The sequence below is a fragment of the Indolivaga alginatilytica genome, from assembly GCF_003201355.1.
Classification (GTDB): Bacteria; Bacteroidota; Bacteroidia; order Bacteroidales; family Dysgonomonadaceae; genus Dysgonomonas_A; species Dysgonomonas_A alginatilytica.
Genome location: NZ_QICL01000003.1, coordinates 167,916 through 225,586, shown reverse-complemented (window position 1 = coordinate 225,586; position 57,671 = coordinate 167,916). Strand labels below are relative to the sequence as shown.

Genomic DNA, 57,671 nt, shown 5'->3' with positions numbered 1-57,671 from the left:
AGGAATTTTTAGAGATCAACAAAAAACGTCCGTCTGTAGTAACTCTTCCTAGCGGGTTACAATACGAAATCATCACTAAAGGAGAAGGTAAATTACCACAAGCTACCGATCAGGTAAAATGTCACTACCATGGAACACTTATCGATGGTACTGTATTTGACAGTAGCGTGCAACGCGGAACTCCTGCTACTTTTGGTGTAAATCAAGTAATCAAAGGTTGGGTAGAAGCTCTTCAATTAATGCCCGTAGGTTCAAAATGGAAATTGTTTATTCCTGCTGATCTTGCTTATGGCAAAGCAGGAGCCGGACAATCAATCGAACCTAACTCAGCATTAGTATTCGAAGTCGAAGTATTGGATATTGTATAATAATTAAATCATAATTAATTTTTCAAATGAAAAAATTTCAAATCCTTGCACTTAGTGCAATTGCTGCTATTGGAACAATGGCTGTTTCTTGTCAGGGAGGCGCCGGTACTCCTAATGCAACTTTAAAGACTGAGGTTGACTCTCTTTCTTATGCTTACGGAGTACAACTATCAGAAGGCGGACTAAACCAGTATCTATCACAATTAGGCGTAATCCAAGACACTGCTATGTTCAAAGCAGTAGAAGGACAACGTATTGCTGCAGAATCTGATCCTGCAAAGAAAGCTCAACTTGAAAAAGCTCTGGTTTCAAAAATAGACTCTTTAAATAAAGCTAATTCTAAAAACTTAGTTCAATTCATCAAAGGATTAAGCGAAAGTTTCAATAGCACAAGCAAAGATCAAGATGCATACTTCAGCGGTCTTCAAATTGGCAGCCAATTGAAACAAATGTCTGAAGGTTTTCAAAATCAAGTATTAGACTCTGCACAAGTTAATAAACAAGCTTTACTTGCCGGTTTACTTAACTCTCTAAAACATGAAAAACTTGCTATTGAAAACGCTACAGATCTAGTTAACAGCAAGATGATGGCTTCTCAAGCTAAGTCTCAAGCTAAACAAGAAGAAGAACTAAAGAAACAAAACGGTCCACAAATCGAAGCGGCTACTAAATTCCTAGAAGAAAACAAAGCAAAAGATGGTGTTGTTGCACTTCCTAGCGGACTTCAATACAAAGTAGTTAAACAAGGTACAGGTGCAATACCAACTGCCAGCGACAGAGTTAAAGTATTCTACAAAGGATCTTTAATTGATGGTACTGTATTTGAAACTAACGAAGGTAAAGACCCTGTTGTATTTGGCGTTGGCCAAGTAATCAAAGGATGGACAGAAGCACTTCAATTGATGCCTGCAGGTTCAAAATGGACTCTATATATCCCTTACGACCTTGCATATGGTGCACAACAAGCTGGTTCTATCGCTCCATTCTCTACTCTTATCTTTGATATAGAATTGGTGAGTGTTGAAAAATAATTTTTCGAAAACTTCATAATAAAAAAGAGACTGATATATATCAGTCTCTTTTTTATTATAATCACAGATTTTCTTCAGAAATTCAATTCCTGTTTTATCATCGGAAAGAAAATAAATGAGAATCTGTGATTATTAAAAGATGGATATTTATGAGCTTTAAAAGATATAGTTCAGTTTAAATGGTACGATCTTACATTTTACAATCAGATGAGACCTTAATTATTTTAATAATATGCTAGTAAAAGACCCATTTTTTCTCCTAAAAAAATACGTAGGTAAAAAAATACTACTATATTTGACACATAAATAGAATAAAAAGAAAGAATATGGAAAAGATTGATAAACTTGACAAAAAGATTCTCGAAATTATTTCGCAGAATGCAAGGATTCCATTCAAAGATGTTGCCCTGGAATGCGGTGTATCCAGAGCAGCTATACATCAACGTGTACAGCGAATGATCGAAATGAAAGTAATCGTAGGATCGGGATATATTATCAACCCTAAAGTTTTAGGCTATAACACATGCACATATATCGGTGTAAAGCTTGAAAAAGGATCGATGTACAAAACTGTAATACCCGAATTAGATAAGATACCGGAGGTAGTAGAATCTCATTTTACAACAGGACCTTATACAATCTTGGTTAAGTTATATGCCAAGGACAACGAACATTTAATGGAACTCCTGAATAATAAAATACAGGAGATACCCGGTGTTGTTGCAACCGAAACTATGATTTCTTTGAGTCAAGGGGTAAAACGTCAAATTCCAATCACAAAGCCTGAGTAACATACACATATATACTCAAATAAGACGAAAAAGACAATCTATTCGAATAGATTGTCTTTTTCGTTTACTAAAAAATACAAAAGCTACAACTTACATCCCTTTTTTTTAATACTTTTGCACTTTAGAACAAGTGATTTTAGAGATACAATGGGAAAAGATAAACAAACAGATAGTTTTCTAAAAAAAGCAATTAGTAATACATATGTAAGAAATATAGCAGCAATGGTTCTCATTGCTATTGTTCTTACAGGGATTACCCTTTTTTTTATCAATAAATATACACGCCACGACCAAGCAATAGAGGTTCCTGATTTGAAGGGACTACAAATTGAGGATGCAGCAGCTATGATTGCTGCGAAAAATTTAAGATACGAAATAGTAGACTCACTTTTTCAGAAAGATGGTGTACCCGGTGCTATTCTGGAACAAATCCCAAGCGGAAAGTCCAACGTAAAACATGGTCGTACAATATACCTCACTGTACAGGCTAGAAATGAACCTTTAGTAGCAATTCCCGATCTTGAAGATGCTTCTTTAAGACAAGCGGAAACACTGCTTAATGCATTAGGAATTTATCAAATTAACATAGTTTCTGTTCCATCCGAATTTCAAGATTTAGTTTACGGAGTTGAATACAAAGGTACTCCGCTTAAAGGTGGACAAAAAATACCAAAGGGCTCGACCGTAACCTTGAAAGTAGGAAATGGCAATGGAAGCGACACTTCTCTAGACAGTTTACACACTGAAGAAAGTGAAACATTCACAGAATGACCAATCAGCTTGAAGATATAGAAGATCTCCTAGAAGGAGATCCGGAACAAGACTCGTCCGAATTATTTGAACATTATCGGTTTGTAGCCGATAAAGGACAGGGTTTATTGCGTGTTGACAAATTTATAACAACACGTATAGACGGAATTTCGCGTAACAGAATACAAAATGCAGCAGATGTAAATTGTATTTTAGTGAACGGAACACCCGTAAAATCAAACTACAAAGTGAAACCTAACGATGTCGTAACAATAGTTATGGATCGTCCGCGTCGTGAGATTGAAATAATCCCCGAAGACTTGCCTCTTGATATTGTATATGAGGATGAGGATTTAATGGTTATCAATAAGCAGGCAGGATTAGTTGTACACCCCGGTCATGGTAATTATACCGGAACTTTGGTGAATGCAATAGCTTTTCATTTACAGAATACTCCCGAATATGATGCCAAAGATCCTCGTTTAGGCTTGGTGCATCGTATAGATAAAGACACCTCGGGACTATTGGTCATCGCTAAAAATCCGATGGCAAAAACCCACTTATCAAAACAATTCTTCGACAAAAGCACCAAACGCGAATACATCGCATTAGTTTGGGGTGCAATCGAACAAGACTCCGGTAGAATAGAAGGTAATATTGGTAGAAACGTTAGAGACAGACTGCAAATGACTGTCTTTGAAGACCCCGAACTAGGAAAGCCTGCGGTTACCAACTACGAAGTATTGGAACGGTTAGGCTATGTAACACTAGTGAAATGTCGCCTCGAGACAGGTCGTACCCACCAAATACGTGTCCACATGAAACATATAGGGCATACACTATTCAATGACGAGCGATATGGAGGTAATATTATATTAAAAGGTACTGCATTTACAAAATACAAGCAATTTGTTCAGAACTGCTTCAATTTGTGTCCACGCCAAGCACTCCATGCCAAGTCATTAGGCTTCATTCATCCGCGTACAGGAGAAGAAATGTTATTTGAATCTCCTCTACCTGAAGATATGACTCTTATGATTGATAAATGGAGAGGCTACATTTCGAATAGAGACTTTTAACTTTAAGGTCGCAGACCTTTTTGTTGCTTTGACAAGTACAACGGACAAAGACAGTTATGTTGACAAAGCATCGCATTTAATATTTAACGTTACTTGATAATATATATATCTGAAATTACTTAAGTACTTGCCATGAAGAAAAATGTTGCAATTATATGGGGAGGATATTCTTCTGAGATTGTAGTCTCGGAAAAAAGTATGAACGGAATATATTCGTTCTTAGACAAAGACCGATATAATGTCTATAAAATAAAAATAGACAGAAAAGGGTGGACTGCAAATATTGAAGATAAGGAATACAATGTTGACAAAAACGACTTTAGTATCTCTTTTGACTCAGAAAAGATAAAAATTGATTTTGCCTACATAACTATACATGGCACTCCGGGAGAAGATGGACGTCTGCAAGGTTATTTTGATATGCTAAACATACCTTATTCTTCTTGTGACTGGATGGCCTCGGCTATCACATTCAATAAGTTTGTATGCAATAACTTTTTAAAGAATTTCGGGCTCAATGTTGCTAAATCAGTATATCTAAGCAGAGAAACCAAATATAACACAGAGAATATTGCTGAAGCTCTTAAATTTCCAATATTTATAAAGCCAAATACCGGAGGATCGAGCTTTGCTACAACTAAAGTAAAATCAATAGAAAAAATGCAGGAAGCTATAGATTTTGCTTTTAGCGAAGCATCCGATGTAATTATCGAAAGCTTTATAAGTGGCAGAGAGGTTACTTGTGGTTGTTACAAAACAACAGATCATGAAGTTGTATTTCCAATAACCGAAGTAATTACCAAGAACGAGTTCTTCGATTACAATGCAAAATATATGGGAGAAGTTGAAGAAATAACTCCAGCCGATTTATCACCCGAAATTACTCTCCAGATACAACAACTCACATCCAGAATATACGATCTGGTAGGAGCAAAAGGAATAATAAGAGCCGACTTTATAATTTCAGGGGATACTCCTTATTTATTAGAAGTAAATACGACTCCGGGCATGACCGCTACGAGTTTTATCCCACAGCAAGTAAAAGCTGCAGGTTTAAATATAACAGATGTTTTAAGTGAAATTATTGAATGTGAATATCAAAAAACACAAAAGAGTTTATGATGAGCGATAGTAAATTCGTTGATATAGCCCCTTTAGAAGATAAGGACGTAAAGAAAGCTATCCAAGAATTGGTAGTAGACCCCGGTTTCATGTATGCTGTTAAGTATATACTTCCGGATATAAATTGGGATGAGTTTTCGTCTGAAATGTTGCAGTACAATACAAAGTTTGATTTTCAGTCAAAAATGATTGCACCGACAGTATGGGGATTGGCAAACAAAACATCATCCGGTGTAACTAGCTCCGGATGGGAAAAATTAGGAGACAAAGCTCACCTTATCATATCAAACCACAGAGACATCATTCTGGATGCCGGAATATTAAACATACTCCGCAATGATAAAGGAATGGATACTACAGAAATAGCTATCGGCGACAATTTATTAATTCACCCGTGGATAGAGAAACTGGTTCGCCTCAATAAAAGTTTTCTTGTCAAGCGAGGTGTATCTGTCAGACAAATGCTCGAAGTATCGCGTCATATGTCAGAGTACATTTATCATGTAATCAATGAAAAGAAAGAATCGGTATGGCTTGCCCAAAGAGAAGGCAGGGCTAAAGATTCCAATGATAGAACTCAGGAAAGTGTACTGAAGATGCTTGCGTTGTCTGCTCCGTCAGGAGGATTTACAGAAAGAATCAAAAGTCTGAATATACTACCATTATCTATTTCGTACGAATACGACCCTTGTGATTATCTGAAGGCAATGGAATTTCAGTTAAAAAGAGATAATCCCGAATACAAAAAAGCCCAAATAGATGACCTAAGAAATATGGAAATCGGGCTGCTTGGCTTTAAAGGAAAAATTCACTTCCGTTTTGGGAATGAAATAAATGACAAATTAGATTTCATAGAATCACTGGATAAAAAAGAGCGCATATCGGCTGTTGCCAGAATTATTGATCGTGAAATTCATCTGAATTATGAATTTAGCCCTTGTAACTACATTGCTCATGACCTGTTGGAAAATTCGAACAAATACAAAGAGCATTACACCGACCAACAGGTTAATGATTTCAAGGACTATATATCAAAGCAGATTGATAAAATAAAACTCGAGAATAAAGACATCCCTTTTCTTAGGAATAAAATCCTGGAGATGTACTCGAATACTCTAAAAAACTATCTCATAGCAAAGGAAGAATAATTATTCTTCCTTTTTCTTTTTTATTGTTAAACGACAACTGTACTATTATATTTTTCATAAATTTGTATGAAGACGAAAGATATAAGGTCTCAGACCTTTTTATTGCTTTGCCAAGTATAATAGCGAGAGACGGTTATAGTTATAAAATGGAACAATAAACATTTACTGTTACTAAATTACCTTTTTCGTAAGGGGTTCAATCGCAACGGAGCTTCCTACAACAACAAACTTGCAAATGAGCAGAAACTAATTATTATAAAATAAGTAAACATCATGACCAGAGTAAAAAGTATAACAATCTGTTTTGTATTCCTCTTAACCTTGTTATCCGGCAATATTTTTGCTCAGGTATTAGTTCAGAATGACAAATTTACTTACGCTCCACTTTTCAACAACCAGGTAGTATTAGTGAGAGAAATCCCGCTGAATAACAATGATATTGAAAAAAGTTTTCACAGAGTAAAGGAATGGGGTAAAGAAAGATATGCTTCATCTCCCCTTATCTCAAATATAAGATATGACAATACAAACAAAGAGATTATTATAAAGTCAAGAATAGAACTTCTGCTTCCCGAGAATAATGAGAAAATAAGAGAGAAAGTTGTTATGACTTACCATCTCAATGCATTTATATTTAATGACAAATGCGTATTTGAGGTAAAAGGTATTACTTACAAATTACATAATATCAAAAAGAGTGTAAAGGCAGAAGATATCATTACGCCATCGGCCTTAGAGGTGGCAGGCCCCCAGCAGGAGTTAAGAGTAAATATCCAAAGAAGTACTTTATTCTTTCTAAACGAATTGGCCGACAGTTTGGCGAACGCATTAAACGCACCGGATACGCTTTAAGGTTTCAGACTTTATTATAACCCTGATAAGTAGGACAACTATAGTTAGTTATAATTTCAAGATAGGGTATTGAATTGCCGGAATTACTTAAAAATCAAGACGGAGTTGTTTATTTGTCAAATTAAATGTCAGACGATGATAGGGTGTTATTCCATGTTCTTCAATAGCTAGTCTATGTCTAATCGTGGGATATCCTTTATTCTGATTCCACCCGTACTGAGGATACTCCTCATTCAGTTTCATCATAAAATCATCCCTGTAAGTTTTAGCTAATACCGATGCAGCAGCAATTGCAAGGTATTTACCATCACCTTTTACGACACAAGTATGAGGTATGTTTTCGTACTTTTTAAATCTGTTTCCATCAATCAATAAATGCTCGGGAGTCATCTTTAGATCGGATACAGCCCTATGCATTGCCAGGAAAGATGCATTCAATATATTTATCTCATCAATTTCAGTATGAGACACAACACCAACTGCCCATGCCAGAGCTTGTTCTTCGATAACCTTCCGCAGACTGTATCTCGTTTTTTCTTTAAGTTGTTTTGAATCGTTTAGCAGTTCACAACTGAAATCAGGAGGTAGAATAACAGCTGCTGCAAATACAGGACCGGCTAAACATCCGCGTCCGGCTTCATCACAACCGGCCTCTACAAGATCAGGATTTAAAAATAATTGAAGCATCTTAAGTGTATTGAAATGAAGATTCTCTTGCTCTAAAAAGAGCAACCAAATCCGAAGAATTATATTCAAGCAATATAAGGTCTCAGACCTTTTTATTGCTTTGGCTGGGTATAACAACCAGAGACAGTTATATTGAAAAATATTGCATTAAATAGTTAACGCTACTTAATACTAAAATATGCTATAATATATATCCCCTCAAAAATAAGCATATTATCGTATTTTCACCAATAATGATATATTTTATCAAGTTTTTTCTTGTAATCGGCTACAGATAATTGATTTAATAATTACCTTTGTAACGCACTTAGGAGCATCAAAAAGGAGATATCAGACTATTAAACTCAAAATAACCATCATGAAATTAGATACCCTAACAGCCATTAGCCCTATTGATGGTCGTTATCGTAACAAAACCGAAGAATTAGCTAACTATTTCTCGGAATATGCATTGATTAAATACCGTGTATTAGTTGAAGTTGAATACTTCATTGCTTTATGCGAACTTCCGTTGCCTCAATTGAAGAATGTCAATCATACAATTTTTCCGGAATTAAGAAAAATAGTTAGTAACTTTTCTGAAGAAGATGCTACTCATATCAAAGAGATTGAGAGCATAACGAATCATGATGTTAAAGCTGTAGAATATTTCATCAAAGAGAAATTTGATGTTCTACACTTGGAGGAATACAAAGAATTCATCCATTTTGGGTTGACTTCGCAGGATATAAATAATACATCGATACCTCTTTCTTTGAAAGAAGCATTAGAAAATGTGTATTATCCGCTTTTAGATGAATTGATAAACCTACTCCAAAGCAGAGCAGAGGAATGGGAAGAAGTTTCTATGCTGGCAAAGACTCACGGACAGCCGGCATCCCCTACCCGATTAGGAAAAGAAATTATGGTTTTTGTGAGCCGACTTAAGAATCAGGTCAATCTTGTAAAATCAGTTCCTTTTTCAGCTAAATTCGGGGGAGCTACAGGAAATTACAATGCTCACACCGTTGCCTATCCTCAATACAATTGGAAAGACTTTGGCTCGAAATTTGTGTCAGACAAACTAGGATTAGTTAGAGAAGAATATACAACACAGATATCCAATTATGATAATATGGCGGCAATCTTTGACGGATTGAAACGCATAAATACAATCATAATTGATTTGAATCGCGACTTCTGGCAATATATTTCGATGGAATACTTTAAGCAAAAGATCAAAGCAGGGGAAATAGGCTCATCGGCCATGCCTCATAAAGTAAATCCCATTGATTTCGAAAATGCAGAAGGAAATCTGGGCATAGCTAATGCTATATTAGAACACTTATCAGCAAAATTGCCAATATCTCGTTTACAAAGAGACCTAACCGATTCTACCGTACTAAGAAATGTGGGTGTTCCTGTTGGACACATTATTATTTCATTGCAAAGTACCCTCAAAGGATTAGGTAAGTTACTTTTAAACAAAGATGCTTTAGATAACGATCTGGAGAAAAACTGGGCAGTAGTAGCTGAAGGAATACAAACCATATTGCGTCGTGAAGGTTATCCAAAGCCATATGAAGCACTAAAAGAATTGACTCGTACCAATGAGGCTATAACAATGACGTCTATCTCTAATTTCATTAACGGACTTTCTGTAAGTGATGAAATAAAAGAAGAACTAAGAAAAATAACGCCTCATACATATACCGGAGTATAACCCCAATAACCGCGAGGTTATTATAATTAATTAATTGATTAAAATTTAAATCTTATTACAGATGATTACAGACAGAGATAATGAAAGCCGAGATGGTTACTCATCATCAAATAAACCGTCTCTTAACAAGAATAATCAGAGTGAAGCGAAGAAAAAACGTCCTCGTGTAGGCGATGCTCGCCCTGTGATTAACCGGGATAACAATAACTCTGACGACAGACGCAGCAACTACAATGCTGATGATAGACGCAGTAATTACAACTCTGAGGATAGAAGGAGTAATTACAATTCTGACGACAGACGTAGTAACTACAATTCTGGAGAAAGAGGAGGCAGCTATAATTCTGGAGAAAGAAGAAGTAATTACAACTCTGATGACAGACGCAGCAGTTACAATTCCGGAGACAGAGGAGGCAGCTATAATTCTGGAGGAGACCGTAGAAACAGTTCTTACCAGTCAAGAGACAATAATCGCAGACCTTATGACAGAGATCAGAGATCGGGAGGTGGCGATCAAAACAGAAACAAAGGTCCTAAACAGCTATTTAAACCTGTTAAGTACAAGGAGAACCTAGATCCTGAAACACCGATTCGTCTAAATAAATACTTGGCTAATGCCGGTGTATGTTCTCGTCGCGAAGCCGATTCGTTCATCACAGCCGGAGTAGTAAGGGTTAACGGAGAATTGGTCTCAGAACTGGGAGCAAAAGTGAAAAGAGGTGACTCTGTAACTTTTCAGGACAAACCGGTACGTTTGGAAAGCAAAGTTTATGTTCTTCTTAATAAGCCGAAAAATACAGTGACGACTTCAGATGATCCACAAAACAGAAAAACTGTTATGGATCTGGTAAAAGGAGCATGTCCTGAACGTATTTATCCGGTAGGTCGTCTTGATAGAAATACTACAGGGGTACTACTTCTTACTAATGACGGGGATTTAGCATCTAAGCTAATGCACCCGAAATATGTAAAGAAAAAGATTTATCAAGTTAAGCTCGATCGTGAAGTAGCCATAGAAGATATGCAGGCTATTGCCGATGGTATTATGCTTGATGACGGCGAAATTCATGCAGATTCGATTGCTTACGTAGGAGAAGACGTTCTGGATGAAGTAGGAATCGAAATCCACTCCGGTAGAAATCGTATCGTACGCCGTATATTCGAAAAATTAGGATATCAGGTGCTAAAATTAGATCGTGTATATTTTGCCGGACTTACCAAGAAAAATGTAACTCGTGGCCGGTGGAGATATTTAACTGAATCGGAAGTAAACATGCTTCGCATGGGTGCATTCGAATAAACAGAATTACAATAATCAGTCAACAGTTATCAGTAGTCAGTTTATAGGGTTTACCTATTACTGCTGGCTGATAACTGTTGACTAATTATCCCTATTTAGAACAAACTTAAATTAAAAATGGAAACAATTCGTAGAACTAAAATTTCAGACTTGCTCCGCAGAGACGATTTTGGAGCAACCGTAAGTGCAAAAGGCTGGGTACGTACCCGCAGAGGCAATAAATTTGTGAGCTTTATACATTTAAATGATGGTTCTACAATTAATAATATACAGGTAGTTGCAGACAATGAACTCTTTAATGAAGAAGTACTAAAGAAAATCACTACCGGAGCATGTATCCACGTGGTTGGTACTTTAGTTGCATCTCAAGGACAAGGTCAAAACTGCGAAATACAAGCCAAAGAAATAGAAATCTATGGTATTGCCGATCCTGAAGAATATCCGTTGCAAAAGCAAAAGAATGGTCCGTCTTTAGAATACCTACGTGAAATAGCACATCTACGTCCAAGAACAAATACTTTTGGAGCGATCCTGCGTATGCGTCACCACATGGCATTTGCTATTCATAAATACTTTAATGACAATGGATTTTATTACCTGCATACACCTATCATAACAGCATCTGATGCGGAAGGTGCAGGTTCTATGTTTCAGGCAACAACTCTGGATTTCAATAATACGCCTCGTACCGAAACAGGTGCAGTAGACTATAGTCAGGATTTCTTCGGACGTCAAACAAACCTTACAGTTTCAGGGCAATTAGAAGGTGAATTAGGTGCGATGGCTTTAGGTGCCATATACACCTTTGGTCCTACATTCCGTGCAGAGAACTCCAATACACCTCGACATCTTGCCGAATTCTGGATGATAGAGCCCGAAGTGGCATTCTATGATATCAATGATAACATGGATTTGGCTGAGGATTTTTTACAATATCTGATCAAATATGCTCTTGAAAATTGTAAAGATGACATTGCTTTCTTAGCCGATAAATATGACAAAGAATTAATCGACAGATTAAACTTTATCACCAATAATAAATTTATCCGTTTGACATACACCGAAGGGGTTAAAATTCTAGAGGAGAGCAAACATAAATTTGAATTTCCCGTATATTGGGGAGCAGATCTTCAATCGGAGCACGAACGTTATCTGGTAGAACAGCATTTCAAATGTCCTGTAATTTTGACTGATTATCCGAAAGAAATCAAGTCATTTTACATGAAACAGAATGAAGATGGAAAAACGGTTCGTGGTATGGATGTTCTTTTCCCTAAAATCGGAGAAATCATCGGAGGATCGGAACGTGAAGCCGATTATGACAAACTGACGAACCGCATCAAAGAAATAGGAATGAATGCCGATCCAATCTGGTGGTATTTAGAAACACGTAAATTTGGTACAGCCCCTCATGCTGGATTCGGACTCGGATTCGAACGTCTTATGCTGTTTGTGACAGGTATGACTAATATTCGAGATGTAATACCATTTCCCCGAACTCCGAACAATGCTGAATTTTAACAAATAAACACCTTGCAGCAGAATAAAGTGATATTCTGCTGCATTATTTTACACACACTAATATATGCTAACACTCTTGAAGAATTGGAGCTGGAGAGACGATTACAGACAGTTGAAAGACCTTTTTAAGTTTATATTTCCAAAAAATAAAACTGAATTCAGACTCGTATCCTGCTTAGTCATTTTATTTTTCTGCTTTGCCTTTATTCCATTATTTTACACAAATGTTTTCGATAATAAGAGATTTATACTTGATCATTATTTCTCCTTTGATAATCCCATGTATTATTCTCAAGGATATTTTGAACTGGGGAGGCATCCTCTTATTAAATTCTTTACAATTCCGATCCTGAGAATTGCTGATATTTTCTATCTTATAACAGGTTCTATGAAGTCACGCACCTTTATCATTGTTTTAGCGTGCAATTTAGGAATAAGCCATTCCATACTATACATTTACAGGTATCTTAAGGAGATTATTCAACTTCAAAAATATCCTCTCTGCCTCATTATGGTGTTTTACACATTCATGGGAATGAATATATTACTTAGTTTTACAATTGAAGCTTTTACCATCTCTGCATATCTGTTAAGCCTGACTATATGCTATTATTCAACCATGATTTATAAAAATAAAAATATACATTTACTAACCAATCTTATACTCGTTTTATCACTTGGAGGAGTAACTATAACTAATGGAATAAAAGGCATTATTCCCATGTTTTTCACTAAAGATAAAACGTCATTAACAATCCTGAAAATTATATTAATAGGAGGTATTTTTACAACTATTTTAATATTCATGCAACTTAAGTATGATATATGGGAGGAAACATCTGTTGCATATCAAAAATTCTCGATACAATCTCCTACGACTAATATCTTTTATGAAAGTATATTTACATTCTGGGGCATACCGGTTCTTATGCCCGATGTTATCTCGAGACCTTGTGGAGCTCCCGGAGCAGGTCTATTCCAAATTATTTTTGATACATACCACAGTTGGTGGCAATTCTTATTTGTCATACTACTCTTAATTCTATTAAGCGTCTCTTTGATATATAATTATAAAAACAAGTTTGTTTGGATCGTCTGTTCAACTTTACTTGTAGATATCGTGGTTCATATTGTATTGAAATTTGGAGTTGATGAGTTTTATCTCTTTTCGGGACATTGGCTGTATTTCATTCCGATACTTCTGGGATGGCTATATAGTAAAGTTGATCGAATAAGATCCAATACTCTTTCGATTATACTTTCTGTCATGGTAATCATTCTTATTATAAATAATACGATTCAATTTATTAATTTTACTAATTTAGCATTTGAGTTGTTTCCCGGTAATTAAGGTCGCAGACCTTTTTATTGCTTTGGCCGAGCACCCTCTTATCCTCCCCAAATAGGAGGAGTAGCTCTCTCTCTATTGGAGAGGGTTGGGGTGAGGTCTTATGTTGGTAAATATAGCGTTAAATATTTAACGCTACTTAAAAACTATTCTGATGGCAAGAACTATTTATACATATCTTCGATTATTACGTGTTCATCAATGGGTGAAAAATTTTTTCATCTTTGCCCCTATATTCTTTTCTTTTAATTTTTTTAATACAGAAGCCCTTCTAAGTGCATTTTATGCATTCACAGGGTTCTCCCTTATTGCCAGTTCTATTTATATAATCAATGACTGGAAAGATATGGAACTTGATCGGCAGCATCCAACAAAAAAGAATCGACCACTTGCAGCTAAAACAATAAGCGTAAAAAGTGCCTTTATTGCATGCTTATTATTGATTGTCTCTGGATTTTCTATTTATCTGTTTGTATTAAAAGATTATGCAGCATCATCTTTACTTGCTTTCTATTTTGTGTTAAATATCTGCTACTGTTTCAAATTAAAACAACTGGCGATCATTGATATTACAATTGTAGCTATAGGCTTCGTTATTCGTCTCTTTATCGGTAGTATTGCCACGGGTATCGAACTGTCTCATTGGATCATCATTCTCACCTTCCTGCTAGCTTTATTATTGGTACTAGGCAAAAGACGTAATGATGTAATTATATATAGCGAAACAGGGCAAGAATTAAGAAAAAGTATATCCGGCTATAATCTTGAATTCTTAAATACTATGATTATAACAATAGTGACTATAATTATATTTAGTTATATCATGTACACTATATCGCCAGAGGTTGTTAACCGAAACGGTGAATATCTATATATCACATCACTATTTGTAATACTTGGATTATTTAGATATCTCCAAGCTATTTTTGTCGAGAAGAAAGGAGATAGTCCCACTAATCTAGTACTTAAAGATCGCTTCCTACAAATAACGATTGTATGCTGGGTGATATCTTTCGTCTCGATGTGGTTATTAAATAAATAATTGAGCAAAAAGATTAATGGATCTTAGAAAAAATATTCTACATCACCTACTACCTGAAAATAGAAAAGAAGTAATAATATTATGCTCAGTCATGCTATTTTATTTCTCATACTCTATTATAATAGCATTTTACACATCAATTATAGATCATGAGACCTTAGCTGATTTGTATTTTTCTTTTGATAACAATATAATATACCAACATGGCTATCAGAGTATTGTTCCACATCCGCTTATGAGGTTTTTAACAAGTCCTATCATATTTGTTGGAGATTGGCTAGCGTTATTATCAGGTTCTCAGAAAGCAAAAACTCTACTTTGGATCATATTTTGCAATTACATGATATCCGGTTCTGTCTTATTTATATTTAAATATCTTCGAAACATAATAAACTTAGGAGATAATATCTCAATTCTCATATCCATGATATTTGTGATAACACCTATAAACCTAATTCTTTGCTTCACTCCCGAATCATTCACCATATCGATCTATATAATAACTTTTATTTTATACTATACAGCATATAGTATAAAACACAAAACTGATATTCCTATTTTAGAAAAAGTAATATTGTCTGTAATTGCAATGGGTATAACCATAACTAACTTCATAATATGTACCCTACCATATATATACTTCAAGAAAACGACAAAAGAGAAAATTAAGGATTTAACGATCATAGGTATATTTGCAGGTATTGTAGTAGCTTGGATAGGCTTAAGTCACCATTTTATTGCCGATACAAAAACTCGTCTGGTGTGGTTCACTCATACCACAGGGCAATTATATGAACATATCATAGATCTATTCTGGGGATCTCCCATTTTCTCTCCTGAATTGTGGATTCACAAATTACGAAATGATGACGCAGACGTTATTAGTATGGGATATTATCACCATTGGTGGCAATACTTATTCATTGGAATCTTAACCGGCTTAATAATACTTTCTTTTATCAGAAATTACAAAAAAAACTTTGTTCAGATTCTCTTTTTAATTCTACTCTTTAATCTGGTGATCCATGTTTACATAAGATATGGTCTGGACGAGCCTTTCATGTTTGGAGCTCACTGGATTTATATAGTTCCATTGATGTTAGGCTGGCTATATCAATCGATGTCTAAACAAGCACAGAAATACATGTACCTGCTGTACGGATTTATACTTATTGCAATGTTTACAAATAATATGTATCATTTGTACCATTTTATAAGCATTACCTTAAAGTTATATCCTGCCTAACTCTAATTTATTTATGCAACACAGTACAATAGCGGCGTTTGATTTTGATGGAACAATCACCACAAAAGATACTCTTTTTGATTTCATCAGGTTTTATACAGGAAGCGGCAAACTGCTCAAAGGATTAATTAAACTGTCACCTACTCTTATATTATACAAACTAGGTTTCATAAAGAATGATGTGGCAAAACAAAAGCTTTTCTCCTATTTTTTCAAGAATAAAAATATTGATGAGTTCAATAAAATAAGCCTAGATTATATAGGAAGAATACATGAGATTGTCAGACCTGCCATTTTAAAGAAGATAGAATGGCATCAAGAGCAAAATCACATAGTTATCATAGTAAGTGCCTCCATTGTCAATTGGATAAAACCATGGGCTTCAGAAATGGGTATAAGAACAGTACTCTCTACCGAAATCGAAGTTAAGAATAACATAATCGAAGGTTCTTTCAGCTCAAAAAATTGTTACGGGCAGGAGAAAGTAAATCGCCTCTTAGCTCAATTTCCCAACAGAAATGAATATATCTTATATGCATACGGTGATAGTGCCGGAGATAAAGAGTTATTAGCTCTTGCCGACTATCCCACTCTGATAAAATAAATGACAATCATTCATATAAGCAAATAGAAATATTTAATGAGATTTTTTCGGGATGTAACAGACTATTCTGCTATACTTAACAAGGTAAAAAATAGAACAAATAGGGCTGAGACCTCACTTACACTCTGGATTAGACATAAAAAAAGCACTCCCAAATGAGAGTGCTTTTCTATTAAAGAGTAATATATCGTTATTATTCTTCAGTCTTTTTGTCTTCACCTTCCACTTTAGCTTTAGCTGCTTTTGGCGCTTTAGCTTTAGGTTCTTTCACTTCAGAAGCTACTTCTGTACCTTCGTCAGCTTTCTTCTTAGAACGACGTGTTTTAGGTTTAGCAGCAGCCTTAGTAGTTTCTTTCAACATATTGTCGTTATAATCTACTAATTCAATAAAACACATTGAAGCATTGTCACCCAAACGGTTTCCGGTTTTGATAATACGAGTATATCCACCTGGACGATCTGCTATCTTTACAGATACATTTTGGAACAATTCTGTTACAGCTGTCTTACTTTGAAGATCTTGGAATACTAAACGTCTTGAGTGAGTACTATCTTCCTTTGATTTAGTAATTATAGGCTCAATAACTTTTCTTAAAGCTTTAGCCTTTGCCACAGTTGTAAAAATACGCTTATGCATAATTAAAGAAGCACACATGTTAGATAACATGGCATTTCTATGCGTATTAGTACGACCTAAGTGATTAAATTTTTTATTATGTCTCATCGCTTATTAATCTTTATCTAATTTATATTTGGAAATATCCATGCCAAAAGAAAGGTTCAGACTATCTAGTAATTCATCTAACTCAGTAAGAGATTTCTTACCAAAGTTACGGAATTTAAGAAGGTCGTTCTTATTGAACTGAACAAGCTCTCCTAAAGTTTCTACTTCTGCCGATTTCAAACAGTTCAGAGCACGAACCGAAAGGTTCATATCTACTAACTTGCTCTTCAACAATTGGCGCATGTGAAGTATTTCTTCATCAAACTCCTCATTACCGTCAGTTTCAGTTTGTTCTAACAAGATTTTCTCATCAGAAAACAACATGAAGTGATGAATAAGGATTTTTGCAGCTTCTTTCAGTGCATCTTTTGGATGTATAGATCCATCAGTCGATATTTCTATCACTAATTTTTCGTAATCCGTTTTTTGCTCTACACGATAATTCTCTATAGAGTATTTTACATTACGGATCGGAGTATAGATAGAGTCAATTGCGATTACATTAACATCATCGGAAAGACTACGATTCTCGTCTGCGGGAACGTATCCACGACCTTTGTTAATGGTCAACTCAATTTGAAGATTCGCACTTGGATCTAAGTGGCAAACCACCAGTTCGGGATTTAAAACTTCAAATCCAGATAAATGCTTACCTATATCTCCAGCTTTGAACACTTCCGAACCCGAAATAGTAATGCTTACTTTCTCATTCTCTATTTCTTCGACTATTTGTTTAAATCGAACTTTTTTCAGATTCAGGATTATATTTGTTACATCCTCTATAACTCCCGGTACTGTAGCAAATTCATGCTCAACACCATCTATTTTTATAGAAGTAATAGCAAAACCTTCAAGTGAAGAAAGGAGAATACGGCGAAGAGCATTACCTACAGTAATACCGTAGCCAGGTTCCAACGGACGAAATTCGAACTTACCGAAGAAGTTGTCCGCTTCTAACATCAATACTTTATCGGGTTTTTGAAATGCTAATATCGCCATGAAATTAATCTTTAGAATACAATTCTACTATCAACTGTTCTTTTATGTTCTCTGGAATATCTGCTCTTTCAGGTAGATGTAAATATTTTCCTGATTTAGTAGAGTTATCCCACTCTATCCATGGATATTTACTATGATTAAATCCTGATAAAGCATTATCAATAACCTCTAAAGATTTTGATTTCTCACGAACAGCTATTATTTGCCCTGGTTTTACAGAGTATGAAGGAATATTTACAATTTTTCCATCTACTAAGATATGACGGTGCGAAACCAACTGACGGGCAGCAGCTCTTGTAGGAGCTATACCCAAGCGGAATACAACATTGTCAAGTCTTGATTCTAGGAATTGTAATAGAACCTCACCTGTTATACCACGTGCACTTGCAGCTTTCTCAAATAAGTTACGGAATTGTTTTTCCAATACTCCGTAAGTATATTTAGCTTTTTGTTTTTCACGCAACTGAATACCGTATTCAGAAGTCTTTTTCTTTCTACCATTACCATGTTGTCCCGGAGGATAATTCTTTCTAGAAAGAACTTTATCCGGTCCGAAGATAGGCTCACCGAATTTACGGGCTATTCTTGATTTTGGTCCTGTATATCTTGCCATTTTTTTTAAATTAAAACATTAAAAAGAAGCGAGAATTGTGCAGCCGCGATTACAGAGAGGGTTACTTGCAATCAATCACAACTCATGTTTCTACTTAGAAATTGGGATTAAACTCTTCTGTGTTTTGGAGGACGACAACCATTGTGAGGAAGTGGAGTAACGTCAACTATTTCTGACACCTCTATACCTGCACCATGTATTGTACGGATTGCAGACTCACGTCCGTTACCAGGACCTTTTACAAACACTTTCACTTTTCTCAAGCCTAAGTCATATGCTACTTTAGCACAATCTGATGCTGCCATCTGAGCTGCATAAGGGGTATTTTTCTTAGAACTTCTAAAACCCATTTTACCTGCCGATGACCAGCTGATCACTTGACCTTCGCTGTTTGTAATCGAAATAATAATATTGTTAAATGAAGAATGCACGTGAACTTGTCCGTTTGCATCAACCTTAACGTTTCTTTTCTTAGCTGCGACTGTTTTTTTTGCCATATCAAACTATTATTTTGTAGCCTTTTTCTTGTTTGCAACAGTTTTCTTTTTACCCTTGCGTGTACGAGCGTTGTTTTTAGTACCTTGTCCTCTAAGAGGCAAACCAATACGGTGACGGATACCACGGTAACAACCGATATCCATTAGGCGCTTGATGTTCAATTGAACTTCAGATCTCAAATCTCCTTCAACCTTAAATTGGCTTGAAATTAATTCACGGATTGTACCAGCTTGTTCGTCTGTCCAATCTTTTACTTTAAGATCTCTATCAACACCTGCTTGTTCTAAAATTTTATTAGAACTACTACGTCCGATACCATATATATATGTCAAGGCAATTTCGCCTCTCTTATTTTGCGGTAAATCGACACCAACTATTCTTATAGCCATATACTAGATTATTTTTGCAAAATTAGTAAATTATCCCTGACGTTGTTTATACTTAGGGTTTTTTTTGTTTATTACGTATAAGCGACCTTTTCTTCTGACGATCTTACAGTCAGCAGTACGCTTCTTTAATGATGCTCTTACTTTCATATTTTGTTTTTTTATTTGTATCTGAAAGAGATCCGACCTTTAGTCAAATCATATGGAGACATTTCAACTCTTACTTTATCACCGGGTAATATTTTAATATAGTGCATTCGCATTTTCCCGGAAATATGAGCAGTTATTTCATGTCCATTTTCTAACTCTACACGAAACATTGCGTTAGACAATGCTTCTATAATTACGCCATCTTGTTCTATTGATGCTTGTTTAGCCATAAAAATTAATTTAGATTCCGTTATTTCCTAGTACAGCCTCAATAAATTCGAACGTTGATAAGATATCTGCTTTACCCTCACGTATCGAAACTGTATGTTCGAAATGAGCTGATAATTTTCTATCTTTTGTTCTTACTGTCCAGCCGTCGCTTTCAAATACAACATTCCTGCTTCCTTGGTTAATCATCGGCTCGATGGCTATACACATACCCTTCTTTAACAAAGGACCTATACCCCTTCTTCCATAATTTGGAACTTCAGGCGCTTCATGCATTTTACGACCAATGCCATGACCAACTAATTCACGCACTACCGAATATCGCAGTTTCTCGCAATAAGTCTGAATGGCTTCACTAACATCTCCGACACGATTACCTTCGATGGCTTTTTCTATACCTTTATATAAAGATTCTTTAGTGGTTCTTAATAAAGCCTTAGCTTCTTCCGATACCTCACCTACACAAAACGTATAGGCCGAATCCCCACAAAAGCCATTCTTCTCAGTTCCGCAATCAACAGATATTATATCTCCGTCTTTAAGAACATAACCTCCGGGTATACCATGCACTACAACATCATTTACCGAAGCACATATGCTTCCTGTAAAATCAATTGCACCCGGTGCACCTTTATAGCCTTTAAAAGATGGAATTGCTCCATGACTTCTGATAAATTCTTCAGCTATTTTATCTAAATGCAGTGTAGTAACCCCCGGCTTGATATGTTTGGCGAGTTCGCCCAGAGTCATACCAACCAAGCGGTTACTCTCACGCATTAATTCTATTTCTTCTTCTGTTTTTAGGAAAATCATTGATCTGTACTAAACTTACTTAATATGCCGCAATTGAACCTGAACGTCCTTTTATTCTACCTGACTTCAACAAACCGTCATAATGTCTCATCAACAAATGACTTTCGATTTGCTGTAAAGTATCCAATACTACCCCTACCAAAATCAATAAAGAAGTACCACCAAAGAAGTGAGAGAATTCTTTACTAATCCCGATTAAACTTGCAAAAGCAGGAAGGATAGCGACTAGAGCTAGAAATAATGAACCGGGCAGAGTTATACGAGACATAATAGTATCGATATAATCAGCCGTTTTCTTTCCGGGTTTAATACCTGGAATGAATCCATTGTTTCTTTTCAATTCATCAGCCATTTGTATTGGATTGATAGTAACCGCAGTATAGAACCATGTAAATGCTATAATTAAAAAAGCAAATATAAGGCAGTATAACCAGCTAGTGTTATCAGTCAAAGAACGCATAAACCATCCGGTCTTATCTGCGGTTGCAAATCCGGCAACAGCAACAGGGATAAACATAATCGCTTGAGCAAAAATGATAGGCATCACGTTGGCAGCATTCACTTTCAATGGGATGTACTGACGCGCACCTCCATATTGTTTATTACCAACGATACGTTTTGCGTACTGTACAGGTATCTTGCGAGTGCCTTGTACAAGAAGTATTGCCATTGCAATAACAAACAGTAAGAATACCATTTCAAGCAAAAATACGATCAAACCACCGGCGCTATCACTTAGACGAGACGTAAACTCTCCAACTAAGGCATGAGGCAATCGGGCGATTATACCAACAAGTATTATAAACGAAATACCGTTTCCAATACCTTTATCCGTAATACGCTCACCTAACCATAGTACAAACATACTACCCCCTGCCAGAATTATGGTTGAAGGCAATAGAAAAGTCCAGAATCCGCCAGGAGCAGCTCCTCCCAAAGCACCTAACAGATAGGCCGGTCCTTGGAAAAGAAGAATTACTAATGTCAGATAACGGGTATATTGGTTAAGCTTATTACGTCCACTCTCCCCTTCTTTTTGTAGTTTTTGAAAGTATGGAAGCGCTATACCCAACAGCTGGATCACAATCGAAGCTGAGATATAAGGCATAATACCCAATGCAAAAATAGAAGCGTTTGCAAAAGCACCACCAGAGAACATGTCAAGCAAGCCTAACAATCCTCCGGATGCACTATGGCGAAGGGCTTCCAAATCCGCGGGATTTACGCCCGGCAACACAACGTGTGTACCAAAACGATAGATCACTACGAAAAAGAAAGTAGTGAGAATCCGTTTGCGCAGATCCTCAATCTTCCATATATTTTCTATTGTTTTTACAAATCCCATCTTACTTCAGTTTTGTTGCGGTTCCACCTACTGCTAAAATCGCAGCTTCTGCTGTCTTAGAGAAAGAATGAGCTTCAACATCTAACTTTACAGTTAATGCTCCATTACCTAAAATCTTCACTAAGTGCTTAGATGAAACAAAACCAGCGTCGATCAGGGTCTGAATATCAATTTTTGTTAGTTTTTGAGCATCAGCCAAATCCTGAAGTACATTCAAATTAATAGGTTTGTATTCTATACGATTGATATTTTTAAAACCATATTTAGGAAGACGGCGTTGGATAGGCATTTGACCTCCTTCAAAACCGATCTTCTTTGAATAACCCGATCTAGACTTAGCACCTTTATGACCTCTTGTTGAAGTACCACCCAAACCAGAACCGGTACCACGACCAATTCTTTTTCTTGTTTTAGTAGAACCTTCAGCAGGTTTTAAATTCGATAAATTCATATGCTTAGATTTTTTATCTTTTACTAGATTATTACTCTACTATAGAAACTAAGTGTTTTACTTTCTCGATCATCCCTCTTACTGCTGGATTATCGGGATGTTCAACCACTCTATTCAATTTTCTTAACCCCAGAGCATCCAATGTTCTTTTTTGATCTATAGGGCTATTGATTCTGCTTCTAACTTGTTTAACTTTAATTGTTGCCATAATTTTGATTTTCTTGCAAATTAACCTTTAAACACTTTCGCCATAGATACTCCTCTGTTTTGAGCAACAGTATAAGCATCTCTTAGTTCACCTAAAGCTTCGATTGTAGCCTTCACCAAGTTGTGAGGGTTAGATGAACCTTTAGATTTCGCAAGAACGTCAGTTACACCAACACTTTCAAGCACGGCGCGCATCGCACCACCTGCTTTTACTCCTGTACCGGGAGAAGCTGGTTTGATGAAAACTTCCGATCCACCGAAACGAGCAAGTTGTTCGTGAGGGATAGTTCCTTTCAATACCGGAACTTTGATCAGGTTTTTCTTAGCAGCTTCAACTCCTTTTGCAATGGCTGTAGTTACCTCGCCGGCTTTACCTAAGCCCCAACCAACTATACCATCTTCGTTACCTACAACGACGATAGCAGCAAAACTGAATGTACGACCACCCTTTGTTACTTTTGTAACGCGATTGATAGCCACTAATCTGTCTTTCAGTTCGATATCGTTGGTCGATTTTACTTTATTATTAATTCCTGCCATTTGTATTAAAATTTAAGTCCACCTTTACGGGCAGCATCTGCCATTTCTTTAACTCTACCGTGATATAAATAACCGTTTCGGTCAAATACTACAGATGTTACGCCTGCTTCTTGAGCAGCCTTAGCTACTAGCTCACCTACTTTTGCTGCCATCTCTTTTTTAGGAGCTTTGTCTCCGATTTTAAGAGAAGAAGCAGAAGCTAGGGTTTTTCCAGTTAAATCGTCAATAACCTGAGCATAAATTTGCTTGTTACTTCTGAAAACTGTCAAACGGGGACGTTCAGTTGTACCTTGTATTTTACTACGTACATCTAACTTTATCTTATTTCTTCTATCTGTCTTCGTTGTCATGATTTTTACAGTTTACGTAAATTATTTACCTGCCGATTTACCAGACTTACGACGTATAACTTCACCCACAAAACGAATACCTTTACCTTTATAAGGCTCTGGTTTACGGAATGAACGGATTTTAGCACACACCATACCGATAAGCTCTTTATCGCAAGATTCTAAAATGATTAGAGGATTCTTGTTTCTCTCAGATTTAGTTTCTATGATTATCTCTTTTGGTAACAACATGTGAATGTTGTGAGTATAACCTAGAGAAAGGTCTAATTGTTGCCCTGCATTAGATGCACGGTAACCAACCCCTACTAATTCTAATTCTTTACGATATCCTTCAGAAACTCCAATAACCATGTTATTTATCAACGATCTGTAAAGACCATGCAAAGCACGGTGCTCTTTTTCATCAGTTGGACGAGTAACCGTCAACACTTCAGCGTCAACAGTAACTTTGATATCAGGATTTACACTTTGAGTTAATTCACCTTTAGCACCTTTTACGGTAACTAAATTGTCTTTATCCACACTTACGGTAACTCCCGCAGGGATAGTTATAGGTAATTTTCCAATTCTTGACATAGTATACCTCCTCTTAATTAATAAACATAACATAAAACTTCTCCACCCACTTTCAAACCGCGAGCTTCTTTGTCAGTCATAATACCTTGAGAGGTAGACAATACAGCTATACCAAGACCGTTAAGTACTCTTGGCATCTCTTTGTATCCTGTATACTTACGAAGACCTGGAGTTGAGATACGAATTAATTTCTTAATCGCATTCACTTTATTTACGGGGTCATATTTCAAGGCTATTTTAATAGAACCTTGAGGACCTTCTTCTACAAACTTATAGTTAAGTATGTAGCCTTTTTCAAAGAGAATTTTAGTAATTTCTCTTTTCAAATTCGACGCTGGTATTTCTACCACTCTGTGCTTCGCCATGATGGCGTTTCTCAAGCGCGTCAAATAATCTGCTATTGGATCTGTCATTATAAAATTGATTTAAATTAATCCCGAACCCGGGACAATATTTAATTCTAAAAAAAATTCTTTATATTACCAGCTAGCTTTCTTGATGCCTGGTATTAAGCCTTTAGAAGCCATTTCTCTGAACTGAATACGAGAGATTCCAAATTGGCGTAAATACCCTTTTGGACGACCGGTCATACTACATCTGTTGTGTAGACGAACAGGAGACGCATTCTTTGGCAGAGCTTGAAGTCCTTCGTAATCTCCTTCAGACTTCAACTGAGCTCTTTTAGCTGCATATTTAGCTACTAATCTTGCTCTTTTAACCTCACGGGCTTTCATTGATTCTTTTGCCATCTTATATCAATTCTTTTTTTGCGTTCTTAAATGGTAAACCAAATTCTTTCAAAAGAGCATACCCTTCTTCATCTGTTTTTGCAGAAGTTACAAAGGTAATATTCATTCCCAGAATTTTACTAATCGAATCGATATTAATTTCAGGGAAAATGATTTGCTCCTGTATACCTAATGTATAGTTACCGCGTCCATCAAGTTTGCTTTCGATACCTTTGAAGTCACGAATACGAGGAAGTGCAACTTTTACAAGTCTTTCCAAAAATTCGTACATTTGGTTACCACGCAATGTTACCATTACACCAATAGGCATTTTTTTACGCAACTTAAAGTTCGAAATATCTTTTTTAGATACTGTTGCTACAGCTTTTTGACCAGTGATCGCAGTCAACTCGTTGATTGCTGTTTCGATGATCTTTTTATCGGCAACTGCTATTCCTAAACCTTGATTGATAACAATCTTTTTAAGAACAGGCACTTGCATTGGCGATTTATAATCGAATTCTTTCATCAGAGAAGAAACAATACGATCTTTATATTCTGTTTTAAGAGTTGTTGTATTGCTCATTATTTAATCTCCTTCCCTGTTTTTTTAGAATAACGCACTAGCTTACCATTCAATTCTTTACGTCCAATTCTTGTTGGCTTTCCTGATTCAGGATCTACCACATTCAAATTAGATATATGAATAGGAGCTTCTACTTTCTCAATACCTCCTTGAGGATTTTTTGCATTAGGCTTAGTATGCTTAGATACCATGTTCAGACCTTCAACAATGGCACGTTGTTTGTCAATAATGACTTTAACAACGCGACCTGTCTTACCTTTGTCTGTACCGGTGTTCACATAAACGATGTCACCTTTCTTTATATGTAACTTACTCATTACCGTCTGGATTTATTTAGATTAAAGTACCTCTGGTGCTAAAGAAACGATCTTCATATTCACCGATCGCAATTCTCTTGCTACTGGTCCGAAAATACGGGTTCCTCTGATTTCACCGGCAGCATTCAACAATACACACGCATTGTCGTCGAAACGGATATATGATCCGTCAGCTCTACGTACTTCTTTTCTTGTACGTACAACCATTGCTTTAGTTACTGCACCTTTCTTAACATCACTTGAAGGGATCACACTTTTGATAGCAACTACTATTATATCTCCAACAGATGCATAGCGTCTTCTTGTGCCTCCTAGTACTCGGATACATAGAGCTTCTCTGGCTCCGCTGTTGTCCGTTACTGCTAATCTCGATTCTTGTTGTATCATTTTATTTAGCCCTTTCGATTATTTCGATTAATCTCCATCTTTTAGTTTTGCTCAAAGGACGAGTTTCCATAATACGTACAGTATCACCGATGTTACACTCGTTTTTTTCATCATGAGCATGAAATTTCTTCGTTTTATTAACGAATTTCCCGTAAATAGGGTGTTTTTCTTTCCATTTTACAGCAACAGTAACGGTCTTATCCATTTTATTACTGAAAACGACCCCGATTCTTTCTTTTCTTAAATTTCTAGTTTCCATCAGCTCTTATTACTTTTTATTTATTTCTCTTTGACGCAACACTGTCAAGATACGAGCGATATCACGGCGCTTTTCTTTAATCTTACCAGGGTTATCCAATGGAGTCACACTGTGGTTCAAAACTAATTGATCCAATGCCAATTTTTCGACATTCAATCTTTCTGCTAAATCCTTTTCGGATAATTCTCTTACTTCTGCAATCTTCATAGTGCTTAAGAATTTTGAGTTAAATCATAATCTCTGCGTACCACAAATTTTGTAGTAACCGGTAATTTTTGAGCTGCTAAACGCAATGCTTCTTTAGCAACTTCAAAAGATACACCTTCGATTTCGAAAATCATTCTTCCCGGAGTAACGGGTGCCACAAATCCTTCTGGCGAACCTTTACCCTTACCCATACGCACTTCAGCAGGTTTCTTTGTAATCGGTTTGTCTGGGAAAATTCTCACCCAAACCTGACCTTGACGTTGCATGTAACGAGTTACAGCAATACGAGCCGCTTCGATCTGACGTCCGGTAATCCATTTGGTCTCAAGGGTCTTGATACCGAACGAACCGAAAGCAAGTTGGCTGCCTCTTTGGGCATTACCTTTCATGCGACCTTTTTGCTGTCTTCTAAATTTTGTTTTCTTCGGTTGTAACATCTTTTTTCAAATGTTTAATTCTTATTTTCTCTTTCCTTTCTTGAAACCTCTTCCATCGTTCGATCTACGATTATCATTCCCTCCTCTGTTTTGAGAAGAAGATGGTTCTTTAGATACTACAAATGATGGTGCAAGGTCTTTCTTGCCATAAATTTCTCCACGGCAAATCCATACTTTGATACCGAGTAAACCAACTTTAGTCAAAGCCTCAGCATGAGCATAATCAATATCAGCACGGAATGTGTGAAGTGGAGTTCTTCCTTCTTTGTACATTTCCGAACGAGCCATTTCAGCTCCGTTCAAACGTCCAGAGATTTGGATTTTGATACCTTCAGCACCCATTCTGATAGTTGAAGCAATAGCCATTTTGATTGCACGACGGTAAGCAATTTTACCTTCTAACTGACGTGCAATATTATTAGCTACTATTACTGCATCTAACTCAGGTTTTTTGATTTCAAAAATATTGATTTGAATATCTTTATCTGTAATTTTCTTTAATTCCTCTTTTAGCTTGTCTACTTCCTGACCGCCTTTTCCGATAATAATACCGGGACGGGCTGTACATACAGTAATAGTTACAAGTTTCAAAGTTCTTTCGATCACTATGCGAGATACACTAGCTTTTGCCAGGCGAGCATTCAAGTATTTACGGATTTTGCTATCTTCCAATAAAGTAGCACCGTAATTGTTGCCGCCGTACCAGTTAGAATCCCATCCTCTTATTATACCTAAACGATTCGCTATCGGATTGATTTTTTGTCCCATCTGGCTAAATTAATTTTGTTTTTTATTACTAAGTGCATCAACTGTAATAGTTACGTGATTCGAACGTTTACGAATTCTGTAACCTCTACCTTGTGGAGCAGGACGAAGTCTTTTTAACATCGCACCTCCATCTACATATATCGAAGACACATAAAGTTCACCACTCTCGGCTTTACGCTCATTTTTAGCTTCCCAGTTAGCAATAGAAGAACGCAATAGTTTTTCAACTCTTGCAGCTGCTTCTTTATTTGAGAATTTCAAAACGCCAAGAGCTCTAAACGCTTCCATACCTCTCACCATATCTGCAACTAAACGCATTTTACGTGGCGAAGTAGGAATGTTGTTCAACTTAGCTAAAGAAACCGTTTGTTTGGCTTCTTTTCTAGCGTCAGCTGCTATTCTTTTTCTCTTACCCATTTTATATTAATGTTTCTTTTTTGTTGAATAAATTTTGGCTTTTGCTTGATTATCTCTTCTTGTTACCACCGTGTCCACGGAAAGTACGAGTTAGAGCAAATTCTCCTAATTTATGACCTACCATATTCTCAGTTACATATACAGGAATAAATTTATTTCCGTTATGAACAGCAATAGTATGACCTACAAAATCAGGTGAAATCATTGAAGCCCTTGCCCATGTCTTAACAACAGCTTTCTTGCCTGACTCATTCATAGCCAAAACTTTTTTCTCAAGCTTAACATTAATATACGGGCCTTTTTTTAATGAACGACTCATAATTCTTTTAATTAAATCAGGTTACTTCTTTCTTCTTTCAATTATATACTTAGAAGAATGTTTCTTTGGTGCTCTTGTTTTAAGACCTTTAGAATACAATCCTTTACGTGATCTTGGGTGACCTCCTGAAGCACGACCTTCACCACCACCCATGGGGTGATCGACAGGGTTCATTACTACACCTCTAACACGAGGACGATTTCCAAGCCATCTAGAGCGACCAGCTTTACCTGATTTTTCAAGTGCATGATCAGAGTTACCAACACTACCTACAGTTGCTTTACAAGCTGAAAGTATTTTACGTGTTTCTCCGGAAGGCATTCTAACGATAGCATAGTCACCTTCACGAGAAGTTAACTGTGCGAATCCTCCTGCCGAACGAACTAGTTTCGCTCCTTGTCCCGGACGTAATTCTAAATTATGTACTACTGTACCGATAGGAATATTCGCCAAAGGCAAAGCATTTCCTACCTCAGGAGCTGCATTAGCACCTGACATCACTGTTTGACCTACCTGCAGGCCATTAGGAGCAATCATATAAGCTTTTGCTCCGTCTGCGTAATGTAACAAAGCAATACGAGCCGAACGATTCGGGTCGTATTCAATTGTTGCCACTGTAGCAGGTACTCCGTCTTTAGTTCTCTTGAAGTCAATTAGTCTGTACTTTCTTTTATGACCGCCACCTACGTTGCGAACAGTCATCTTTCCAGTATTGTTACGACCACCTGAAGTATGCTTCCCGACTACAAGAGATTTTTCTGGTACACTTGCAGTGATCTCTTCGAATGTACCAATAATTTTGTGTCTTTGCCCCGGTGTTGTGGGCTTTAATTTACGTACTGCCATTTTTTATCTTAGATATTACTAAAAAAGTCTATTACTTCACCTTCTTTCAAGGTTACGATTGCTTTCTTGTAAGCAGGAGTTTTTCCACTAACCACACCAGCTTTTGTAAAACGGCTTTTGCGTTTTCCGGCATAATTCATTGTGTTTATATCTTCTACTTTAACTCCGTAAATTTGCTCTATTGCATTTTTGATTTCCACCTTATTTGCACTAGGAGCAACACGAAAACCATAACGATTCGGAAATTTTTCAGAGATCGCTGTTTGTTTTTCTGTTAGAATTGGTTTAATTAAAATACCCATTTTTTACCTCCTTATGCTTTTAAAAGTTTATCAATTACTGCAACCGAAGATTCTGCCATAATCAAGCTTGAACAATTCAAGATGGTGTAAGCATTTATCTCAGAAGCAGTTACAACTTTAACTCGCTCTAAATTACGAGCCGACAAATATACGTTTTTATTTTGATCCGACAAAACCAAAACTACCTTTTTATCAGCCACTTGCAAACTTTTAGTCAAAGCAATAAAATCTTTAGTTTTTGGTGTTTCGAAATTGAAATCCTCAACTACTACGATTTGATTGTCTTTAGCTTTGTATGCAAGAGCAGATTTACGAGCAAGAACTTTTACTTTCTTGTTCAATTTAAAGCTATAATCTCTTGGTTTTGGACCAAAAACACGAGCTCCACCAACTAAGATAGGAGATTTGATATCGCCACGACGAGCTCCACCTCCACCTTTTTGTTTGATAAGCTTACGTGTACTACCCGACAATTCACTTCTTTCTTTAGACTTGTGAGTACCTTGACGTTGATTAGCCAAATACTGCTTTACATCTAACCAAAGAACGTGGTCGTTAGGCTCAATTCCATAGATAGCATCGTCCAACGATACTTTCTTGCCGGTATCCTTACCGCTTATGTTAAATACACTAAGTTCCATTATTTTTCAATTAATACGATTGAACCTTTGCTTCCCGGAACAGAACCTTTTACTAACAAAAGATTATGTTCAGCGATCACTTTAATAATTTGTAAGTTTTGAACAGTAACACGTACGTTACCCATTTGTCCACCCATTCTTGTTCCTTTGAACACCTTAGCAGGATAAGAACAAGCTCCGATAGAACCCGGTGCACGTAAACGGTTATGTTGTCCTAATGTTGCCTGACCAACCCCGGCAAAACCGTGGCGTTTAACAACACCTTGGAAACCTTTACCTTTTGATGTTCCGATAACATCGATAAAGCCGTTTTCCTCCAACAAATCTACAGTTATTACATCGCCTAACTTGTAGCTTTCTTCAAATCCTTTGAACTCAGCCAAGTGTCTCTTAGGTGTTACTCCTGCTTTTTTAAAGTGACCTTGCAGAGGTTTGCTAGTATGTTTGTCTTTTGCATCGACAAAACCTAACTGAACAGCCTCATAACCATCTTTATCAGCAGTCTTCACTTGAGTAACAACACAAGGACCCACTTCGATAACAGTGCATGGAACATTCTTTCCCTCGGCACTGAAAACGGATGTCATTCCGATTTTTTTTCCTAATAATCCTGGCATTTCAATAATTTTTTTTTAGTTGACAAGTATACTAGTTGACAAGTTGACAAGAAATCAATCCCTTGCTACTCGTTTACTTGTTTACTCGTCCACTCGTTTACTAATATTTTATCAAACTTTAATTTCTACTTCTACACCACTTGGCAATTCAAGCTTCATCAAAGCGTCTACAGTTTTAGCTGTTGAGCTATAGATGTCAATCAGTCTCTTATAAGAAGATAGTTCGAATTGCTCACGTGACTTTTTGTTAACGAAAGTCGAACGGTTAACAGTAAAAATACGTTTGTGAGTAGGCAATGGAATTGGTCCACTTACTACAGCACCCGTAGCTTTAACTGTTTTCACGATTTTCTCAGCTGACTTGTCAACCAGGTTGTAATCGTAAGATTTCAGTTTGATTCTAATTTTTTGACTCATTTCAGTCTTTTAAATTAAGGGTTGTTTTTATATAGTAATGCAAACCGTGATTAAGAGTCATTTACTAATCACAGTTTGCAAAACAGTTTTTCTTATTTAATAAGATCTACTCGACCTTGACATTCAGTCAAGACTTGTCTGGCGATAGAAGAAGATACCTCTGCGTAATGATCAAACACCATTGCTGATGTTGCACGACCCGAAGTAATAGTTCTCAATGAAGTTACATAGCCGAACATTTCAGCCAATGGAACTTTTGCTTTAACAATACGAGCTCCGGAACGGCTTGATTCCATTCCTTCTACTTGTCCACGACGTTTATTCAAGTCACCGATTACATCCCCCATGCTCTCTTCAGGTGTTACCACCTCTAGTTTCATGATTGGTTCAAGTAATACAGGACGAGCTTTTTCTGATGCCGATTTGAATGCGAATCTCGCACAAAGTTCAAATGATAACTGATCCGAATCCACAGGGTGGAACGATCCGTCAACAAGAGTAACCTTCATTTTATCAATAGCAAAGCCGGCAAGAACACCATTCTTCATAGAATTCAAGAATCCTTTTTGAACTGAAGGTACAAATTCCTTAGGAATATTACCACCTTTCACCTCATCAACGAATTGAAGAGAACCTTCGAAGTCTGGATCTGCTGGACCCACTTTAACAATGATATCAGCAAATTTACCACGACCTCCTGATTGTTTCTTATAAACTTCACGAAGCTCCACTGTTTGAGTGATTGCTTCTTTATAAGATACTTGAGGACGGCCTTGATTACATTCTACTTTGAATTCACGTTTCAAACGCTCAATAAGAACGTCAAGGTGAAGCTCACCCATTCCTTCAATGATAGTTTGACCCGAATCTTCGTCTGTATGTACACGGAATGTTGGATCCTCTTCAGACAATTTAGCTAAACCGTTAGCCAGTTTATCAATATCTTTTTGAGTTTTAGGCTCAATAGAGATACCAATTACCGGATCCGGGAAGTCCATTGCCTCAAGCGTGATAGGATGATTTTCGTCACAAAGAGTATCTCCGGTACGAATATCTTTAAATCCTACACCTGCACCAATATCACCACAACCAATCACCTCTTTAGGATTTTGTTTGTTTGAGTGCATTTGGAACAAACGGGAAATACGTTCTTTTTTACCCGAACGTGTATTGTATACGTAAGAACCTGCATGTAATTCTCCTGAGTAAACACGGAAGAAACACAGACGTCCTACGAATGGGTCGGTTGCAATTTTAAATGCTAAAGCACAAAATGGCTCATCCGGACTTGGGTGACGAGTAATCACTTTTTCAGAATCCTCAGGATCTACACCTTCGATAGCCGGAGTATCCATTGGACTAGGCAAGTATGCACAAACTGAATCCAATAGAGGTTGAACTCCTTTGTTTTTGAAAGAAGAACCACACAACATTGGAGTAATTTGCATTGACAATGTTCCTTTACGGATAGCCACTCTGATTTCATCTTCTGTTATAGTAGAAGGATCATCAAAGAATTTAGCCATCAAAACATCATCACATTCTGCGATTGATTCCAACATTTTTTCTCTCCACTCTTGAGCTTCTTCTAACAGATCAGCAGGAATTTCTTCCACATGATAATCTGCACCCATAGTCTCATCGTGCCAGAAATAAGATTTCATGGTCACTAAATCTACAATACCCGTAAATTTTTCTTCAGCACCTACCGGTACTTGAATAGGGCAAGGATTAGCTCCCAACATTTCACGAATTTGGCGAACAACTTCAAAGAAGTTTGCACCTGAACGGTCCATTTTGTTCACATAACAAATACGTGGAACTTCATATTTATCAGCTTGACGCCAAACAGTTTCTGATTGAGGCTCTACACCTGATACTGCATCAAATGTAGCGATTGCTCCATCTAATACACGCAATGAACGCTCTACCTCAACAGTAAAGTCAACGTGTCCCGGAGTATCAATCAAGTTGATTTTATACATCTCATTATCATACTTCCACTGAGTGGTGGTAGCAGCAGATGTGATAGTAATACCACGTTCTTGCTCCTGATCCATCCAGTCCATTGTAGCAGTACCATCGTGAGTTTCTCCGATTTTGTGAGTCAATCCTGTATAGAAAAGAATACGTTCTGATGTCGTTGTTTTACCGGCATCGATGTGAGCCATGATCCCGATATTCCGGGTATTATTTAAGTTATCTAAAACTTTTGCCATTGTATTATTTACCTCCTTAATTAAAATCTGAAGTGAGCAAATGCACGGTTAGCTTCAGCCATTCTATGCATATCTTCTTTTCTTTTATACGATCCGCCTTGGTTATTGAAAGCATCTACAATCTCTGCAGCCAGCTTATCAGCCATAGTCTTACCACCTCTCTTACGAGCGTAAAGGATAAGGTTTTTCATAGATACAGATTCTTTACGATCTGCACGGATCTCTGTTGGTACCTGAAATGTTGCACCACCTACACGGCGAGACTTCACTTCAACCTGAGGAGTCACATTGTCCAGAGCTGCTTTCCAAATTTCCAAAGAGCTCTTTTCTTCGTTAGGAAGTTTGTTTTTAACCACTTCTAATGCTGTGTAGAAAATACTGTAAGAAGTACTTTTCTTACCATCATACATCAAGTGATTTACGAATCTTGTAACTTTTACATCACCGAAAACAGGATCCGGAAGTACCTGTCTTTTCTTTGGTTTTGCTTTTCTCATTTTTGTTTAAAAATTTTGTTCTTGTTTTTGGTTGCCGATCTCCCTGTCTTCAACGGTTCCGCCGAACCATTTACTCAACCTTATAGTAGCCTACCCAATAAACTTAAAAACACTTTAATACTTGAATTAATTAAAAATGTCGACTATCGGAATTGGAAATTATTTCTTTTTTCCTCCCTTAGCCGGTGCAACTGGTGCTTTTCCAGCTTTTGGTCTCTTAGCTCCGTATTTAGAGCGTCTTTGCGTACGACCATTCACGCCGGCAGTATCCAATGTTCCACGAACAATGTGATAACGTACCCCCGGAAGATCTTTAACACGACCACCTCTAACAAGTACAATAGAGTGCTCCTGCAAGTTATGTCCTTCTCCAGGAATATAAGCATTCACTTCTTTACCGTTTGTTAAACGCACACGTGCTACTTTACGCATAGCTGAGTTTGGTTTTTTCGGAGTTGTTGTATACACACGTACACAAACACCTCTTCTCTGAGGACAAGAATCCAACGCAGGAGACTTGCTCTTATCAACCAAAACAGCCCGACCTTTTCTTACTAGTTGTTGAATTGTAGGCATTTCTTTTAATTTTTAGAACTTAAAAAATTCAATTTTTATTTGGTTAAACTACATTACAAATACGACAAGAATAAATAGTCAACCAAGTGAGTATCAAAATAATACCACATGAAGACTATTCACCTCTTCGTAATTCGAGGTGCAAAAATACAATAAATCAGACACATATCAAAAAAAACGCCCCACTATTTTCATATTTTATTCGAATAAAAAACTATTGATATAATTTAGAGTCACACAATTAAGAGTCTGGTACACCCTCACCCCATCCCTCTCCTGATGAAAGGAAGAAACGGTAGGGGCAGATCTATGTGTCTGCCCAATATCGGGCGAACACATAGGTTCGCCCCTACAATGCCGGGGTAGTTTGTGCCCTTTGGCTCCTTAGCGTTTAGGATAATCTGCTGTCTACTTTTTCCGGGCGTATGCAACACGCCCCTACAAGCTTTTTATCTATTAAAGAAAGTATTATGGGAAAATTTAGTCAATCACTTGTCGAAAAGGTTGCAGCATTAATAGAGGAGGATAATTATACAATTACCGAAATATGCCGTATTGTGAGCATTAGCCGCAAAGTTTTCTACGAATGGAAAGCAACTAAGTCTTCTTTTGCCGAGGCATTGCAACAAGCGGAAGAAGCACGGGAAGAGAAATTGAGGCAGAGAGCCCGCCAATCGATGCGGCAAAAGCTGGAAGGGTACAGGCAGGTAGAAACAAAAACAACGTATGTGGCTTCGAAGGATAGCGACGATCCTTATAGTCTGGTAGTAAAAGAATATGTGGTAAAGGAAAAATACTGCGTACCCGAAACTTCGGCTATTGTATATTCTTTATCGGGTGGATATAACGAGTCGAAAGGCAGGAAACAGGCACAGGCTCCGAGTCCGTTTATGATCACTGTAGACAGCGAAAAGACCAAACGCGATCTGGAAAGGTTACAAAGGAATCTGAGTGAGAAAAAAGGCTTGTGATAGGTGTCACTTTTGTCACTTTTGTTACCTTTTTAGCTCTTGTGTATTGAAAGTCAATTGTTTGAAAATCTCTCAAAAGTGACACTTATTAGTCATTTACTGTTTACTTTGTTACTTTATTTGTTTACTTTTTGTTACTATTGTGAATCAGGTGTTGAAAACTGTCTAAATATTGTATTTTTATTTCCGACAGAGGCTTACACCCGTCAGCCTACCGATGTGGGAAGAGAGCATAAAAAACAAAAAGACTACTTATACATTTTGTTATATAGAAATACTTAACTTTGAGGTCACAGACCTTCTTATTAAGGTCACAGACCTATTGACTGCTTTGGTAAGTACAATAACGAGAGACAGTTACAGTTACGAAATATAATAATAAATAGTTACCATTGCAAAACAACAAAAAGGCCTAAGACCTTAAAATAAAGAATAGATAACATAAAACATATGAAAAAATACCGCATACTTTGGGCTGATGACGAAATAGAACTACTTCGCCCCCATGTCCTTTTTTTAGAAGAAAAAGGCTATGAGATAGTAACGGTCAATAGCGGGCAGGACGCCTTAGATTGCTGCAAGGAAGAGAGATTCAATCTTGTATTTCTGGATGAGAATATGCCCGGACTTACAGGATTGCAAACCTTAAGCAAGATAAAAGAAATAGACCCGAACATACCTGTAATAATGATCACCAAAAGTGAAGACGAAGGTATAATGACCGATGCCATCGGTAAAAAAATAGCCGATTACCTCATCAAACCGGTGAACCCGAACCAGATACTATCTTCTATAAAGAAGAACCTCCATAAAAACGATATTGTATCAGAAGCTACACTGGAAGGGTATCGCGAGGAGTTCAATAAAATAGGAATGCAGATAGGAGATTCGTATTCTTTTGAGGAATGGACAGAAGTATATAAAAAGCTTGTTTTCTGGGAAATGGAACTGACTGCCACTCAAAATCCGCTTTTAGAATTGATCGTTGCACAGAAACTCGATGCTAATAATTCGTTTTGTAAATTCGTCAAGAAGAATTATGTATCATGGATACAAGACCCCGACAACAGACCGATTATAAGTCCCGATTTATTCAAAAAGAAAGTATTCCCTAAATTAGATAACGGAGAGAAATTATTCTTTATTCTTATTGATAACTTCCGCCTCGATCAGTGGGCGGCTATAAGAGACATGTTAGCTCCCGACTTCACATTTGAGGAAGACATGTACCTTTCGATACTTCCAACGGCAACACAGTATTCTCGAAATGCTATTTTTGCAGGATTGATGCCTTTGCAAATATCCCAGATGTATCCCAATTTATGGGTAGAGGAAATTGAGGACGAAGGAAAGAATCTGAATGAAGATCTTTTGATCCAAGCACAAATAGATCGTTTCAGAAAAAACTACTCATTCTCTTATAATAAAGTACATACATCCGCATACGGAAGCAAATTATTACAGAACTTAAACACATTAGGCAATAATCAACTAAATGTGATAGTTATCAATTTTGTAGATATGCTTTCGCATGCAAGAACCGATTCTCAAATGATTCGCGAATTGGCAGCAAACGAAGCGGCTTATCGCTCACTTACCCGATCGTGGTTCAAACACTCAAGCATAAGCGACCTTTTCAAGCATATTGCAAATATGGGTTATAACATTGTATTGACCACCGATCATGGAACCATCAGAGTAAAAAATGCACTAAAGGTAATCGGAGATAAAGCTACAAATACCAACCTAAGATACAAAGTAGGTAAAAACCTCGATTACGATTATAAGAAAGTCTACGAGAGCCGAAACCCTGCACAGATAGGACTACCCTCTCCCAACCTAAGCAGCAAATATATATTTGCTCTCAATGAGGACTTCTTTGCGTACCCAAACAATTACAACTATTATACATCCTATTATACTGATACTTTTCAACATGGAGGAGTCTCCATTGAGGAAATGTTACTACCATTTATTACTCTCAAACCGAAATAAAACAATATAAATCAACAAAATATATAAACATTAAGAAGAATAAGATAATGACTATAGAGATAAAATCACTGGATACAATCACAGACGCTGCAACTGAATTTGTTAAGCAGATGGGAGACAATACGGTTTTTGCATTTCATGGAGAAATGGGAGCCGGCAAAACAACTTTCATAAAAGCTATCTGCGAAAAGCTTGGAGTAACCGATGTTATAAACAGCCCTACTTTTGCAATCATAAATGAATACAGGTCTGATTCGGGAGAGTTAATATACCACTTCGACTTTTACAGAATCAATAAAGAAGAAGAAGCATTCGATTTCGGATACGAAGACTATTTCTACAGTGGCTGCATATGCTTTATAGAATGGCCCGAAAGAATAGAGTCACTTCTACCACACGACACTGTACATATTACAGTAAAAGAGGTAGAGGATGGAAGCAGGCTTGTCGGAATAAACTAAAAACAAAAAAAGACCGATAATCTCGGTCTCTCTTATTTTTACTTATATCAAACTCAGGATAGAGTTGCAGCGGCAATTCCAACAACAATAGCACCAATAATGACAACGATATACAAAGCGAAAAGAACAATCATCATTATACCTATAAATTTATAATGAGATTTTAGATAACGTAAACCTTCTGTCAAAAGATCACTATTCCTTGCATTCAGAGCATCACGTGTATTTATTGAGAACTTATACAAGAAATAAACGGGACAAGCATAAAGAGCTGCAAGAACTAAATATATTAATGAAAAAAGACCCGGAGCTACTGCGAACGGACTGGATTGAGTAAAGGAAGCTGATAACATAGATAGGAATACACCTATAAAAATAGCAAAGATCACCATAAGAGCAATGCCTATAAAACCCAGAATGGATAGAAACTTTGCCCACTTAGCAGTCTCCTTTAAAAAATCAAATGAAAGATCAGTCAGCTCCAAACTTTTTTGGTCAGACTCTTGCGTTGAATAGTTATTTTCCATACGAATTGAAAATTTGTTAATTTTACGAATGATTGCAAATATAATAAAAAAAATGACTCCAGTGTTAATAGATATAAATAAGCTGATTTAGGAAAACAATACAATAAAAGGTCGGCAACATTACCGACCTTTCACTCTGTATATAAGATCAATAGATACCTTTACAACTCTATAGAATCAAAATTGTAACCTTCTGCTATTATAGCAAAATTAGCTGGAACCATATCCGGTAATGCCAATTCTATTTTACGTTTTTCTCCGGGTAGTAAATTCATGTACCCTTCAGAAAAATAAGCAGGAAGAATTATTTCACCGGTTATTTTGCTTTTAGCATTCAACTTAACCGCTACAGCAAATTCTTTAGAGGTATTTTCCAATTCATATAGACATTTACCACCTGAGTTCTTTTTCAATGTTAGTTTCAGTTCGGGTTTACCTAATGCGTTTAATGCTTGGTTAGATTGCAAATTCCCCCAATTCTTCCAATAGTCATTTATTGAAACAATGTTTCCTTTGCTATCCCTCAGTTCAAGGCGAACTAATGTATATTTAGGTACATCTTTTGTTGCCAGTTCCGGAATAAAACAATCAACCTTACCATTGGCAGGCACATCGTATTTTTCTGTTTTATTGTAATACTCTTTACCCGTGATATGGAAATAACGAACATTCACTGTCATATTCTTATAACCTTCACGAGTAGAGTTCACGATTATCACCTTGTTATCAGGCAAATTCATTTGGATATGAACAGGCTCTTGCGCCTTCTTAGCTCCGAAGTACGAACCCGGAGTTTCATAGTCGTACGTATAAGTCTGCCATGTCATACTAGGCCATGACGGATGACTCATCCACATAATAAGACCCGTTGTATTGTCCCACATACGACTGTTCCAAGCTTCAATCATAGCTCTCCATGTATCATAAGTTACCATTTGAGCTTTCTTTGAAAAGTCTTCCATACTGCTGGCTTTTCCATAGCTATTTACAGCACCCATAAAATCTTCAAAGAAGTGAGTCGTATGATGAAGATCGTGATATGCCCACACATCATTTATAGGCCATTGATCTTCGGGAGCAATAAACTTACGGATAGTATTTGCTGTTGGAATAGCCTGAGCCCCAAATTCAGTATTGAATCCTTCTGCCGTTTCTGTAAAATAACGAGACTGATCCTTAAAGAAACCGTAAGGACCGCTATTCACAGCATTTAAGAAACGAGAATTTCCATGATAATGACGTGTAGGATCTTCTGTAGCTAACATTTTAGCCAATTGAGGCTCCATTCCTTCGGGAGCATACCCCTCGTTACGAGGACACCAGATTGCAATAGATGGATGAGTTCTGAAACGGCGTACCACATCCGTAGCATTCTTCATAAACAATTGATAATCGTTCGGCTCAACTGTATCATCTGTCGTAATCCAGAAATCATTCCATACAAGCATACCATATTCGTCTGCCAGTTCGTAAAATAGCTCTTCGGTAGTTTCGCCTACCCAGTTACGGATAAGGTTGAAATTAGCATCTTTATGCAACTGGAAATAGGGCACGAATTTTTCACGGGATATGCGCTTCATTGCATCATCCATACCAAATGTACCTCCTTTAATAAAGATACGAACTCCATTTACACGGAACACGAAATACTGACCCACAGGATCGTTATTAGACAGTTGCTCAAAAACAGCAGTCTCATCTATATTCTTTTGTAATGTGGGTATCGTCCTGTTCAGTTTAGGATCACCCACTTTCACTACATTTTCATAATCAAAAATAGGTTTGCCATTTGTTTCGACATCCACAGGCGTATAAGCTACTCTATGATCTCCTTTAGCCGGAGTGTTTATCATCAATTCGTATGATAATTCACGAATACCAAAACGCAACTTTTTCAAATCAGAGAATTTTGTTCCTGCATTTGCTTGTAGTTCGAGATTATAAAGATTGGGAGCACCATAACCATTAGGCCACCAAAGCTTTGGGTTCTTTATATTCAGTTCTTTAAAATTTACGGGATCAAAAACCAACGCCTTCTCTTCTTTAGCCTTTAAGGTATAAGCCAAGTTAATATCTACACCTTCAAATTTAGCAGATAAAGTTCCCTGTATAGGAGAGCCTGTTAGATTCTTTACCGGAACAATAATCTTTATCGTAGCTTTTGTAGTGTCGGGCAAAGCAAGATTAGTCACCACCTGAGGATCACCGATAGTCACATCACCACCAACTCTCAATCTCACATCTTGCCAAATACCCATATTTCGATCACGGATACCTGGAATCCAGTCCCAACCCATAGATGCTATAAAAGTAGGACCATCTAAGCTTAGCTGCCCTCCATTTAAACCCTGTCCTGCAACCATTGATTGCTCATGCGATATACCGGGATTATCAGGAGGAGAAACCAATACTGCTAAGACATTTTTACCACTAGTTTTTATCAATGATGTTATATCATATTCACCACGGATAAACGCCCCCGTCATATTTCCTAGTTTCTGTCCATTCAGAAAAATTTCAGCTCTATAATTTATCCCATTAAGCAACAAGCGAACTCGTTTTCCTTCGCTATTAGCGGGAGCATCGAACGAAGTACGATACCACCATTTCATGTAAGCCAGCGTATCGGGTATCGCCATATTATTAAGACCAAAGTAGGGATCGGGGTATTCCCCCTGATTCACCAAAGTAGTAAGTACTGTTCCGGGAACGGTTGCATTATACCAGTTCTCTGTATCGAAGTTTGTACTGAATATCGACTCTTTAGATTCTATCACCTGAGTTGAAGTACCCATCTCCCAACCATCGGAGATAATCCACTCTCCATCTTGCGTAGGGATTAACTTTGTGGGAATATTTTGCTTTGCCTTTCTTTCCGAGGTCTGAAAAGGAGCTTTACCATGTGGCAGTTGATTTTCGGGTTGTTTCTCTTTCAGTCCTGCCCAAAGCTTGGTAAACCCGGTTTTGCCCATCATATCCTGTGCATGTAAAGTAGGAACAATAAGTGCAGAAAGGACGATAGAGCCAATAAGGATACAAGTCTTTAGTGTTTGTTGTTTCATGAATGTTTAAGTTTAGGTTGATTCGCAATTTCACAAATATAATCAAAAAAGGTTCAATCCCGAAGGGTTTAATGATTGAGTTGTTAATTAACAGAGCCGATACATCGCACTTACCATTTATAAGACGCAGCAGGCCAAACGTTATTAGCCTCATTAATAAATTCAACCAGCCTCACATAATTATTTATAAGCATACAGATAAACAAACAGCCGATAATGCCCAAATAAGTATATCTCTTCCATGTGCCCAAAGATTTGTATCCCCAGCCGAAGAGAAGAGGTACAATATAAACCCAGTGCCCTCCATAGATGTAAGCATCCAACATTCCATATTTGAGAAACAAGTGCAATATTATATCGACGGAAAACAACAAGAACAATAGTTGAACCAGCTTATTTCTGAAGTCGGTAAACAAGGGTATACATATAAGTACAGTCAATAACAATATGAAAATAGATTCCCACACATACGAAAAGGGAACAGCATTAATCTGATACATATAATAATCCTTGAACTTAAGCCCTATATTAATAGCCGTATCCTTTGGGATAACATCTGTAATTGTAGTAATATTCGGGAACAGGACGGCTCCTCCGATAAGGGATTTCCAACCCGAGAGGAACAATTTCTCGGAAGCATCTTCGGGTAAAGCCTCAGTAAATCTCTCTATAAAAAAATCGAACAAACCTTCTCTGTAAACCGCAGCAAAAAAGCATACGAGCAAAAGGCAACCTATTAGAAATGTCTCTTTTAAGGCTTTGGTGAATTTCTCTTTAGCCAAAAACACCGGGATCATCCCTTTTGCAGTATTGGTTATGGTTATCCCCCCTAATACAAAGCAAAAAAAGAAGTTTGTCGAGAATCTGATCTTTCCTCCATCCTGAATCCTGACCGAATAGTAATAAACAAAAAAGGATAAAAAGAAAATACTAAAAGCGTAGGATTCAATCGTAAAGCTTAAGATCAGGCATGTAAAAGAAAAGGCATAAAATAAAACAAACAAAGACACGATAAGCATATTCTTAATCTTTATAATCTCTGTCAGGTATCTGTAAATATAAACAGTCGACAGCGAAACCATAAGATTACAGATCATTGCAAATCCAATTGTTTTTATCTTGTAATTACCATAAAGATCAGCGAAGAACTCCAAGACTAGACTCATCGGAGTTGAATATAAATTAAATAACGGATGAGCAATATCATGTCCGAATGGAATACCATGAAACCTCATTCCCACATCATAATTCAGGTAAACATCGTATCTTTTTATCAGGCAGTCTTGTATACAAGTTTCATTGGCAATTCCCCACCCGAACGAACCGTAAACCAGTAGCAGAAACAGCAATAAAATTATCTCTTCTTTATTCTTAGGAAATATGGCTTTAAAGACCGACATAAGTTCCTTCAAACTATCCTTTACATTAATTACAAACGTCTCTTTAGTAATCATTATTTCATGGGTTACGAGTATAAGGGGCAAAGATAAAAATATTACTACAATAAAAAATATGGCATACTCACAAATAGAGAAAGCGAAAGAATAGAAAACAAAAAAATCCACTACTATTTAATAGCAATGGATTAGATATTAAGGTCTTTTCTCTCTTACAAAAGACTTGCAGCCCCCTCGTCCAACATCCAGAAAAGTTTTCCATTCACAGGATTTACTTTTGCTGCCGGATAAATATCTGCAAATTTCTCACGTTCTTCAATTATCTGCTTCACCTTCTCCGCTTTATTTTTTCCTGTTACCAGAAAAACTATATTACGGGAATTGTTTACAAGGCGCCCCGTTAAGCTAATACGCTCCATACCTGTCTCGGGATGCTGGGCAGTAACACAGTCTGCCTCTGCATTCCACAAATCAATCTGATGTGGGAATATAGATACCGTATGACCATCATCTCCCATACCAAGCATCATAATATCAAATACAGGAAGACCGTTTTCTTTCGGAAGATACTTGTCCATGATAGAAGTATACCACTGAACCTCTTCTTTTGATTCGTTCTCACCATGTATACGATGGATTTTCTTTTTATCTATTGTCGGAATCTTATCAAACAACAGACTTTTGGTCATCCCAAAATTACTCATTTCATCTGTAGGACGTACACAACGCTCATCCCCCCAAAAAAAAGCAATCCTATTCCAATCAATCGACTCTTTACAATTGGCTACCCAATAATTAAAAAGGGCTTTAGGCGTTGAGCCTCCCGAGAGTGAAACATTCACTATTTCCCGTTTCGAAAGCTCTTCTTTTAATAACGAAGTAAAGCCCTCGCTGAGGGCTTCAACATCTTTGTATATATTAATCTTCTTATCCATAATCACAGTAGTTGATAATATTTAATGTCAGGCTCCAAGGTTATAACTAACAATCGTTGTATAATATTGGATGGATAATAAAAAGGTCTGAGACCTATAATTCGCAATATATACCATCGTCTGACAGATTCTTACACGGATATCTCCACGTCATATTTTCACCTTCAATCAAACCATCGGCACACTCAGGTCCCCACGATCCGCAAGGATATCCATACAATGGAGCATTCGGATTTGTTTCCCAATAATCAAGTATGGGCTGAACAAATTTCCACGCAAATTCCAATGCATCACCACGAGTATATAAAGTAGAGTCTCCCAACATAGCATCAAGCAACAAACGCTCGTATGCTCCCGGAACATAAGTATCCTGAAGTTGAGAATAGTGAAAATCCATATTCACTTCCTTCACCTTATACCCATTACCCGGAACCTTCATTCCCGTTTTCAATAAGATACCCTCATCAGGATGTATACGTATTACCAATACATTTCCATCACTGCAATATTCTTTATTGTCAACAAACAGGTTAAGTGGCGTGGGTTTAAAATGGATAACTATTTCAGAAACACGGGTTGGCAGATGCTTTCCGGTACGAACATAGAAAGGTACACCACCCCAACGCCAGTTATCGATAAACATCTTCATTGCCACATAAGTCTCGGTACGGGAATTAGGGTCTACCCCTTTTTCCTCTCTATAACCTTTTTGAGGTACACGTTTTACATTTGCTGCCGTATATTGTCCTCTTATTACATTATTCTGAATATCTACATGGCTCAAAGGACGCAACGCTTGAAACACTTTCAGTTTTTCATTTCTGATAGCATCCGATTCAATCACCGTAGGCGGCTCCATTGCCACTAAAGCCAGTAACTGAAATAAGTGGTTCTGAATCATATCGCGCATTGCCCCCGAATGATCATAATATCCTCCCCTGTTTTCGACACCGATACTTTCAGCAGCCGTAATCTCTACATGATGAATGTAATTCCGATTCCATAAAGGCTCATAGATACTATTGGAGAAACGAGTAACCAAAAGATTTTGTACCGTTTCTTTGCCTAAATAATGATCCATGCGGTATATTTGATGCTCCTCGTAATCATTCAACAAACTTTTGTTGAGTTCTACTGCCGATTTCAAGTCCGTACCAAAAGGTTTTTCAATAACAATCCTTCTGATTTTACCTTTACTCTCATTTAATCCCTCCTGAGCCAAAAATTTTGGTATCAAAGGGTATAAATTAGGAGGAGTGGACAGATAAAACAGGTAATTACCATCTGTTCCTTTTTCGGAATCAAACTCATTCAATCGAGATGTCAGTTTCGAGTATTCAGTACCATCATCCGTATTTATTGAAAGATAGAAAAGTTTTTCAGCAAAAGTATTCACTTCTTTTTCAGGCGCATCCTTAGATATCGAAAACTGACGGATACCGTCAATCATCTTCTCTTTGAATGATTCATCAGTAAATGAACTACGTGCAACGCCCAACACAACAAAGTTATCGGGCAAAGATTTTTGCTTATACAGGTCGAAAAGAGCCGGAACTAATTTGCGGTATGTCAGGTCGCCCGACGCACCAAAAATTACCAAGACCTGATCTTTTATTTTTTTCATAAACTTACTAAGTAGTTACAAGTAATCAGTTACAAGTTACAAGTAAACGAGTTGGCAAAACTGCTAACTGTTGACTGCTAACTGACTGTTAGTCTTTTTTTATCTCATGACCGCCAAACTGATTTCTCATGGCAGACAATAACTTATATGCGTAAGAGTCGTTTTCTCTTGATTCGAAACGAGTAAATAACGATGCAGTAATTGCATGGGCAGGTACATCAAAATCAATAGCAGTTTGTACAGTCCAACGACCTTCTCCACTATCCGAAACGTATGGTTTGATACCATCCAGTTCTTCGTTTCCTTCCAATGCGTTACCGATCAACTCAAGTAACCATGAACGAACTACCGAACCTTGCATCCACACACGAGAGATCTTTTCCAGATCCACATCATATGGAGATTTTTTCATAATCTCGAAACCTTCGGCATAAGCCTGCATCATTCCATATTCGATACCATTGTGAACCATTTTCACCATGTGTCCCGAACCACTTTCTCCACAACGGATATATCCGTTCTCAGGAGCTAATGCCTTGAAGATAGGCTCTGCGAAATCGCAAGCACCTTTTTCGCCACCATACATCAAACAGTATCCGTTTTGAAGACCCCAAACACCGCCACTAGTACCGCAATCTATATAATGAATGCCCTTTTCGGCAACTTTTTTTCCACGTTCTACAGTTTCTCTCCAGTAACTGTTTCCACCGTCAACAATAATATCGTCTTTGCTTAATAAAGAAACAAGTTCTGCAATATTTTCTTCTACTGGTTTTCCGGCAGGAACCATCAACCACACTAATTTACGTCCGTCTAATTTTCCGACTAAGTCAGTCAAGTCTTTGGCAGCTACTGCACCTTTGCTTACAGCCTCATCTACTTCTTTTGAAGTTAAGTTATAAACTACAACCTCATGTCCATGATTCAACAGGCGTTCAACCATTTTTCCACCCATCTTGCCTAAGCCTACAAATCCGATTTTCATATTTTATAAGTTTTGATATTATTTTACGTACTGTGTAATATTATTGAACATCTAAATTAGTGATTTGTTGAAGATATCCGGCCATTTAAAATAAATAATCTTTAATTGTTTTTCACTAAAAGGACAAGACTCTGATATAAAGCCTTTTGATCACAAATAATTAATGATTGGTTTTATTTATAAAATAATAACCCATCATAAATAAAACCAAATACCTAGACTATATATTCACTAAATAAAAAAGCCGTTACCTATTTAAGTAACGGCTTTCCTGAGGCTTGAAAAGTCTCTAAAACTTATTTCTTTTTTCCTTGATTAGCTACAGCATCCATCAAAGCTTTGATTTCTTCTGGATCACCTAAGAACTCATCGTTTACAAGATTGAAGTTATCATCAAACTCGAATAGATAAGGAACAGCAGTAGGCAAATTCAATGAAACGATATCTGCATCAGAAATTCCTTTTAAATGTTTGATAATACCACGAAGGCTGTTACCATGAGCAGCAACAATAATCTCATCATGATTTTTCAATGACGGGAAAATGACATCATTCCAGTAAGGAAGGATTCTTTCTACCGTATCTTTTAGAGACTCTGTTAATGGAAGATCTTTTTTATCTACGTCTTTGTAACGGGGATCAAGATAAGGAGAGCGAGGATCGTCAGCATCCAAAGCTGTTGGAGGAACATCGTAGCTGCGTCTCCAGATAAGTACTTGCTCATCGCCATACTTTTCAGCAGTTTCAGCTTTATTTAAACCTTGAAGCATACCGTAATGCTTTTCGTTCAAACGCCACGATTTTTCAACAGGAATCCAGTCTAAATCCATTTGATCTAAGATGGTATTCAATGTTTTATTAGCTCTCTTCAAATATGAAGTATACGCTTTTTCAAATTTAAACCCTTGTTCTTTCAAAAGTTTTCCGGCTTTGATTGCCTCTTTAGTACCTGTTTCTGTTAAATCAACATCAGTCCAACCGGTAAATCTGTTTTCTAAATTCCAAACACTTTCACCGTGGCGGATCAATACAACTTTTTTCATATCTTTTTTTTGTTTTAGGTTTTCTTCAAAAATAAGGTCATAGACCTGTCTAATGCCTCAGCGGCATATTTATCAAAATTAGTCATAATTAGAAAATATCGCAATAGGCAAGTAATGTAAAATATTTAATGTTACATTTTATGTCTATAACAATCTATGATTATAGCACTTACCAAATCAGTAAAAAGGTCTGAAACCTTATCATTTCCCATAAATTATATTCATAATACTATCCCCGATAAAAGGTCTGAAATGCGACTCTTCGTAATAATTGTATTTAGAGGTAGTAAACTTATTTCTTCCTGAGAAATCGTAAACATTATCACTTCCAAATACCTCCCAGATCACTTCCATATCCTTAGGATTAAATTTCACCTGAGAATAAAGCGGATTAATAACTACTTTGTATTTCGTATTATGTTTCAATAAAATCTCTTTAATTCCACGAAGAGCCTCTTTATGGAGTGGGTCTATTCGGGTAAAAGGACTTATTATCAAGCTATCAGTTACAGTATAAAACAAGGGCGAATCATAATAATCAGGCTCGTTTTCAATCCGTTTTTCCAAATCCGATCTAAACGGACGATTCGTTTTCGGGTCAAATGTTGCTTCAACTGTATAATAGTGTTTCCGGGTATAACTATTATTTATTCCGAAAATACGATTAGCATAAAGTGAAATAATAAAGCCGGGGTCAAGATAGGACAGAAAATGAATCTTGTGAAAGTCGTACCAACTTTCCCTTGACAATGAAGGATGCTCAACATATAAAAACCAAGGATCGCTTAATGTATTATTAAAAGTAAAATCTACATCAATAGCTATAAGGGCATTTTTAATATCAATATCTAATGAATCCAAAAATCTTAATTTATGATACATACCCTGAATTTTCTCTCCATATGCATCAAAAGAATACACTTTTGCATCTGCACCCAGATGCTGCTTCCATGAATCTATATTATATCCGAATATACGCGAACTACCAAAAATAAATGAATTATAATTTTCTTTTTTATAGTTTTTCAAAAACATTTCAGTAGAGATATACCCCCGGTTTACCTGAAGAGAAGAATAACGATCATAAGATTGTACTACTTTAAAGGGGTCGTATACAATATACCCAGCCACTAACAATACAAAGATTATTATCGGTAAGACCAGAAAACGTAATACTTTTTTTAAGAAAGTCACCATTCTTTAAGTAATCTAAATAATTATGCTTTTTATCACTATAACTATCTTTGGTTGTAATACTAACCTTAGCAGTAAAAAGGTCTGAGACCTTAAAATTGAAAATATATAAACTGTTGCTCACTACCGCTTAAACAAAGTATAGCGAGTATAATTAAATAATAGAAAGTCCAACTAATAGAACGCTTCCACGTTAATGTAAGTTTCTCCAGAGCATATTTATTTTCCCGTCCCAACCATTCGATAACCATAAATACAACCACTATCAGTATCACTTTTCCTGATATGACATCCGGTTTCTGGAATAAAGATGCAGAAAAGATTTCTTTGATATATAAAAAAGCATCCGTTATAGACTCAGCTCTAAAAAACACCCATGCTAAACTGGCTAAGCAAAAAGTCAAAATCAACTGAAAGGATTCTCTTATAGACGGAAGAATTCGTCCTTCGGCAACTGTATCCAAATTTTTCCGATTGGTCTTAAATAGGATGGAAGGCATAATAAACAAAGCGTTCAATCCACCCCAAGCAAGAAATGTCCAATTAGCTCCATGCCAGAAGCCACTGACTAAAAAGATAATAAATGTATTACGAACAGTCTTAGCCATACCTCCACGGCTACCTCCTAATGGAAAATATAAATAATCTCTAAACCAGGAAGATAGCGAAATGTGCCAACGTCTCCAAAATTCGGCAATATCTCTGGAGAAATAAGGAAAACGGAAATTCTGTAACAACTCAAATCCTAATAGACGAGCCGATCCTAAAGCAATATCGGAATACCCCGAAAAATCGCCATATATCTGAATGGCAAACAACATAGCTCCGAGAGCTAACGTACTGCCTGAATATTGTTCATGATTATTGAATATCATATTTGCCAGTTCTGCACAATTATCCGCTACCACTACTTTTTTAAACAAACCCCAAAGAATTTGTCTCAAGCCGTCTACAGCTTTCGAATAATGAAATACACGAGGCTTTTCTACCTGAGGAAGTAAATGCGTAGCTCTTTCGATAGGGCCTGCAACCAATAAGGGGAAGAAACTCACAAACAGCGAATAATCGATCCAGTTACGGGTTGGCTTTATTTTCCCGAAATAAATGTCAAACACATACGACAGTCCATGAAATGTGTAGAACGAAATACCTACAGGTAGGATAATATTAAGAGTAGTCATATGAGGCGTGAAACCTGCAGACGACAGTAATTCGGCAAATGATTCAATAAAAAAATTGTAGTACTTAAAAAAGCCGAGAAATCCTAAATTTAGCCCGACACTCAAAATTAGCCAGAATTTCTTTTTCGAAGTTCCACTAGCTTCAGCGATTTTCAATCCGGAGACGTAATCCAGAAAAGTAGAAAATGCAAGCAAAAACATAAAACGCCAATCCCAGCAACCATAAAAGAAATAGCTACAAACTGCTAGAAATATATTCTGCCATTTTAATGATTTGTTAAGAACAAACCAATAAAGAAAAAATACAAAAATAAAGAATACAGCGAATCCGGCCGAGTTAAATAACATTCAGTGTTCTTAGATAAGTAATAGTAAATATTTATTGCTATGCTTTAAACTATAACTGCCTTTGGTTGTCATAGTTGACAAAGCAATAAAAAGCTCTGCGAGCTTAAATACCATAAAAAAACTCAAAGCACTTAAACAAGATCACAAACTTAATTTGTTACACAGATTAAATTTGTGATCTTATCTATGAGACTGCAAAATTAAAAAATTCATTTTACTCTACAATAGTAAAATCCAATTGCTTTCTTTCCAGATTAGCCCTGACCACCTTCACATTGATCTCATCACCCAAACGATACTCTTTGCGGGTACGGCGACCTCTCAGACAATAGTTCTTCTCATCGAATTCATAGAAGTCATCATCAAGTTCACGCATAGGTACTAATCCTTCACATTTATTCTCCTCTATTTCGGCATAAACACCCCACTCTGCAACTCCCGAAATCACAGCCTTAAACACACGCCCTATTTTGTCCGACATGTATTCTACCTGCTTGTATTTGATAGAAGCACGCTCGGCATTCGCTGCCAATTGTTCCATATCAGAACAATGCTTACACTCATTCTCGGTTTGTTGTTCGCTCACACTGCGTCCACCTTCCATGTAATGAGTCAACAGACGATGCACCATCATATCTGGATAACGGCGGATAGGTGACGTAAAGTGAGTATAATAATCAAATGCCAATCCGTAGTGACCAATATTAGAGGTCGAATATACAGCCTTAGCCATTGCCCTAATGGCAATTGTAGAAATTAAGTTTTCTTCCGGCTTATTATGTACATCATCCAATAGTTGATTGATCGATTTTGCTACAGCTGTATTACTGCCGTCAATTTTCACTTTATATCCAAAGCGACGTATAAATTGTGCCAAACTCTCCATCTTCTCAGGATTAGGTACATCATGTATACGGTATACAAATGTTTTTGCTTTTTTGCCCTTAGCTACTTTTCCGATAAATTCGGCTACAGTTCTATTAGCAAGAAGCATAAACTCTTCAATCAGTTTATTAGAATCTTTTTGCTCTTTGAAATATACACTCAAAGGTTTTCCATCAGGGTCGATTTCGAAACGAACTTCTTCACGTTCAAAAGCGATAGATCCGTTTTCGAAGCGTTTTGCACGCAATTTTTTCGCCAATTCGTCCAACTTAAGAACATCGTCTTTGAAATCTCCTTTTCCTGTCTCTATTATATCTTGAGCCTCTTCGTAAGTGAATCTTCTGTCTGAGTTGATAACAGTACGTCCGATTCTGTATTTTTTGATATCCGCTTTATCATTCAATTCGAAGATAGCCGAATAGCACAATTTCTCTTCATTCGGACGAAGCGAACATAATCCATTACTCAATCTTTCGGGTAACATAGGGATGGTACGGTCAACCAAGTAAACAGAGGTTGCACGTTCTTCACCCTCTTTATCGATAATACCTCCCGGAATTACATAATGAGTTACATCGGCAATATGCACACCGATTTCCCAGTTTCCATTTTCCAATTGACGGATAGAAAGAGCATCATCAAAGTCTTTCGCATCACGAGGGTCAATAGTGAATGTAGTGACCGAACGGAAATCTTCGCGTTTCGCAATTTCTTCTGCGGTTATTACATCCGATATTTTCTCAGCCTCAGCTGTTACATTTTCAGGATATTTATAAGGCAAACCAAACTCAGCCAAGATAGCGTGCATTTCTGCATTGTTGGTTCCTGCTTCTCCCAATACATCCAATACTTCCCCTACCGGATTTTTAGCACGTTCAGGCCATTCAACAATTTCCACCAAAGCTTTATCTCCGGTTTTCCCCCCTTTAAGTTTCTCTCTGGGAATAAAAATATCATTAGCCAGAATTTTACTATCCATTTCGAGAAAAGCAAAATGCTTTTGAACATTAAGAGTTCCTACAAAACGAGTTTGTTTTCTTTCTAATATCTCAACAATCTCTCCTTCCGAACCTCTGCCTTTACGCTTAGCCAACATCTGAATGCGAACTTTGTCTCCATTCATGGCATGAGCCGAATTACGTTCGGCTACAAATACATTTTCGCTGCCATCTTCGGGTACAAAAAAGTTTTTGCCATTGCTTCGTCTCTCAAATTTACCTTCGAGTAAAACTCCTCTGGTATTCGATTTATACTTGCCCTTGCTTGTTTCTGTTATAAAGGCATCCTCTACCAAATCTTCGAGTATAGACATCAACATCAAACGCTCTGGTTGTTTCTTGATGCCTATTTCGGCTCCGATTTGTTTATAATTGTAAGAATTGCTTGTATTATTATTGAAAAAGGCGATAGTAGCAGCAACTATATCGCTTTTCTTTCTCCTTGGCGCTGTCTTTTGAGGTATCTTATCTATGCTCATACAATGTGTATTTTCTATTTTTAATAAATACAAATATAATCATTCGGATTTATTCTGACTTACAATCGCTCACAAAGTCTATCTTAACTTCAATAATTAACCGTATAGATTTTTTTTAATACATTTGACAAACCTTATCAGATAACAGTTCCAAACCGATTATTATTAAACCTAAAAAACACGTATTTGTATGCAGCAAGAATTAGCAGGAAAAACACCTCGTATAGAAATGGTAGATGCATTACGCGGATTTGCCGTAATAGCAATAGTATTAATCCACAGTGTCGAACATTTTATCTATCCCGTTTATCCTGATCCTATAACACAACCTGAGTGGCTTAATATCCTCGACAAAGGAGTCTTCAGCGTTATATTTTCTTTAATTGCCGGAAAAGGTTATGCTATTTTCTCTATTCTTTTCGGGTTTACTTTTGCAATTCAATTCAGAAACCAACAAAATAAAGGCAACGATTTTGGAGTCCGTTTTTTATGGCGATTATTACTTCTTGCAGGATTTGCGACATTAAACGCTATGTTTTTTCCAGGTGGAGACGTTTTGCTTTTATATGCAATTGTAGGTGTAATTCTTTTTGTGGTCAGGAAATGGAACGATAAAGCCATCTTCATTGTTACCATACTTCTTTTATTACAACCTATGCAATGGTTTTATTACATATCCGGACTTGTCAACCCTGAGTTCACTTTACCCGAACAAATCAATGGAGCTCTTTATGCTCAAATTATAGAAATCAATAAATCAGGAGAATTCCTCCCTTTCATTTGGGCAAATATCACTACAGGGCAATTAGCCAGTTTTTTATGGGCTGTAGAAGGCGGGCGCTTCTTACAAACTGCAGGATTGTTTCTTTTAGGATTACTCATTTCTCGCAGACAACTATTTAATTCAACTCCTGAGAATATAAAATTCTGGACTAAAACTCTAATTGTCTGTGCAATTCTATTTGCTCCGATGTATCAATTAAAAGTTGAATTATTAGACACAAATAGTGACCTGTTTATAAAAAACACGGTAGGTGTAATCTTCGATATGTGGCAAAAACTATTATTCACATTTGTGCTTATCGCCTCTTTTATTATCCTTTATCAGAAAGAAGCCTTTCAGAAAAAAATATCATGGTTTCGAGTTTATGGAAAAATGAGTCTTACCAATTATATATCCCAATCGTTTATAGGGGCACTTATATTTTTCCCTATCGGATTAAACCTCTCTCCTTATTGTGGTTTCACTAACAGCTTGATCGTAGGATGTATCATTGTTGCTCTTCAATTGCAGTTTTGCAAATGGTGGCAAAAATCGCACAAACAAGGACCGCTTGAGAAAATATGGCACAAACTTACATGGATCGGACAAAAATAAGTTTGTACTTTTGCATGTTTTAAGAAATTTCAACAAGTCATGCACAAATGAAAAAAATAATAATAACAGGAGCCAGCGGTTTTATTGGTAGTTTCTTGGTGGAAAAGGCTTTGAAGCTTGGATTTCAAACATGGGCCGGTGTAAGGAAAAGCAGCAGTCGAGAATATCTACAAGACAGCAATATATTGTTTATAGAACTGAACTTTGGCAATAAAGAAAAACTGGTTGAGCAATTAAAAGAATTTAAAGATCTGTTTGGGCATATTGATTATATCATTCACAATGCAGGCATAACCAAATGTCTTGATCCAAAAGATTTCGATCGTATCAATTATCAAAATACAGTAAACTTTGTAGAAGCATTGCAAGAGGCAGACTGTGTTCCATCGAAATTTCTTTTAATGAGCAGTCTCAGTTCTTTTGGCGTTGGTGATGAAATTAATTACACTCCTATCAAATTGACTGATACACCGCATCCTAATACAGCATATGGTATCAGCAAACTAAAAGCGGAACAATATTTGCAAAACACTACCGGTTTCCCATATATGATACTCCTCCCGACCGGAGTTTACGGCCCTCGGGAAAAAGATTACTTTCTGATGTTGAAAACCGTAAAATCGGGATTAGACGTCGGCGCAGGATTCAAACCTCAGCATCTGACTTTCATCTATGTAAAAGATTTGGTAGATGCCGCTTTTTTGGCATTGGAAAGCCCACTTTCCAATCGGAGTTATTTTGTAGCTGACGGCGACGTACATACCGACAAAGAATACACTGCTTTAGTAAAAAAAGTATTAGGTAAGAAACATGTCCTAAGCATCAAAATACCACTTTGGATATTGAAACTTGTCTCAATCGTAGCAGAAAGTATCGCGCGGATAACAAAGAAACCATCTACACTCAATCGTGACAAATACAAGATAATGAAACAACGCAACTGGGTATGCGACATTGAACCTTTAAGACAGGATTTGCGTTTTACACCTCAGTACAACCTTGAGCGTGGCTTAACGGAATCGGTAAACTGGTACAAAGAAAACGGTTGGCTATAAGTAAGATGAAAAGATACTGGCAAATCCTGAAGAAATACAAACTTAGCTTAATAATCAGTCCTTTTCTGGTTCTGATTTATGTAGTGTGCGAAACAGTGCAACCTCTACTTATGGCCGATATTATCGATAATGGAGTCATGCCCCGAAACCTTTCAGTCATTACTGGAATCGGCGGATACATGATACTGATTTCAATAGTGGGGTTAGTTGCAAGTATACTCAACATATATGTTTCATCGCGAACTTCCATTGGATTTGGTACAGACCTGAGAACCGAACTTTTCAATAAGATACAGCACTTATCCTTTTCGGATATAGACCGTTTCAACTCCGCATCATTAATTACACGTCTCACCAACGACATTACCAAAATTCAGCAGGTGATACTGATATCGATGCGTATACTGTTACGATCTCCATTAATACTTTTCCTTGCCATATTTTTTGTCATCAAAATAAATGCAGATTTAGCACTGGTACTTATCGGAGTAATTCCCGTGCTGAGCATTAGCATATATCTTATACTGCGCAAGGGTTTTCCCTTGTTTATAAAAGTACAGCAAAAAGTAGATCATCTCAATGGTATAGTTCGTGAAAATCTGATAAATATACGTGTTGTAAAATCATTTGTCAGAGAAGATTTCGAAGCAAAGAAATTCGCCAACAGCAGCGAAGACTTGCGGGATATGGTTATCAGGGCATCCAATATTGTAGTTTCGGTATTTCCCGTTATGCAATTAATAATGAACATCTCAGTCATCTTGATTTTATGGATAGGCGGTCAAAAGGTAATATCAGGGAACTTGAAAGTAGGCGAGCTCATTTCTTTTGTCAATTATCTATCACAAATACTCCTATCACTGATGCTGCTATCGATGACAATTATGGCATTTGCACGGGCATCTGCCTCTTCAAAGCGAATCCTTGAAGTAATGGAGACCGAACGGTCTCTGACAAATACTCCCAAAGGCTTGCAAAACATTCACAAAATAGAAAAAGGAGAAGTCGCTTTTCACAATGTCAGCTTTCGCCATTATGGAGGCGAGAATGATGTTCTGCGGAATATCAATTTTCAGATCAAACAAGGTGAGACCATTGCCATTGTAGGAGCTACAGGATCGGCCAAAAGCTCTATGATACAACTCATCCCCCGGTTATACGATGCCACTTCGGGCAAAATACTGATCGACGGAGTAAATGTAAAAGACTATAATCTGGACGAAATACATGCCAAGATAGGGATGGTTCTACAAAAGAACGAACTTTTCTCGGGTACAATTATAGAAAACCTAAGGTGGGGTAAACCCGATGCAACGGACGAAGAGATAATAGAAGCAGCCAAAGCGGCAGAAGCTCACGATTTCATTTCTTCGTTTACAGATGGGTACAACACAAAATTAGGAAGAGGAGGTATCAATTTATCAGGAGGGCAAAAACAACGCATATGCATTGCACGGGCTTTATTGAGGAAACCTAAAATATTGATTATGGATGACAGTACAAGCGCTGTTGATTCAGATACTGAACAGAAAATACGAACCAACCTCAATAGAATGTTACAAAACACAACAGTATTTATCATAACCCAGAGAATCAACACTATGCAATCGGCAGATAGGGTTATAGTTCTCGAAGACGGAGAGATAGATGCAGTAGGTAAACCGTCCGAATTGATGGAAAGATCAAAAGTATATAAGGAAATATACAACTCGCAACAATTAGCATTCTAAGGTCACGGTTTTTTCACAAAAAAACAGGACTTGTAACTCGTAACTAATTACTTGTAACTATTGAATATGGCACACGGAGATCACTCAAAACCCATAGAAGAAGCGAAGGAAGGAAAAAAAACTTTCCTTCGCCTGATGTCGTATTTATCATGCGACCGTAGCCTTTTATATATTATTGCTCTCCTTATTATAGTGAGTATTATATCGAGCCTCTTAGGGTCGTATATGCTCCGCCCTATCATCAACGACTATATAATACCGGGCAATATACCGGGATTGTTCAAAATACTTTTATTACTTGCTGTTATATATTTAGTCGGTGTAATTGCCACATATATAGAATACAGACTGCTAAATAAAATAGGACAACGAACAGTTACACGTCTTCGAATGGAGCTATTCAAAAAAATGG

The 57,671-nt window shown here is 37.0% G+C and carries 66 protein-coding genes (2 of these 66 cut by a window edge); 22 read left to right on the top strand and 44 right to left on the bottom strand.

The annotated features are described in order from the left end of the window. From CLV62_RS04965 to CLV62_RS04930, 8 genes are all read left to right on the top strand, one after another. On the top strand, positions 1–368 hold the 3' portion of the coding sequence (locus CLV62_RS04965) for an FKBP-type peptidyl-prolyl cis-trans isomerase (protein ID WP_110309671.1). 217 nt of this gene lie to the left of the window's left edge; the window shows 368 of its 585 coding nt (coding positions 218–585); its start codon lies off the left edge, out of view; the stop codon is at positions 366–368. A 26-nt stretch (positions 369–394) separates the two neighbouring features. Further along, the gene (locus tag CLV62_RS22145; protein ID WP_110309670.1) at positions 395–1,399 is read left to right on the top strand and encodes an FKBP-type peptidyl-prolyl cis-trans isomerase; all 1,005 of its coding nucleotides are present in this window, start codon (positions 395–397) and stop codon (positions 1,397–1,399) included. Positions 1,400–1,725: 326 nt separating this feature from the next. Further along, positions 1,726–2,190: an Lrp/AsnC family transcriptional regulator gene (locus CLV62_RS04955; protein ID WP_050709723.1), complete on the top strand. Its 465-nt coding sequence runs from the start codon at positions 1,726–1,728 to the stop codon at positions 2,188–2,190. Between the two features lie 114 nt (positions 2,191–2,304). Next, positions 2,305–2,961, top strand: coding sequence for a PASTA domain-containing protein (locus tag CLV62_RS04950; RefSeq protein WP_146212702.1), 657 nt, complete (start codon positions 2,305–2,307; stop codon positions 2,959–2,961). Then, positions 2,958–4,019 (top strand): RluA family pseudouridine synthase, encoded by a 1,062-nt coding sequence (locus tag CLV62_RS04945; RefSeq protein WP_110309668.1) that lies wholly within the window; start codon positions 2,958–2,960, stop codon positions 4,017–4,019. Before CLV62_RS04950 ends, CLV62_RS04945 begins: the two co-directional genes overlap by 4 nt. A 132-nt stretch (positions 4,020–4,151) precedes the next feature. Further along, complete coding sequence (locus tag CLV62_RS04940; protein WP_110309667.1) at positions 4,152–5,141, top strand: D-alanine--D-alanine ligase; 990 nt, start codon at positions 4,152–4,154, stop codon at positions 5,139–5,141. Next, positions 5,141–6,289 (top strand): hypothetical protein, encoded by a 1,149-nt coding sequence (locus CLV62_RS04935; RefSeq protein ID WP_110309707.1) that lies wholly within the window; start codon positions 5,141–5,143, stop codon positions 6,287–6,289. Before CLV62_RS04940 ends, CLV62_RS04935 begins: the two co-directional genes overlap by 1 nt. 273 nt (positions 6,290–6,562) lie before the next feature. After that, the gene (locus CLV62_RS04930; RefSeq protein WP_110309666.1) at positions 6,563–7,141 is read left to right on the top strand and encodes a DUF4468 domain-containing protein; all 579 of its coding nucleotides are present in this window, start codon (positions 6,563–6,565) and stop codon (positions 7,139–7,141) included. Between the two features lie 87 nt (positions 7,142–7,228). On the opposite strand, the gene CLV62_RS04925 is transcribed toward CLV62_RS04930, so the two are convergent. Beyond that, complete coding sequence (locus CLV62_RS04925) at positions 7,229–7,828, bottom strand: ribonuclease HII (RefSeq protein ID WP_110309665.1); 600 nt, start codon at positions 7,826–7,828, stop codon at positions 7,229–7,231. Positions 7,829–8,186: 358 nt separating this feature from the next. Here CLV62_RS04925 and purB point away from each other — a divergent pair, with 358 nt between their 5' ends. The 7 genes from purB to CLV62_RS04890 all read left to right on the top strand — a co-directional run bounded on the left by purB (position 8,187) and on the right by CLV62_RS04890 (position 16,591). Then, positions 8,187–9,530 carry an adenylosuccinate lyase gene (purB, locus tag CLV62_RS04920; RefSeq protein ID WP_110309664.1) on the top strand — a complete coding sequence of 448 codons (1,344 nt, stop codon included), beginning with the start codon at positions 8,187–8,189 and terminating at the stop codon, positions 9,528–9,530. Positions 9,531–9,591: 61 nt separating this feature from the next. After that, on the top strand, positions 9,592–10,830 hold the full coding sequence (locus CLV62_RS04915; RefSeq protein WP_110309663.1) for a pseudouridine synthase: 1,239 nt from the start codon (positions 9,592–9,594) through the stop codon (positions 10,828–10,830). A gap of 117 nt (positions 10,831–10,947) precedes the next feature. Continuing rightward, entirely contained in the window at positions 10,948–12,351 is a 1,404-nt protein-coding gene (asnS, locus tag CLV62_RS04910) for an asparagine--tRNA ligase (protein ID WP_110309662.1), read from the top strand. A gap of 64 nt (positions 12,352–12,415) precedes the next feature. After that, on the top strand, positions 12,416–13,702 hold the full coding sequence (locus CLV62_RS04905; protein ID WP_110309661.1) for a DUF6080 domain-containing protein: 1,287 nt from the start codon (positions 12,416–12,418) through the stop codon (positions 13,700–13,702). Between the two features lie 151 nt (positions 13,703–13,853). Next, on the top strand, positions 13,854–14,741 hold the full coding sequence (locus CLV62_RS04900) for a decaprenyl-phosphate phosphoribosyltransferase (protein WP_110309660.1): 888 nt from the start codon (positions 13,854–13,856) through the stop codon (positions 14,739–14,741). A gap of 16 nt (positions 14,742–14,757) precedes the next feature. Then, a complete protein-coding gene (locus tag CLV62_RS04895; protein WP_110309659.1) occupies positions 14,758–15,987 on the top strand; it encodes a DUF6080 domain-containing protein in 1,230 nt (409 codons plus the stop codon). A gap of 13 nt (positions 15,988–16,000) precedes the next feature. Continuing rightward, positions 16,001–16,591 (top strand): HAD family hydrolase, encoded by a 591-nt coding sequence (locus CLV62_RS04890; RefSeq protein ID WP_110309658.1) that lies wholly within the window; start codon positions 16,001–16,003, stop codon positions 16,589–16,591. Positions 16,592–16,784: 193 nt separating this feature from the next. Here the strand turns inward: CLV62_RS04890 and rplQ are convergent, their stop codons facing one another. The 33 genes from rplQ to rpsL form a co-directional block, all read right to left on the bottom strand. Further along, a complete protein-coding gene (gene rplQ / locus CLV62_RS04885; protein ID WP_110309657.1) occupies positions 16,785–17,315 on the bottom strand; it encodes a 50S ribosomal protein L17 in 531 nt (176 codons plus the stop codon). A 6-nt stretch (positions 17,316–17,321) separates the two neighbouring features. Then, the gene (locus tag CLV62_RS04880; protein WP_050709710.1) at positions 17,322–18,314 is read right to left on the bottom strand and encodes a DNA-directed RNA polymerase subunit alpha; all 993 of its coding nucleotides are present in this window, start codon (positions 18,312–18,314) and stop codon (positions 17,322–17,324) included. 4 nt (positions 18,315–18,318) lie between these two features. Continuing rightward, a complete protein-coding gene (gene rpsD / locus CLV62_RS04875) occupies positions 18,319–18,927 on the bottom strand; it encodes a 30S ribosomal protein S4 (RefSeq protein ID WP_050709709.1) in 609 nt (202 codons plus the stop codon). 107 nt (positions 18,928–19,034) lie between these two features. After that, positions 19,035–19,424, bottom strand: a complete 390-nt coding sequence (gene rpsK / locus CLV62_RS04870; RefSeq protein ID WP_050709708.1) for a 30S ribosomal protein S11 — start codon at positions 19,422–19,424, stop codon at positions 19,035–19,037. Positions 19,425–19,433: 9 nt separating this feature from the next. Then, positions 19,434–19,814 carry a 30S ribosomal protein S13 gene (rpsM, locus tag CLV62_RS04865; protein WP_050709707.1) on the bottom strand — a complete coding sequence of 127 codons (381 nt, stop codon included), beginning with the start codon at positions 19,812–19,814 and terminating at the stop codon, positions 19,434–19,436. A 30-nt stretch (positions 19,815–19,844) separates the two neighbouring features. Further along, complete coding sequence (gene ykgO, locus CLV62_RS04860; RefSeq protein WP_006800238.1) at positions 19,845–19,961, bottom strand: type B 50S ribosomal protein L36; 117 nt, start codon at positions 19,959–19,961, stop codon at positions 19,845–19,847. Between the two features lie 11 nt (positions 19,962–19,972). Continuing rightward, complete coding sequence (gene infA / locus CLV62_RS04855; RefSeq protein ID WP_050709706.1) at positions 19,973–20,191, bottom strand: translation initiation factor IF-1; 219 nt, start codon at positions 20,189–20,191, stop codon at positions 19,973–19,975. Positions 20,192–20,201: 10 nt separating this feature from the next. Beyond that, positions 20,202–21,002, bottom strand: a complete 801-nt coding sequence (gene map, locus CLV62_RS04850) for a type I methionyl aminopeptidase (protein WP_110309656.1) — start codon at positions 21,000–21,002, stop codon at positions 20,202–20,204. Positions 21,003–21,021: 19 nt separating this feature from the next. Beyond that, positions 21,022–22,347, bottom strand: coding sequence for a preprotein translocase subunit SecY (gene secY, locus CLV62_RS04845; RefSeq protein WP_110309655.1), 1,326 nt, complete (start codon positions 22,345–22,347; stop codon positions 21,022–21,024). A 1-nt stretch (position 22,348) separates the two neighbouring features. Beyond that, positions 22,349–22,798: a 50S ribosomal protein L15 gene (gene rplO / locus CLV62_RS04840; protein ID WP_110309654.1), complete on the bottom strand. Its 450-nt coding sequence runs from the start codon at positions 22,796–22,798 to the stop codon at positions 22,349–22,351. Between the two features lie 31 nt (positions 22,799–22,829). Then, entirely contained in the window at positions 22,830–23,006 is a 177-nt protein-coding gene (gene rpmD / locus CLV62_RS04835; RefSeq protein ID WP_110309653.1) for a 50S ribosomal protein L30, read from the bottom strand. 20 nt (positions 23,007–23,026) lie between these two features. Beyond that, positions 23,027–23,545, bottom strand: coding sequence for a 30S ribosomal protein S5 (gene rpsE, locus CLV62_RS04830; protein WP_050709701.1), 519 nt, complete (start codon positions 23,543–23,545; stop codon positions 23,027–23,029). Between the two features lie 5 nt (positions 23,546–23,550). After that, positions 23,551–23,895 (bottom strand): 50S ribosomal protein L18, encoded by a 345-nt coding sequence (gene rplR / locus CLV62_RS04825; RefSeq protein ID WP_050709700.1) that lies wholly within the window; start codon positions 23,893–23,895, stop codon positions 23,551–23,553. Positions 23,896–23,916: 21 nt separating this feature from the next. After that, positions 23,917–24,471 carry a 50S ribosomal protein L6 gene (gene rplF, locus CLV62_RS04820; RefSeq protein ID WP_110309652.1) on the bottom strand — a complete coding sequence of 185 codons (555 nt, stop codon included), beginning with the start codon at positions 24,469–24,471 and terminating at the stop codon, positions 23,917–23,919. Positions 24,472–24,488: 17 nt separating this feature from the next. After that, the gene (gene rpsH / locus CLV62_RS04815) at positions 24,489–24,884 is read right to left on the bottom strand and encodes a 30S ribosomal protein S8 (RefSeq protein ID WP_110309651.1); all 396 of its coding nucleotides are present in this window, start codon (positions 24,882–24,884) and stop codon (positions 24,489–24,491) included. Positions 24,885–24,950: 66 nt separating this feature from the next. After that, a complete protein-coding gene (rpsN, locus tag CLV62_RS04810; RefSeq protein WP_110309650.1) occupies positions 24,951–25,220 on the bottom strand; it encodes a 30S ribosomal protein S14 in 270 nt (89 codons plus the stop codon). 1 nt (position 25,221) lies between these two features. Beyond that, positions 25,222–25,785, bottom strand: a complete 564-nt coding sequence (gene rplE / locus CLV62_RS04805) for a 50S ribosomal protein L5 (RefSeq protein WP_110309649.1) — start codon at positions 25,783–25,785, stop codon at positions 25,222–25,224. Further along, entirely contained in the window at positions 25,785–26,102 is a 318-nt protein-coding gene (rplX, locus tag CLV62_RS04800; protein WP_050709695.1) for a 50S ribosomal protein L24, read from the bottom strand. The genes rplE and rplX overlap by 1 nt, the downstream gene beginning before the upstream one ends. A gap of 21 nt (positions 26,103–26,123) precedes the next feature. Then, positions 26,124–26,489 (bottom strand): 50S ribosomal protein L14, encoded by a 366-nt coding sequence (rplN, locus tag CLV62_RS04795; protein WP_050709694.1) that lies wholly within the window; start codon positions 26,487–26,489, stop codon positions 26,124–26,126. A gap of 1 nt (position 26,490) precedes the next feature. Further along, entirely contained in the window at positions 26,491–26,748 is a 258-nt protein-coding gene (gene rpsQ, locus CLV62_RS04790; protein WP_050709693.1) for a 30S ribosomal protein S17, read from the bottom strand. A 9-nt stretch (positions 26,749–26,757) separates the two neighbouring features. Continuing rightward, entirely contained in the window at positions 26,758–26,955 is a 198-nt protein-coding gene (gene rpmC / locus CLV62_RS04785; protein ID WP_110309648.1) for a 50S ribosomal protein L29, read from the bottom strand. A 5-nt stretch (positions 26,956–26,960) separates the two neighbouring features. After that, positions 26,961–27,392 (bottom strand): 50S ribosomal protein L16, encoded by a 432-nt coding sequence (gene rplP, locus CLV62_RS04780; protein ID WP_110309647.1) that lies wholly within the window; start codon positions 27,390–27,392, stop codon positions 26,961–26,963. A gap of 21 nt (positions 27,393–27,413) precedes the next feature. Then, positions 27,414–28,160, bottom strand: a complete 747-nt coding sequence (rpsC, locus tag CLV62_RS04775; RefSeq protein WP_110309646.1) for a 30S ribosomal protein S3 — start codon at positions 28,158–28,160, stop codon at positions 27,414–27,416. Between the two features lie 9 nt (positions 28,161–28,169). Next, positions 28,170–28,577 (bottom strand): 50S ribosomal protein L22, encoded by a 408-nt coding sequence (rplV, locus tag CLV62_RS04770; protein WP_110309645.1) that lies wholly within the window; start codon positions 28,575–28,577, stop codon positions 28,170–28,172. A 49-nt stretch (positions 28,578–28,626) separates the two neighbouring features. After that, entirely contained in the window at positions 28,627–28,896 is a 270-nt protein-coding gene (gene rpsS, locus CLV62_RS04765; RefSeq protein ID WP_029903251.1) for a 30S ribosomal protein S19, read from the bottom strand. Between the two features lie 21 nt (positions 28,897–28,917). Beyond that, positions 28,918–29,742, bottom strand: coding sequence for a 50S ribosomal protein L2 (rplB, locus tag CLV62_RS04760; RefSeq protein ID WP_110309644.1), 825 nt, complete (start codon positions 29,740–29,742; stop codon positions 28,918–28,920). Positions 29,743–29,750: 8 nt separating this feature from the next. Next, positions 29,751–30,044 carry a 50S ribosomal protein L23 gene (rplW, locus tag CLV62_RS04755; RefSeq protein ID WP_050709687.1) on the bottom strand — a complete coding sequence of 98 codons (294 nt, stop codon included), beginning with the start codon at positions 30,042–30,044 and terminating at the stop codon, positions 29,751–29,753. Positions 30,045–30,055: 11 nt separating this feature from the next. Next, complete coding sequence (gene rplD, locus CLV62_RS04750; RefSeq protein ID WP_110309643.1) at positions 30,056–30,685, bottom strand: 50S ribosomal protein L4; 630 nt, start codon at positions 30,683–30,685, stop codon at positions 30,056–30,058. Further along, complete coding sequence (gene rplC / locus CLV62_RS04745; RefSeq protein ID WP_110309642.1) at positions 30,685–31,302, bottom strand: 50S ribosomal protein L3; 618 nt, start codon at positions 31,300–31,302, stop codon at positions 30,685–30,687. The genes rplD and rplC overlap by 1 nt, the downstream gene beginning before the upstream one ends. 111 nt (positions 31,303–31,413) lie before the next feature. Beyond that, positions 31,414–31,719: a 30S ribosomal protein S10 gene (rpsJ, locus tag CLV62_RS04740; protein ID WP_026626968.1), complete on the bottom strand. Its 306-nt coding sequence runs from the start codon at positions 31,717–31,719 to the stop codon at positions 31,414–31,416. Positions 31,720–31,811: 92 nt separating this feature from the next. Further along, positions 31,812–33,938 (bottom strand): elongation factor G, encoded by a 2,127-nt coding sequence (fusA, locus tag CLV62_RS04735; RefSeq protein WP_110309641.1) that lies wholly within the window; start codon positions 33,936–33,938, stop codon positions 31,812–31,814. 20 nt (positions 33,939–33,958) lie between these two features. Beyond that, complete coding sequence (gene rpsG, locus CLV62_RS04730) at positions 33,959–34,435, bottom strand: 30S ribosomal protein S7 (RefSeq protein ID WP_110309640.1); 477 nt, start codon at positions 34,433–34,435, stop codon at positions 33,959–33,961. 159 nt (positions 34,436–34,594) lie between these two features. Next, positions 34,595–35,011 carry a 30S ribosomal protein S12 gene (gene rpsL / locus CLV62_RS04725; protein ID WP_110309639.1) on the bottom strand — a complete coding sequence of 139 codons (417 nt, stop codon included), beginning with the start codon at positions 35,009–35,011 and terminating at the stop codon, positions 34,595–34,597. 470 nt (positions 35,012–35,481) lie between these two features. On the opposite strand from rpsL, the gene CLV62_RS04720 reads away from it, so the two are divergent. From CLV62_RS04720 to tsaE, 3 genes are all read left to right on the top strand, one after another. After that, on the top strand, positions 35,482–35,982 hold the full coding sequence (locus tag CLV62_RS04720) for a hypothetical protein (protein ID WP_146212700.1): 501 nt from the start codon (positions 35,482–35,484) through the stop codon (positions 35,980–35,982). 450 nt (positions 35,983–36,432) lie between these two features. Next, positions 36,433–37,977, top strand: coding sequence for a T9SS response regulator signal transducer PorX (gene porX, locus CLV62_RS04715; RefSeq protein WP_110309637.1), 1,545 nt, complete (start codon positions 36,433–36,435; stop codon positions 37,975–37,977). Positions 37,978–38,024: 47 nt separating this feature from the next. Next, entirely contained in the window at positions 38,025–38,438 is a 414-nt protein-coding gene (gene tsaE / locus CLV62_RS04710) for a tRNA (adenosine(37)-N6)-threonylcarbamoyltransferase complex ATPase subunit type 1 TsaE (protein WP_110309636.1), read from the top strand. Between the two features lie 53 nt (positions 38,439–38,491). On the opposite strand, the gene CLV62_RS04705 is transcribed toward tsaE, so the two are convergent. The 10 genes from CLV62_RS04705 to rnr form a co-directional block, all read right to left on the bottom strand. Next, a complete protein-coding gene (locus tag CLV62_RS04705) occupies positions 38,492–38,965 on the bottom strand; it encodes a hypothetical protein (RefSeq protein WP_110309635.1) in 474 nt (157 codons plus the stop codon). Between the two features lie 161 nt (positions 38,966–39,126). Next, positions 39,127–42,027, bottom strand: a complete 2,901-nt coding sequence (locus tag CLV62_RS04700) for a beta-mannosidase (RefSeq protein WP_245904006.1) — start codon at positions 42,025–42,027, stop codon at positions 39,127–39,129. A gap of 110 nt (positions 42,028–42,137) precedes the next feature. Beyond that, complete coding sequence (locus tag CLV62_RS04695) at positions 42,138–43,481, bottom strand: DUF6080 domain-containing protein (protein WP_110309634.1); 1,344 nt, start codon at positions 43,479–43,481, stop codon at positions 42,138–42,140. 155 nt (positions 43,482–43,636) lie between these two features. Continuing rightward, on the bottom strand, positions 43,637–44,359 hold the full coding sequence (pgl, locus tag CLV62_RS04690; protein ID WP_245904005.1) for a 6-phosphogluconolactonase: 723 nt from the start codon (positions 44,357–44,359) through the stop codon (positions 43,637–43,639). Positions 44,360–44,453: 94 nt separating this feature from the next. After that, positions 44,454–45,983: a glucose-6-phosphate dehydrogenase gene (zwf, locus tag CLV62_RS04685; protein WP_110309633.1), complete on the bottom strand. Its 1,530-nt coding sequence runs from the start codon at positions 45,981–45,983 to the stop codon at positions 44,454–44,456. An 88-nt stretch (positions 45,984–46,071) separates the two neighbouring features. Continuing rightward, the gene (gene gnd / locus CLV62_RS04680) at positions 46,072–46,968 is read right to left on the bottom strand and encodes a phosphogluconate dehydrogenase (NAD(+)-dependent, decarboxylating) (protein WP_110309632.1); all 897 of its coding nucleotides are present in this window, start codon (positions 46,966–46,968) and stop codon (positions 46,072–46,074) included. A gap of 296 nt (positions 46,969–47,264) precedes the next feature. Then, on the bottom strand, positions 47,265–48,011 hold the full coding sequence (gpmA, locus tag CLV62_RS04675; RefSeq protein WP_110309631.1) for a 2,3-diphosphoglycerate-dependent phosphoglycerate mutase: 747 nt from the start codon (positions 48,009–48,011) through the stop codon (positions 47,265–47,267). 201 nt (positions 48,012–48,212) lie between these two features. Further along, positions 48,213–49,208, bottom strand: coding sequence for a hypothetical protein (locus tag CLV62_RS04670; protein WP_110309630.1), 996 nt, complete (start codon positions 49,206–49,208; stop codon positions 48,213–48,215). Positions 49,209–49,297: 89 nt separating this feature from the next. After that, positions 49,298–50,734, bottom strand: coding sequence for an MBOAT family O-acyltransferase (locus CLV62_RS04665; protein WP_110309629.1), 1,437 nt, complete (start codon positions 50,732–50,734; stop codon positions 49,298–49,300). 214 nt (positions 50,735–50,948) lie between these two features. Then, entirely contained in the window at positions 50,949–53,096 is a 2,148-nt protein-coding gene (gene rnr, locus CLV62_RS04660) for a ribonuclease R (protein WP_110309628.1), read from the bottom strand. A gap of 190 nt (positions 53,097–53,286) precedes the next feature. Between rnr and CLV62_RS04655 the strand changes: the two genes are divergently transcribed. The 4 genes from CLV62_RS04655 to CLV62_RS04640 form a co-directional block, all read left to right on the top strand. Beyond that, positions 53,287–54,474 carry a DUF418 domain-containing protein gene (locus tag CLV62_RS04655; RefSeq protein WP_110309627.1) on the top strand — a complete coding sequence of 396 codons (1,188 nt, stop codon included), beginning with the start codon at positions 53,287–53,289 and terminating at the stop codon, positions 54,472–54,474. 47 nt (positions 54,475–54,521) lie between these two features. Next, positions 54,522–55,529: an NAD-dependent epimerase/dehydratase family protein gene (locus CLV62_RS04650; protein WP_110309626.1), complete on the top strand. Its 1,008-nt coding sequence runs from the start codon at positions 54,522–54,524 to the stop codon at positions 55,527–55,529. A gap of 5 nt (positions 55,530–55,534) precedes the next feature. Next, positions 55,535–57,259, top strand: coding sequence for an ABC transporter ATP-binding protein (locus CLV62_RS04645; RefSeq protein ID WP_110309625.1), 1,725 nt, complete (start codon positions 55,535–55,537; stop codon positions 57,257–57,259). 66 nt (positions 57,260–57,325) lie between these two features. Further along, a protein-coding gene (locus CLV62_RS04640) for an ABC transporter ATP-binding protein (RefSeq protein ID WP_110309624.1) crosses the window boundary here: on the top strand, positions 57,326–57,671 show its 5' end (the start). The gene runs 1,421 nt beyond the window's last position; the window shows 346 of its 1,767 coding nt (coding positions 1–346); the start codon lies at positions 57,326–57,328; the stop codon falls past the right edge of the window.

Bases quoted from the DNA above. Each gene is read 5' to 3' on its own strand.
- CLV62_RS22145 (WP_110309670.1), top strand. From the start codon at position 395: ATGAAAAAATTTCAAATCCTTGCACTTAGTGCAATTGCTGCTATTGGA.
- CLV62_RS04955 (WP_050709723.1), top strand. From the start codon at position 1,726: ATGGAAAAGATTGATAAACTTGACAAAAAGATTCTCGAAATTATTTCG.
- CLV62_RS04945 (WP_110309668.1), top strand. From the start codon at position 2,958: ATGACCAATCAGCTTGAAGATATAGAAGATCTCCTAGAAGGAGATCCG.
- CLV62_RS04940 (WP_110309667.1), top strand. From the start codon at position 4,152: ATGAAGAAAAATGTTGCAATTATATGGGGAGGATATTCTTCTGAGATT.
- CLV62_RS04935 (WP_110309707.1), top strand. From the start codon at position 5,141: ATGAGCGATAGTAAATTCGTTGATATAGCCCCTTTAGAAGATAAGGAC.
- CLV62_RS04930 (WP_110309666.1), top strand. From the start codon at position 6,563: ATGACCAGAGTAAAAAGTATAACAATCTGTTTTGTATTCCTCTTAACC.
- CLV62_RS04925 (WP_110309665.1), bottom strand. From the start codon at position 7,828: ATGCTTCAATTATTTTTAAATCCTGATCTTGTAGAGGCCGGTTGTGAT.
- purB (WP_110309664.1), top strand. From the start codon at position 8,187: ATGAAATTAGATACCCTAACAGCCATTAGCCCTATTGATGGTCGTTAT.
- CLV62_RS04915 (WP_110309663.1), top strand. From the start codon at position 9,592: ATGATTACAGACAGAGATAATGAAAGCCGAGATGGTTACTCATCATCA.
- asnS (WP_110309662.1), top strand. From the start codon at position 10,948: ATGGAAACAATTCGTAGAACTAAAATTTCAGACTTGCTCCGCAGAGAC.
- CLV62_RS04905 (WP_110309661.1), top strand. From the start codon at position 12,416: ATGCTAACACTCTTGAAGAATTGGAGCTGGAGAGACGATTACAGACAG.
- CLV62_RS04900 (WP_110309660.1), top strand. From the start codon at position 13,854: ATGGCAAGAACTATTTATACATATCTTCGATTATTACGTGTTCATCAA.
- CLV62_RS04895 (WP_110309659.1), top strand. From the start codon at position 14,758: ATGGATCTTAGAAAAAATATTCTACATCACCTACTACCTGAAAATAGA.
- CLV62_RS04890 (WP_110309658.1), top strand. From the start codon at position 16,001: ATGCAACACAGTACAATAGCGGCGTTTGATTTTGATGGAACAATCACC.
- rplQ (WP_110309657.1), bottom strand. From the start codon at position 17,315: ATGAGACATAATAAAAAATTTAATCACTTAGGTCGTACTAATACGCAT.
- CLV62_RS04880 (WP_050709710.1), bottom strand. From the start codon at position 18,314: ATGGCGATATTAGCATTTCAAAAACCCGATAAAGTATTGATGTTAGAA.
- rpsD (WP_050709709.1), bottom strand. From the start codon at position 18,927: ATGGCAAGATATACAGGACCAAAATCAAGAATAGCCCGTAAATTCGGT.
- rpsK (WP_050709708.1), bottom strand. From the start codon at position 19,424: ATGGCAAAAAAAACAGTCGCAGCTAAGAAAAGAAACGTTAAGGTTGAT.
- rpsM (WP_050709707.1), bottom strand. From the start codon at position 19,814: ATGGCTATAAGAATAGTTGGTGTCGATTTACCGCAAAATAAGAGAGGC.
- ykgO (WP_006800238.1), bottom strand. From the start codon at position 19,961: ATGAAAGTAAGAGCATCATTAAAGAAGCGTACTGCTGACTGTAAGATC.
- infA (WP_050709706.1), bottom strand. From the start codon at position 20,191: ATGGCTAAACAAGCATCAATAGAACAAGATGGCGTAATTATAGAAGCA.
- map (WP_110309656.1), bottom strand. From the start codon at position 21,002: ATGATTTTCCTAAAAACAGAAGAAGAAATAGAATTAATGCGTGAGAGT.
- secY (WP_110309655.1), bottom strand. From the start codon at position 22,347: ATGGGATTTGTAAAAACAATAGAAAATATATGGAAGATTGAGGATCTG.
- rplO (WP_110309654.1), bottom strand. From the start codon at position 22,798: ATGAATTTATCGAATTTAAAACCTGCTGAAGGTTCTACTAAAACAAGA.
- rpmD (WP_110309653.1), bottom strand. From the start codon at position 23,006: ATGGCAACAATTAAAGTTAAACAAGTTAGAAGCAGAATCAATAGCCCT.
- rpsE (WP_050709701.1), bottom strand. From the start codon at position 23,545: ATGGCAGGAATTAATAATAAAGTAAAATCGACCAACGATATCGAACTG.
- rplR (WP_050709700.1), bottom strand. From the start codon at position 23,895: ATGACAACGAAGACAGATAGAAGAAATAAGATAAAGTTAGATGTACGT.
- rplF (WP_110309652.1), bottom strand. From the start codon at position 24,471: ATGTCAAGAATTGGAAAATTACCTATAACTATCCCTGCGGGAGTTACC.
- rpsH (WP_110309651.1), bottom strand. From the start codon at position 24,884: ATGACAGATCCAATAGCAGATTATTTGACGCGCTTGAGAAACGCCATC.
- rpsN (WP_110309650.1), bottom strand. From the start codon at position 25,220: ATGGCAAAAGAATCAATGAAAGCCCGTGAGGTTAAAAGAGCAAGATTA.
- rplE (WP_110309649.1), bottom strand. From the start codon at position 25,785: ATGAGCAATACAACAACTCTTAAAACAGAATATAAAGATCGTATTGTT.
- rplX (WP_050709695.1), bottom strand. From the start codon at position 26,102: ATGAGTAAGTTACATATAAAGAAAGGTGACATCGTTTATGTGAACACC.
- rplN (WP_050709694.1), bottom strand. From the start codon at position 26,489: ATGATACAACAAGAATCGAGATTAGCAGTAACGGACAACAGCGGAGCC.
- rpsQ (WP_050709693.1), bottom strand. From the start codon at position 26,748: ATGGAAACTAGAAATTTAAGAAAAGAAAGAATCGGGGTCGTTTTCAGT.
- rpmC (WP_110309648.1), bottom strand. From the start codon at position 26,955: ATGAAGATTGCAGAAGTAAGAGAATTATCCGAAAAGGATTTAGCAGAA.
- rplP (WP_110309647.1), bottom strand. From the start codon at position 27,392: ATGTTACAACCGAAGAAAACAAAATTTAGAAGACAGCAAAAAGGTCGC.
- rpsC (WP_110309646.1), bottom strand. From the start codon at position 28,160: ATGGGACAAAAAATCAATCCGATAGCGAATCGTTTAGGTATAATAAGA.
- rplV (WP_110309645.1), bottom strand. From the start codon at position 28,577: ATGGGTAAGAGAAAAAGAATAGCAGCTGACGCTAGAAAAGAAGCCAAA.
- rpsS (WP_029903251.1), bottom strand. From the start codon at position 28,896: ATGAGTCGTTCATTAAAAAAAGGCCCGTATATTAATGTTAAGCTTGAG.
- rplB (WP_110309644.1), bottom strand. From the start codon at position 29,742: ATGGCAGTACGTAAATTAAAGCCCACAACACCGGGGCAAAGACACAAA.
- rplW (WP_050709687.1), bottom strand. From the start codon at position 30,044: ATGGGTATTTTAATTAAACCAATTCTAACAGAAAAACAAACAGCGATC.
- rplD (WP_110309643.1), bottom strand. From the start codon at position 30,685: ATGGAACTTAGTGTATTTAACATAAGCGGTAAGGATACCGGCAAGAAA.
- rplC (WP_110309642.1), bottom strand. From the start codon at position 31,302: ATGCCAGGATTATTAGGAAAAAAAATCGGAATGACATCCGTTTTCAGT.
- rpsJ (WP_026626968.1), bottom strand. From the start codon at position 31,719: ATGAGTCAAAAAATTAGAATCAAACTGAAATCTTACGATTACAACCTG.
- fusA (WP_110309641.1), bottom strand. From the start codon at position 33,938: ATGGCAAAAGTTTTAGATAACTTAAATAATACCCGGAATATCGGGATC.
- rpsG (WP_110309640.1), bottom strand. From the start codon at position 34,435: ATGAGAAAAGCAAAACCAAAGAAAAGACAGGTACTTCCGGATCCTGTT.
- rpsL (WP_110309639.1), bottom strand. From the start codon at position 35,011: ATGCCTACAATTCAACAACTAGTAAGAAAAGGTCGGGCTGTTTTGGTT.
- CLV62_RS04720 (WP_146212700.1), top strand. From the start codon at position 35,482: ATGGGAAAATTTAGTCAATCACTTGTCGAAAAGGTTGCAGCATTAATA.
- porX (WP_110309637.1), top strand. From the start codon at position 36,433: ATGAAAAAATACCGCATACTTTGGGCTGATGACGAAATAGAACTACTT.
- tsaE (WP_110309636.1), top strand. From the start codon at position 38,025: ATGACTATAGAGATAAAATCACTGGATACAATCACAGACGCTGCAACT.
- CLV62_RS04705 (WP_110309635.1), bottom strand. From the start codon at position 38,965: ATGGAAAATAACTATTCAACGCAAGAGTCTGACCAAAAAAGTTTGGAG.
- CLV62_RS04700 (WP_245904006.1), bottom strand. From the start codon at position 42,027: ATGAAACAACAAACACTAAAGACTTGTATCCTTATTGGCTCTATCGTC.
- CLV62_RS04695 (WP_110309634.1), bottom strand. From the start codon at position 43,481: ATGATTACTAAAGAGACGTTTGTAATTAATGTAAAGGATAGTTTGAAG.
- pgl (WP_245904005.1), bottom strand. From the start codon at position 44,359: ATGGATAAGAAGATTAATATATACAAAGATGTTGAAGCCCTCAGCGAG.
- zwf (WP_110309633.1), bottom strand. From the start codon at position 45,983: ATGAAAAAAATAAAAGATCAGGTCTTGGTAATTTTTGGTGCGTCGGGC.
- gnd (WP_110309632.1), bottom strand. From the start codon at position 46,968: ATGAAAATCGGATTTGTAGGCTTAGGCAAGATGGGTGGAAAAATGGTT.
- gpmA (WP_110309631.1), bottom strand. From the start codon at position 48,011: ATGAAAAAAGTTGTATTGATCCGCCACGGTGAAAGTGTTTGGAATTTA.
- CLV62_RS04670 (WP_110309630.1), bottom strand. From the start codon at position 49,208: ATGGTGACTTTCTTAAAAAAAGTATTACGTTTTCTGGTCTTACCGATA.
- CLV62_RS04665 (WP_110309629.1), bottom strand. From the start codon at position 50,734: ATGTTATTTAACTCGGCCGGATTCGCTGTATTCTTTATTTTTGTATTT.
- rnr (WP_110309628.1), bottom strand. From the start codon at position 53,096: ATGAGCATAGATAAGATACCTCAAAAGACAGCGCCAAGGAGAAAGAAA.
- CLV62_RS04655 (WP_110309627.1), top strand. From the start codon at position 53,287: ATGCAGCAAGAATTAGCAGGAAAAACACCTCGTATAGAAATGGTAGAT.
- CLV62_RS04650 (WP_110309626.1), top strand. From the start codon at position 54,522: ATGAAAAAAATAATAATAACAGGAGCCAGCGGTTTTATTGGTAGTTTC.
- CLV62_RS04645 (WP_110309625.1), top strand. From the start codon at position 55,535: ATGAAAAGATACTGGCAAATCCTGAAGAAATACAAACTTAGCTTAATA.